The organism is Kitasatospora sp. NPDC091276 (assembly GCF_040684355.1).
In the GTDB taxonomy this organism is placed as follows: Bacteria; Actinomycetota; Actinomycetes; order Streptomycetales; family Streptomycetaceae; genus Kitasatospora.
Window position 1 is genome coordinate 57,672 of the sequence record NZ_JBFBFU010000018.1, and the last position, 57,671, is coordinate 115,342.

Genomic DNA, 57,671 nt, shown 5'->3' on the forward strand with positions numbered 1-57,671 from the left:
CCTTCGGCGCGGGCGGCGCCGGCTGCGGTGCGGGGGCCGGGGCGGGCGGCGGTGGCGGGGCCGGGGGTGAGGAGACGGGCGGTGTCGGGGTCGGGGTCTGGGTCGGTGTCGGGGTCGGCGAGGCAGTCGGGGTCGGGGTCGGGGTCGGAGACGGGCTCGGGGACGGCGACGCGGCCTGGACGGGTACGACCGTCTGCGCGATGTTGTCCTCGGGCTTCGGGTCGACCACCGCCCCGGTCACCCACCAGCCGAACCGCTGGTCGCCGGCCACGGTCCCGACGACGGTGGCGGTCACCTGGACGACCGCGCCCGGTGCCAGGGTGCCGAGTTCGCACCGGAGGGCGTCGGCGGCGCAGGTTCCGGCCGTGGCCTTGAGCCCGGTGAGCCGGGCGCCCGTCGGCACCGACGCGGTGAACGCGGTGCCGGGTGAGGGCGCCGGGCCGTGGTTGGTGACGGTGATGGCCACGGTGGTGGAGCCCCCGATCTGCATCGGGATGGTGGCGGCCGGCGCGCTCAGCGACAGGTCGACGGACTGCTGGACGCTCGGTTCCTTCTGCCGCCCCGGCAGCCTGGAGTTGACGGAGGTGAGCCGGCCGGTCGCGAAGTCGTAGCTCTGCAGCGCCTCCGGCGAGTTCGCCGGCAGGGCCCGGCGGGAGGTCAGCACCAGCTGCCCGCCGTCCGCCGTCCAGGCGACGTCGCGGGGCTGGAACGGGCCGGTGGCGGAGGTGTCCGGCAGCGGGCGGCGGCAGGCGTTCCGGTCCTGGCTCAGTCCGGCGGGCAGGACCACCGTGCAGCCGTCGCCGGTGGCCGAGCTGACGAGGACTCCGTTCTGCTGGTTGAGCCCGCCGTCGCCGGTCTTGCGGTTGAAGGCGACGCGCCGGCCGTCGGGCGAGAACGCGGGGCTGTCGTCGATGACGTCGCAGGCGCCCGGGCAGGCCCTGCGGCTGAGGTCGGTCGGCCGGTCGAGGGCGTTGGCGGGCACGGTCCACACGTGCTTGTTGCCTCCGTTGCCGTTGACGACCTCGGTCCTGGTGTAGGCGATCAGCTTGCCGTCCGGGGACCACGAGGGCTGGGCCATGGACGCGGCCGGCTCGCCGTTGGTCGGTTCGACGGTGCCGACGATCGCGCCGGTCGACACGTCCGCGATCAGCACCCGCCCGGGGCCGGAGGCCGCCCCGACGCCGCCGGGCGAGGTCCTGGTGAAGGCCATCAGGCGGCCGTCGGGCGAGAGCTCCGGGTCGGTGTCCCAGTCCTTCGGTCCGCGCCCGGCGAGGTTCATCGGCTTCGGGTCGGAGCCGTCGGCGCCGGTCTGCCAGATCCGTTCGATCCGGCCGGCGGGCGAGTCCTCGAAGCGGGTCAGCACGATCCGCCGGCCGTCCGGCGTGTAGGTCTGCCGTTCGAACCACGGGTCGTAGCCGGGGCGGGGGTTGAACAGGGGATCGGCCGCGGGGTCGGTGTCGGTGTCGGCGGCCGGGTCCTCCCGGAGCACGCTGACGCCCAGGTCGCGCGGGTCCGCTCCGTCGGGGCGGATGTCCGACAGGTCGGCCACGTTGGGGGTGTCGGCGCTGTTGCGGTCCACGACGGGCCCGCCGCCCTTCTGGGGGCCGAGCCAGACGGGCGTGCGGACGGCGCGGTCCTCGCTCGCCACCAGTTCGGCCCCGCCACAGAAGCAGGTCAGGGCGCGGTACACGTTCTCGTACGGCGTCGGGTCGGCGTTCTGCCGGTTGGGGCTGAGGAAGAGCACGCCGCTGCCGTCGGGCAGCCAACCGGCGGACCTGGTCCGCCAGTCGCCGCCGACGCCGGGGAAGAACGCCCGGTCGTTGGTGCCCTCGGGCGAGATCACCCGCAGCTGCGGCCCGGTCTGGCCGGCCTGGTCCCAGGTGTAGACGATCTGGTCGCGCAGGTCGGGCGCGTCCACCGGGTTCCACGCCGGTTCGACGGCGTTGCCGGCGGTCACCGCGGTGATCCGCCGCGCCGCGCCGCCGGCCAGCGGCATGACGTAGACCTGGGTGTGCGCCGGGTCCACGTCGCAGGTGTACGCGACCCACTTGCCGTCGGGCGAGACCGTCGGGTGCGCCTCGGAGTCCGCGGTGTCGGTCAGCCTGCGCAGGCCGGTGCCGTCGGTGTTGACCACCCAGAGGTCCCGCTGGGTCTGCCCGTCGCGCCCGCCGGGCTCCACCGCGTCGAACACGACGGTCCTGCCGTCCGGGGCGAGCGTCGGCTCCGCGGTGTCCATGCCGGTGGTGAGCCTGCGCACCGCGCCCGACGCCTCGCGCAGGTAGACCTGGGGCAGCGGGCCGTCCCGCAGGCTGGTGAACACCAACTGGTCGCCGCGCGCGGAGGGTTCGGTGTCGAAGTGGACGGGGCCGGGCCCGAACAGCGACGCGCTCGACGTCGGCCCGGTCAGCCGCGCCAGGCTGCGGTGGCCGGTGCCGGCGTAGACGATCCGTCCGCTCTCCGCCGTGGCCCCGGCGGCCACCGGGGCGGCGCCTCGTCCGTCGCCGTCGGAGTTCGCGGTGCCCAGCGTCACCACGGCCACGGCCAGGGACAGCAACGTCGCGACGGCGGCTCGCGCCGAGCGCCGCAGGGGGCGGGGAGTGCCGGTGGCGCCGATCACGCTCAACCTCACAGACCGAGAAGGGTACGTCCGGCAGTCTCCCCGGCCCGGGCGCCGGGGCGACAGGCCCCGGGCACCCGAGCCGGGGGTAGCGACCGGTGCCCCTGAGGGCAATCCGGCGCCGACGCTCCGGCGGCGTCCTCAGATGAGGCCGTGGCGCATCGCGTACCCGACGGCGTGGGCGCGGTTGCGCAGTCCCAGCCGGGTGGTGATCTCGTGCAGCACGTTCTTGACCGTGCGTTCGGAGTACGAGGTCTCGGCCGCTATCTCACTGGTGTCGAGGCCGTCGGCGACCAGCCGGAGCATCTCCGCCTCGCGCGCGGTCAGGGTCGACAGGGTCAGCCCGCGCGGGTCGAGCATGGTGCGCTGGAGGCTGCCGACCCGGTCGAGCAGCTTGCCGAGGAGGTCCCCCGGCATGACGCCCTCGCCGTTGGCCAGGGCGGTGATGAGGTGGACGAGCCGGTCCTGGTCGGCGTCCGAACGGCGCAGCACGGCGCCGACGCCGCACTCGATGATGGTCTGCAGGCCGCCGGCCTCGAAGTGGCCCACGACCAGCCCGGTCCGGCTCTGCGTGTTGAGGCGGAGCCGGCGCAGCCGGTCGGTCACGGCGTCGTTCAGCCCGTCGACCACCATCAGGGAGACCTGTGCGCGCGCGACGTCGCCCTCGGCGAGCAGTTCCACCTCCGGCCGGTGCCTCAACTGCTGGACGACGCCCGTGTGCAGGATGATGTCCTCCGCGTACACCGCCACCTGGACCCGGCCCGGCTTCACGTTCACGCGCACCGTGGCGGGCTCGGCCGATCCACGCGGTCGGGCCTGCACGGACCTGGTCGCCCCGACGGCCTCATGGGTGGTGGTTTCGATCATCGTCATCCAACTGTTCCGTTCTGCTTCGTCTGCGTCACCGGACGCATGGTGAGGACGGCCGGGCGCCATGTCATGGAGCCGGCCGCGGGTGTTGCCGGGGGGACGGGGTGGGGAGCGTTGGCTGGGGGCGGGGCATCGGCCCCGGGCAGGGCCCGGTTGTTCCCGCGGGCAAGGGGTGTGCCCGCGGCTTGCCCGCGGGGCTCTCTCCTGGGGGTGTCCTCCGGTCCTACCGTCACGGCATGACCGCATCCGCCGAACTCGGCCTTCCCGCGCTGACGGTGTCGCCCGGAGACGTGGCCACGACGACCCTGACGGTACGCAACGACACCGATATCGTTGAGGCGTACTCGCTGGAGGTGGTCGGGGCCTGCGCTCCGTGGACGACGGTCGAGCCGGCCCGTCTCTCGCTCTTCCCGGGGACGTCCGAGACGGTGACGATACGGCTCGCCCCGGCCCGCTCGCACGAGGTGCGGGCGGGTGAGTTCCCGCTCGGCATCCGGGTGTTGCCCGCCGAGCGCCCCGAACTGGTGACCGTGCCGGAGACGACCGTCACCGTGACGCCGTTCCGGGAGCTGCGCGCCGCGCTCGCTCCCCGGCGCCGCCGGGGCTGGCTCCGCGCCCGCTACCGGACGTCGGTGCGCAACCTCGGGAACACCGCGGCCGTCGTGACGTTCGCCCCGGCGCAGCCCGGCGAGGAGCTGCGCTTCGGGTTCGCCCCGGAGCGGCTGCGACTCGCACCGGGCGAGTCCGCCGAGACCCGGCTGCGGGTGCGCGCGCGCAAGTTGATCTGGTTCGGCAAGCCGGCCACCTGGCCCTTCGAGGTCACCGTCGGCCAGGAGGGCGAGGCCGCCGCGTCGGACGGCCCGCAGCCGGCCGAGCGGCCGCACGTGCTGGAGGGCGAGTTCGTCCAGCACGCGCTGCTGCCCAAGTGGCTGCTCGCGCTCATCGCGGCGCTGCTCGCGCTGCTGCTGGCCTGGCTCACGCTGGTTCGGCCGGCGGTGCGCAGTTCCGCGAAGCAGGCCGCCGACAAGGCCGTCGAGCAGAAGGTCGCCTCGTTCACCCCGGCCCCCGTCCCGGCTCCGCCGGCCCCGGTCCCCGGGGCGACTCCGAGCGGTCAGGGGCAGCAGGGCGGCGCTGCGGGCGGCGGCTCCGGCGGTGGTTCGGGCGGCGGCTCCGGCCGCTCGGTCCCGGGGACGGAGCAGCAGTTCTCCACGACGGTCGACGTGACCACCAACACCGGCGGCTCCGCGGTGGGCGCCTATCGGGTGGACCACGGCAAGGTCTTCCGCATCACCGACATCGTCGCCGCCAACTTCCAGGGCGACCAGGGGCTGTTGACCATCAAGTTCGGCGAGCAGACGATCACGACCATCGCCTTGGAGACCTTCCGTAACCAGGACTATCACTGGGTGACTCCCATCGAGGTCCCCGAGGACCAGACGGTGACGGCGAGCGTTGTCTGCCAGCAGCCGGGTACGCCCGCCTCGGGGAAGCAGGCCACCCAGTGCCACGAACTGCTGAACGTCAGTGGGCAGTTGAGCGATATCAAGCGCTGAAACCGCACCCCTCCCTCACTTCTCGTTCACACCATGCACCTGTCAATGGAGTGCGACATTACTGGCCGGTTCAGTAGTCGTTTCTAACACCAACCCGGCCTTGATGGGACAGAGAGTGACGTGAGTGACACCCGCCCGGAAGCCCGGCGGACGCCATAGGGCCCGCCAGGACCGGGCATCCGCCCGAACGGGCAAGCGGAGCGGCCCGTTCGTACAGTGGATCCTGCCCTTTCACCCATGCCTGACACCTCGTCAACCGCCGTGCCCGGAAACAGGATCACCAACCGGTCGGTCGGTCAGAAACGGGCGAACAGCCCGTCCGGGTGCCGGTCGGCGGCCGTCGGCGACCGATTACCCTGGAGGCGGTCGGAGCAGCCGGACCGAGGAGAGACCCGTGCCGGAGCACAACCTGCCCACCCACCCGACCGTGCGCACCGCCGAGGGCCTGCTGCGCGGCCGCCTCCTCGGCCGGCACGCCGTCTTCCGGGGCGTCCCGTACGCCCGGCCCCCGGTGGGAGCGCTGCGCTTCGCCGCCCCCGCCCCGGCCGAACCCTGGGACGGCGTCCGCGAGGCGGCACGGTTCGGCCCGACCCCGCCGCAGTCCGGGCCGACGGCCGCGAGCCCGGCCGGGGACACCGACTGGCTGACGCTCAACGTCCACACCCCGGACCCGGGCGCGGCCGGACTGCCCGTCCTGGTCTGGATCCCCGGCGGCGGCTACGTCGCGGCGGCCTCGGACGACCCCATGTACGACGCCACGGCCCTGGCCGCCGCCGGACTCGTCGTGGTCAGCCTCAACTACCGGGTGGGCGTCGAGGGTTTCGGCCGGCTCGACGGTGCCCCGGCCAACCGCGGCCTGCTCGACCAGGCCGCCGCACTGCGGTGGGTCCGGCGCAACATCGCCGCGTTCGGCGGCGACCCCGACCAGGTCACCGTCGCCGGCCAGTCCGCCGGGGCCGGCTCGATCGCCGCACTGCTCACCATGAAGCCGGTGCGCGGCCTGTTCCGACGCGCCGTCACCCACTCGGTGCCGGGCAGCCACTGCACCCCCGCCCTGGCCGCCGACGTCACCGCCGCACTGGCCGGCCGGCTCGGCACCGCGCCCACCGCCGCCGCCCTGTCCGCGGTCGACCCCTGGCGCCTCGCCGGGGAGCTCACCGCCCTCAGCACCGACCTGCCCGGACACGGCGAGCGCTGGGGGGCCTTCGCCCGGTCCGGCCTCGCGGTCTGCCCGGTCGTCGACGGCGACGTCCTGCCCGAAGCACCCTGGCCCGCCCTGGCCGCCGGCCGGGCCGCCGGGATCGACCTGCTCGTCGGCCACACCCGCGACGAGTTCCGGCTGTTCACCGTCATGGCCGGGCTCCTCGGCACCTTCACCGAACAGGACGCCCGCACCGCGCTCGACCTCTTCGCCCCGCAGCCGCACGGCCCCGACGCCTACCGCGCCGCGTACCCGCGGGCCACCCCGGACGAACTGCTGGAGTCCGTCCGCTCCGACGCCCTGTTCCGAATGCCCTCGCTCCAGCTCGCCGAGGCCAACACCGCCGCCGGCGGCACCTCCTACCTGTTCGAACTGGCCCTGCCCGCGCTCGGCGGGGTCCTGGGCGCCTGCCACAGCCTCGACGTCCCCCTGGCCTTCGGAACGCTGGACAGCCCGATCGGGCGGCAACTCCTCGGCGACACCCCCTCGCCGGAGGCCGTCGCGGTCTCCCACGAGCTCCACCGGGCCTGGGTCTCCTTCGCCACCACCGGCGATCCCGGCTGGCCCGCCTTCCACCCCGACGAACAGCTCACCCGCGTCCTGGACGCCCGCCCCCGCACCGTCCGCTACCCCGAGCAGACCGCCCGCCGGATCTGGGCCGGACACCACCCCGCCGCCTTCGACCTGCGCTGACCGCCCGGGACACCGCCGCAGGGCGGGTCAGCCCTTGACCACGCCCAGCGGCACCAGGCGGGCGACCGGCCGGGCGAGCCCGGCGGCCTCGGTGGCGGCGACCACCGCGTCGACGTCCTTGTACGCCCGGGGAGTCTCCTCCGCCAGCGCCCGCCAGGACGCCGGCCGCACCGCGATGCCGCGCGCCTCCAGTTCGCCGCGCAGCTGTTCGCCGCGCACCGTCCGCAGCGCCTGGTGGCGGCTCCACACCCGCCCGGCCCCGTGGCAGGCGGAGCCGAAGGCCTCGTTGCCGGGCAGCCCGACCATGACGTACGAGGCGGTGCCCATCGTCCCTGGCACCAGCACCGGCTGTCCGGCCCGCAGGAGGTCCGCGGGCAGGCCGGGGTCGCCGGGCGGCAGCGCCCTGGTGGCGCCCTTGCGGTGGACGCACAGCCGTCGCGGCACGCCGTCCACGTCGTGGGTCTCCAGCTTGGCGAGGTTGTGCGACACGTCGTACACCAGTTCCAGGCCGACCCCGAGGGCGGTGGCGAAGGCGCGGCGGGCCGCCTCGGTGAGCAGCTGCCGGTTGGCCCGCCCGTAGTTGGCCGCGGCGACCATGGCACCCAGGTAGGCGCGGCCGCGCGGCGAGTCGACCGGGGTGCAGGCGAGCTGGCGGTCGGGGAGCTCGATCCGCCGGCGCTCCAGGTCGCGGTCCATGGCGTGGACGTGGTCGGTGCAGATCTGGTGGCCGAGGCCGCGCGAGCCGCAGTGGATCATGACGCACACCTGGCCCGGCCGCAGGCCGAACGCCGCCGCCGTCTCCGGGTCGTGCACCCGGTCGACGGCCTGGACCTCCAGGAAGTGGTTGGCCGAACCGAGGCTGCCGACCTGGTGCAGGCCTCGCTCGACGGCCCGGGTGCTGACCTCGCCCGGGGCCGCGCCGGCCAGGACGCCGCCGTCCTCGCAGCGCTCCAGGTCGCGCGGCACCCCGTGGCCGTGCTCGACGGCGTACCGGGCGCCGCCGAGCAGCAGGTCGTCCAGTTCCTCCGGTCCGGACAGCCGCCACAGGCCGCCCCGGCCGAGGCCGCGCGGGACGGTGCGGTCGAGCAGGTCCATCAGGCGGGTGACCCGCTCGGGGTCGAGTTCGTCGCGGCCGACGCCCGCGCCCAGCAGTCGGACCCCGCAGGAGATGTCGAAGCCGACCCCGCCGGGCGAGATCACCCCGCCCTGGTCGACGTCGGTCGCGGCCACCCCGCCGATCGGGAAGCCGTAGCCCCAGTGCACGTCGGGCATCGCGAAGGAGGCGCGGACGATGCCCGGCAGGGTCGCCACGTTGGCCACCTGCTCCAGCGCCTTGTCCCCGGCGGCCTGCGGCAGCAGCGCGCGGCTGGCGAAGACCACGCCCGGCACGCGCATCGGCGGGCGCGGTTCGATCCGCCAGCGGCAGCGGCCCGCCTCGACCAGTGCGATCTCCACTTCGCTCACCCCGTTCCGTGCCCGTTCCGCGTTCCGTGCCCGTCCCGCTCGGTGCCGCCCCCGGCCCGCTCAGACGTCCACCGTCACCCGGCAGGTCCAGCCGTCCGGGCCGGCGCGCAGGTCCAGGTCGTGCAGCGAGACCGCCTTCGGCACGGCCCCGACCAGGGCCGCGGTGGCGGCGTCCGCCATCCGGAAGCGGACCTCGACCGTCCGGGCGCCGTCCAGACCGCGGATCGGGCCGAGCGCCAGCCCGGCGGGGAGTTCGCCGTCGGCGTCCATCCGGTAGACGACCTCCTCCAGGACGCCCGCGAGCAGGTCCGCGTCGCTCGCCGCGAGGACGGTGCAGCCGCGCTCGCCGACGATCCGCGCGCCGGAGAGGTCCGCGAAGCCGCCCACGACGGCGTGCACCAGCTCGCCGATGCAGCCCTCGGCCGTCGGCGCCCAGGCCTCCACCCGCAGGTCCGCCGTGTGCGGCACGGTCCGGTGGCCGCTGCCGGCACGCCCCGCGGGTCCGCGACCGTCCACGAGCGACGCCTCCCGCCCCCGTTGACGTTCCCCCTCCAGCGTCGTCCCGTGGGGCACCCGGAGGCAACCGCGGAGGCTCCCGGGGCGGGTCGGACACGGCCTAGAAGGCTGATGAAGATCTTGAAAACGCGCCCGGCTTGCACCAGTTCGACCTGGTTGACATTTCCTGGCAAACCGGGGTGAATCGGGTGTCCGAAGCAAGATCTTCAGGAGACTTCTAGTCGCGGACCGAGGCGAGGTAGGCGGCGGTCAGGTCGGGGGTGGCCAGCCAGGCGGCGTGGTCGCTCGGCTCCGCGTAGGTGTTGGCGAGCCGGCGGGCGACCGCCTCGTGCTCGGCGGCGGCCGCGAACACACCCTGCACGTGGTCCGGCACGGTGAGCATCGCGGCGGTGAACTCGACCGCGTGCCGGGCGTGTTGACGCCAGAAGCGCTCTGCGGTGCGGCACATCCAGTCCGCGGTGTAGGGGGCCTCGCCGTGCTCGACGATCGCCCGCAGGTACGCCTGCGCCGCCCGCGCGGCGCTGTTGGCGCCCTGGCCGGCGATCGGGTCGTTCACCACCACCGCGTCGCCGAGGCCGAGCACGTGGACGGCGTCGACGCCGGTGCCCAGCTCCGCCACCGGCCGCCGCACCACCGGGGTGACGGCGCCTGACAGTCCGGCCCCGGCATCGGTCGGCTCGGCGTCCGCCCACAGCTCCGCCTCCCACGGCAGGTACTCGCGCAACAGGGCGCGGATCCGGACGAGTTGGGCGTCGGGCGCCGGGGCGTCGCGGAACGCGTCCAGCGGCCCGCCGGGCAGCGCCTCCCACAACAGGATCGCGCACGGGCCGGAGAGGGTCAGGGCCGGTTGCAGGTACAGCTCGCCCAGGCCGGGCAGCGCGTGCATCCGCGCCCGCGGCTCGGTGGCCGGATCCGGCGAGCCCACCCCGTGGACGTACAGGCAGGACAGCGCCCGCTGCGGCCGGTCGAACGGCGAGCGGGCGGCGTCGCGTTCGAAGACCCCGGCCAGTTCGCCGCGCCCGGCCGCGACCACCGTCAGCTCGTGCCGGCGGGCGAGCTCGCACAGGCCGTCCCGGTCCAGCGAGCGGTACTCGACCCGGCCGCCGCGCTCTTCCAGCAGTTCCAGCCAGCGCGCCAGTTTCAGCCGCTGGTCCACCGACTGGGCGGGCTCGTCGAGCGTCATGGTGAACTCCAGCGCCCGCACCCCGGGCGGCACGGCGAGCACCGACCGGACGGCGCGGACCGCCGGCGCCTCCCCCGCCCACAGGTCCAGCCCGGCCGCCGCCTCGGTCCGCAACGCCGGTCCGAACATCGCCTGGGTGGACAGCACCCGCCCGCCGCACACCTGCTCGGGGGTGCGCTCGGCGATCAGCGTCACCTGGTAGCCGGCCGCCACCAGCCCCAACGCGAGCTGCAGGCCGGCCTGGCCCGCTCCGACGACGGCGATCCGGCGCATGGCGGCCTCCAGGGTGGGTGGTCTCGGCTGACGGCGCCGCCGGCGGCCCGGCTGACGGCCCGTCACGCAGGCACAGTAGCCGAGCCGCCGGGGCGCGTCACCGGGGCCGGGCGGGCCCGGCCGCTCGGCCCGGGGCTCCACCAGCGCCGGCCACGCCCCGGCGCGGCCGGCTCAGCCGCGCAGGTGCGCGGTGAGCACCTCGACCACGGCCGCGGTCTGGTCCGCCACGTAGAAGTGCCCGCCGGGGAAGACCCGCAGGTCGAAACCGCCGGTGGTGTGCCGGTCCCACTGGGCGGCCTGGTCGACGGTGGCGTTCTGGTCGGTCTCCCCCACCAGCGCGGTGATCGGCTGCGGCACGGTCGCCTCCGGCGCGCAGCGGTACGTCTCGATGGCGGTGTAGTCGGCCCGCAGCGCCGGCAGGATCAGCTCGCGCAGCGCCGGGATGGTGAGGATCCGCTCGTCCGTCCCGCCGAGGCGCACGATCGTGTCGAGCAGCCCGTCGTCCGGCAGCCGGTAGACGGCGGTCTCCCGGGGCAGCGAGGGCGCGCGGCCCGCCGAGACGAACAGCCGCTCGGGCCCCGGGAGGCCGTCGCGGGCGAAGCAGCGGGCGGTCTCGAAGGCGACGGCCGCGCCCATGCTGTGCCCGAAGAAGGTCAGCGGCCGGTCCGTCCACTCGCGCAGCTCCCGGTAGAGCTGCTCGGCGAGCTCCAGCACCGAGTCGATCGCCGGTTCGGCGAAGCGGTTCTGACGGCCCGGGTACTGGACGGTGAGCACGTCGGCGTAGGGCGCGAGCGCGTTGGCGTACTCCATGTAGTAGCTGGCGGAGCCGCCCGCGTGGGGGAAGATCACGATCCGGGCGGGGGCGGAGTCGGACGGACTGAAGCGGCGGAACCACGGGTTGTCGACGGCGGCACTGCTGGACATGCGGATGCGGACCTCTCTCCGTGACGAACTCTGCTGACCCCAGTCTCGCAGGGCCCCACCCGACGCGGGCCCGAAACCCGGCGGTTCGACGATCTTGAGGCCCGACGGCGGTGACGGCGATCTGTCAGCGATCTGCCGGTCAGGCCTGTGATCGTGGGGCTGCCGGCGGGGCCGCGGTCTCGAATCGCGGGTGTCCCGGCGGCCCCGAATTCGCCAGGAGGTCATCAGCATGTCGTCCACAACCCGCAGCCGGCCGTGGGACGTTCACCGGCCGCCGGCCGCCGCCGGGAGGAGCGTCCTGGTCACCGGGGGCAACGCCGGTATCGGCTACTTCGTCGCCGAGCAGCTCGCCGGGGCCGGCGCCACGGTCGTGCTCGGCAGCCGGGACGCCGGTCGGGCCGGGGCCGCCATGGCGTCGATCCGCTCCCGCGTCCCCGGCGCCGTGGTGCGCCACCTCCCGCTGGACCTCGCCGACCTGCCCTCCCTGCGGGCCGCCGTGGACGGGCTCGCCCTCGACCGCCTCGACGCGGTCGTCCACAACGCCGGGGTCGCGCTGGACGATCCGCCGCGCCGGGAGACCGGCGCCGGGCACGAGCTGATGTTCGCGACCAACCACCTCGGGCACGTCGCGCTCACCCGCTGGCTGGCCCCCCTGCTCGCGGCCGCACCGGCGGGCCGCATCGTGACGGTCGGCAGCTTCGCGGCCCGCTCGGAGCGACTGGACCTCGACGACCTCCAGTCGGCCGCGGACTACCGGCCCAAACGCGCCTACGGCCGCTCGAAACTGGCGCAGATGACCTTCGGCCTCGAACTCGACCGACGCCTCCGCGCCGCCGGCAGCACCGTGCTCAGCCTGCTGGCGCACCCCGGCGGCGCACTCGACTCGCTCACCCCGCCCCGCCCGCCGGTCCACACCCGGACCGTCGGCGAAGGGCTGCGCGGCCTGCCGGCCGGGCTCCTGCTCCAGGGCAAGGACCACGGCGCGTGGCCGATCGTCCGGGCCGTCCTCGACCCGCAGGCGCAGGGCGGCCAGCTCTGGGGCCCCCGCGTCTTCGGCCTGCGCGGCGCCCCCCGCCTCGAACCCGCCCAGCCCCACCTGACCGACCGCGCCGTCGCCGGCCGCCTCTGGGACGCCACCTGCCGACTCGCCGCCGTGGACCCCCACCTCGGCCTCCTCTGACAGTGATGATGTGACTGGTGGTTCTGCTGATGAGTCTGACTCGCCCTCTGACTGACGTCTCGGACTGTCCTGTTTTGGATTTGTCGGCTCATCAGCGGGGTCACCACGCACGCGGCCGGACGGGCGCCTGTGACTTCATAGGAGCTTGGTCCAGAAGCCCCGTCACTGTCTTGTCCACCCGCCCGACCGGCGCGTGCCGCCCTCGGCTCGGACAAGCGGCAAGGACGGACATGACCAGCATGACGCACGACAGCCCGGAGATCACCGGCGGAGTCGACACCCACGGACTGACTCACCACGCGGCCGTGATCGATCCGCTCGGCCGGCACCTCGCCGACCAGGAATTCCCCGCCACCATCGTCGGCTACCGGGCCCTGTTGGACTGGATGCGCTCGCAGGGCACCCTGAAAGCAGTCGGGGTCGAAGGGACGGGCGCCTACGGCGCCGAGCTCGCCCGAGTGTTGACCGCAGCCGGGGTGACGGTCGTCGACGTCGACCGGCCGGACCGCAAGACCCGCCGGATGAAGGGCAAGTCCGACCCGATCGACGCCTACGCCGCCGCCACGGCGGTGGCCTCCGGGCGGGCCACCGGCATCCCCAAGAGCCGAGACGGCGTGGTCGAGGCCGTCCGGGTCCTGCGCGTTACGCGCCGCAGCGCGGTCAAGGCCCGCACCCAGGCGATGAACCAGATCCGCGGCCTGCTGGTGTCCGCTCCAGCGGTGCTGCGCGAGCAGCTGGCCGGCCTGGACCGCAGCGTCCTGATACGCACCCTTTCCCGCCTGCGTTGCGGCGGCGACCTGTCCACACCGCTGACGGCGACCAAGGCCGCGCTGCGGCGCCTGGCCCGCCGCCACCAGGCGCTGGACGACGAGATCGCCGAACTCGACGCCGAGATCGGCCCAATGCTCAAGCAGGCCGCCCCGGAACTCCTCGCGCTGTTCGGCGTCGGTCCCGAGACCGCCGGCCAGCTACTGGCCTCCGCCGGGGACAACCCCGAACGGATGCGTTCCGAGGCCGCCTTCGCCCACCTGGCCGGGGTCGCTCCGATCCCGGCTTCCTCCGGCCGCACCCACCGCCACCGACTCAACCGCGGCGGCGACCGGGCGGCGAACAACGCCCTGCACACCATCGTGCTGGTCCGCATGCGCTACGACGAGCGCACCCGCGCCTACGTCGAACGCCGCACAAAGGAAGGCCTGTCCAAGAAGGACATCATGCGCTGCCTCAAGCGCTTCGTCGCCCGCGAGATCTACCGCGCCCTGACCAGCACACCAACCCGACGAATCACCCAAACCGACCTCGCTCCTGCGGCTTGACATCCATAGGAGCATCCACCGCTCCGGCAAGCTGCCGCTCCGGCCTCATCCGTCGGGAGGTCAGTCCACCCAGGGATCCGGTTCGGTCACCCAGCCGGCGGCGAGGACCAGCCCGGTGACGCGATGGACCGCGAGGAAGCCGAAAGGCCGGGCGAAGCAGACCTCGACGTGCCGGATCCGGTACGGGGGCGGGGGCGGTGGCGGACAGCCTGCCGCTGCGGCCGAGATGGCGGTCACCGAGGCCGCCCGGAAGCCGCGCGGGCCGAAAGTCGCGGTGGCGGTCTGGGCGGCGCCCTGGACGAACAGCGGCTCGCCGTCCGAGAGCCCGGGCAGTCGGTGCTCGACCCGTGAGGAGGTGCTCGCCGACGCCAGGCCGAACAGTTCGGGGCGCGCCAGCAGGTCGTGCTCGGCCTTGACCGTGAACCGGGGGACGTACACACACAGTTCCGGCTGCGGCCGGCGGCTGCGTCGCCAGCCCAGGGTGAGTCCGGGCCCCGGAGATCCGGTGGGCAGGCGGTCCGCGGTGATCCGACGGTGCCGGTGGGACAGCGCCGCGATCCCGGCAGCCAGCACCCGGCCCGCCGGGGCGTCCGGCTCGCCGAGCAGCAACCGGACGTCGATGTCGCCGTGCCCGAGGACACGCAGCTCGGTGACCGGTCCGGTCGGCGTCTCCAGGACGGCGGCCCGGTCCAGCAGGGAGGTCCACCGCGACAGGTACGCGACCGGTCCACCCCACTCGTCCTCGAGTTCCGGGCCCGCTCCCTCCTCGAACGGCCGGATCCAGTCGGTCCGGACGGTGAGCGCGGCGGCCAGCACCAGGCGGGTGTCCGGGTCCAGGCTCACCGGCATCGCGTCGACCAGACCGTCCGTGCACCGCGCGGCCCAGGCGTCGAGCGCCCGCAGGTCCTCCGCCGTGTCCCCGCTCAGCCGCCCGTGGACGTCCGCCGGCAGTGCCGCCGACCACTCCGGCCGGAGCCGATCCGCCGACCAGAACCCGAGCGCCGCACCGACTCCCGGCAACCCCCGCAACAGGCCGAGGAGTTCACCCGCACACACGGCGGCGGCCTCGGCCCGCATCCCAAGGGCCTCCTCCAACTCCCCTCGGACGGCGGGGCTCCCCGCCGGAGCCAGCACCCCGAGCAGCGGCCATACCCCGGCCGGCATCAGCACCGTCCCGTGGGCCGCTCGCGCCTGCTCGACCCACCGCACACCCAGCCCGTTGACCGCCCGTACCGCCTCGGCCCGGCCCATCCGCCCCCCTCGATCGGCGTTTTGCGCGCCGAGCGTAAGGCCTGGGCGGGGCGGGGTGCGAGGGGATTTCACCGCTCCCGGCGCAGGGTCAGGCTCTCGTCGGGGGCGGGCTCGTGGACGCGGACGACGCGGGCGTCGGCGCCATGCCGCGCTCCTGCCGCCACCACGGCAGGAACGATGCCGGGGGCCTCACCGGGCCGGGCCGAAGTGGACGGCTGTGGCGCGGGAGCGGGAGGCGGTGTCGAGGAGCAGGACGGACGCCGCTTCCGGGGCCGGGGTCGGCGCGCCGGAGCGCGTGTGGCGGGTGAAGGCGGCGAGCAGTTGGTCCAGGCCCCGGCGGTGGCGGGCGAAGACCCGGGCGGAGGCGTGGCGGCCCCGGGCCCGCTGGCCGTCCAGCGCGGTGGCGGCGCCGACGTCGAGCAGCACCAGGTGCAGCTGCCGGCCCTGCCGGGCGGCCTCGCGGGCGAGCCAGCGGCGCATCCAGGCGCGGCTGCCGCAGTCGTGCACCAGCAGTGGCCCGCCGCGCCGCACGGAGGCGCGCAGCAGCCGGACGTGCTCCAGTCGGGCCCAGGGCCGGTAGACCGCGTACGGCAGGCGCGCGGGCATGACCGCCTCGCAGGCCTCGTGGACGGCGCGCGGGTCGACGGTCGGCACCGCCCCCGCCCCCGACCAGCGCCGCAGCAGCGTGCTCTTGCCCGCGCCCGGCAGGCCCGACACGACCACGACGGCATCGGGCGGGTAGCCCACGGTGAACGCCGCCCCCGCGACGCCTCGCAGGTCGAGGACGCCGTGCGGGCGCTCCTCGGCCCCCTGCCCGCCCGGCGCCTCGGCCGTGCCCGTGCTGGTGCCCACGTGTCCCCCGTCCCTGTCCGACGGGGAACCCTAACAACTCCCGGCCGCGGGTACGGCACTCCGGTCCGGTCACGGCAGGACGCCCCGGCAGCGGCCCCTGCACCCGGGATCCCCGGCACCACTCCACCACCGCGCCCGCCCTAAGCTGACGTCCCATCAGACAGGAGGCCGCAGCATGGCGGAGTCGGGGCCGACGTACACCGGGCTGGTGTTGGCGGGGCTGGAGCGGGATCCGGGGCGGGTGGCGATCCGCTGGGGGGAGGAGGCGCTGACCGCCCGGGAGTGCCTGGACGGGGTGTACCGGACGGCGCGGGCGCTGGCGGGTGCCGGGCTCGGGCGCGGGGACGGGGTGACGGTGCTGGCCGGGAACCGGCCGGAGGCGGTGCTGGTGCGGTTGGCCGCGAACCTGCTGGGGTGCCGGGTCGCGATGCCGCATCCGGACGGCCCGGTCGGGGAGTCGGTGGCGCTGGCCGGGTTCGCCGGGACGTCGGCGCTGGTCTTCGATCCGGCCCGCTGCCGGGCCGCCGCCGGGGGGATCGCGCGGTCGCTGCCCTCGGCGGGCCTGTTCGCGCTGGGGCCGTCGGCGCTCGGGGTGAACCTGTCGGCGTCGGCCGCGTCCTGCTCGCCGGAGCCGCTGGCCCCGCGGTTCCGCCCGCAGGACGTGATGGCGGTGCGGTTCACCGGCGGGACGACGGGCCGGCCGAAGGGTGTGCTGCGCCGGTTCGGCCGGCCGCCGCGACCGGCGCTCCTGTCCGGTTCTACGTTCCTGCTCTGTACGGAGCTGTGCCACGGCGGCGGTACGACGGCGGATCTGGCGCTGGCGGCGGGCGGCACGGTGGTGTTGCAGGAGGCCTTCGCCGCCGAGGCGGTGCTGGCGGCGATCGAGCGGTTCCGGGTCTCCCGGGTGTATCTGCCGCCGCACCTGCTCTACCGCGTGCTGGACCATCCGCTGCTGCGCGCGACCGACACCGGCAGCCTGCGCCGCGTCACGTACACCGGCTGTCCGCCGTCGCCGCGCCGGTTGGCGGAGGCGACGCGGCGGCTGGGCCGGGTGCTGCACCAGACGTACAGCCTGACGGAGTGCGGGCCGGTGACGAGGCTGGGCCCGGACGAGCACCTGGACCCGCGGCTGCTGGCGACGGCCGGGCGCCCGTTCCCGGACACCGAGGTGCGGATCGTGGACGAGGAGGGGACGGTGCTGCCGGCGGGCCGGACCGGGGAGATCTGCGTCCGCACCCCGACGGCGATGGTCGGCTACTGGCGCGACCCCGAGCTGACCGCCCGGGTGCTGCGGGACGGCTGGCTGCACACCGGCGATCTGGGCAGTCTGGACGCGGCCGGCTATCTGACGGTGGCCGGGCGCCGCCCGATGGCGATCGTGGACGGGCACAACGTCTTCCCCCGGGACGTCGAGGAGCCGCTGCGCGCGCACCCTGAGGTGCGGGAGGCGGTGATGTTCGCGACGGCCGGCCCGGACCGGCTGGAACGGGTGCACGCGGCCGTGGTCACCGGGCCGGGATCGCGGGCGACGGCGGAGGAACTGCGCCGCTGGGCTCGGGAGCGGGTCGGGCCGCGGTGCGCGCCGGACTCCGTCCTGGTGCTGCCGGGGATCCCGCTGACCGGGGCGGGGAAGCCGGACCTCGACGCGCTGCGGACGTTGGCCACGTCCTCGGAGGGACGGACCGTCACCCCTACAGGGGCGCGCGAGGGAGTGTGACGCGCCCTACTGATGCTTCGAGCGCCCGCGCGGGCGACCTCTCGCGCGGCGGACGACGGGAAGAACCGCCTGTGGACACTCGACCGTGCGGACCGAACTGCCGATACAACCCCGGCGGCGTTCCTCCGCACCGTCCCCAGGAGGCACTTCCTTGACCTGGCTACGCGTCCTGACCGCACTCGGAATCCTCGCCGTCGCGGCCAGTGCAGTGCTCGTCTTCGCCCTCTGCACCGCCACCGCCCGGGGCGAGCGCGCCGGTGAGGACGCACCCGACCTGCGCGCGGACGCCGAAGGCAGCGGGCTCTTCCAGCGGATGGGCGGCGACAGCTGACGGACCCGACGGCCGCCGCCCACCCGCTTCCTCGGTGCCCGCCGCCTCAGTGCCCGGCGATGTCGTCCGGACGGACCTCGATGTGGTCGGCCGCGAGGTCGACCGCCACCCGGTGCTCCATTCCGAGCGCCTCCAGGAACTTGACCGGCAGCTGCACCCGGCCGGTGCGGTCCAGCATCACGTACTCGCGCTCGTTGACCGACTCCTCGCCGTGCTCGTCCGTGACGGTGCGGCGCAGCACCTCGCTGCTGGTCCGGCCGTCCCGGATGGCGACCGTGCGGCGCACCTCGCCCGCGACCATCGGGTCGTGGGTGACGATGACGACGGTGGCGCCGAGTTCGCGGTTGACGGTGCGGAAGGACTCGAAGATCACCCCCGCGGTCTCGGAGTCCAGTTCGCCGGTGGGCTCGTCGGCGAGCAGCACCGGCGGGTTGTTGGCCATCGCCACCGCGATCGCGACCCGCTGCTGCTGGCCGCCGGAGAGCTCGTTGGGGCGGCGGTGGGCGAGGTCGCCGATCTCCAGCGCCTCCAGCAGCTCGGCCACCCGGTCGGCCTGCTGCTTGGCCCGCCCGGCCCCGGCCCGGCGCCCGCGCAGCTGCATCGGCAGGGCGATGTTCTCGGCGGCGGTGAGGAAGGGCAGCAGGTTGCGGGCGGTCTGCTGCCAGATGAAGCCGACCACCTCGCGCCGGTAGCGCAGCCGCTCCCGGGCGGACATCTCCAGCAGGTCGCAGCCGGCGACGGTGGCGCTTCCGGCGGTCGGCACGTCGAGCCCGGCCAGGATGGTCAGCAGGGTCGACTTGCCGCTGCCGGAGGCACCGACCAGGGCGACCAGGTCGCCCTGCTGGATGGTCAGCTCCAAGCCCTGCAACGCCTGGACCTCGACGCCCTCGGCGCTGAAGATCCGCACCAGCCGGTCGCAGACGATGGCCGCGCCCTCGCCGTACGCCTTGGGCGAGGCGGCGGCGAGGGCCCGCTGCCGGAGCTCCTGCAAGCTGGGGGCCTCGGCGACCGGCTGCTCCTGGGGAGTGCTCTTCACCGCTCGTCTCCTGTCTTGACTGTCCTAGAGGTCCTGGCGGTCCTGAAGGTCCTGACGGTCCTGAAAATCTCGACGACCTTGACGGTCCCCACGGTCCCGGCGGCCGGCGCCGGTGTCACGGCCCGTACCGCGCCTCCCGCCCTCACCGCTGGTCCCCCGCCCGCAGTTCGGTGGCGATCTGGCGCCGGCCGGAGACGGCCGCCTCCAGGACCACCCCGAGGCAGACCACCAGCGCCAGGCCCGCCGTGGGCAGCAGCACCGGCAGCAGGACGGGGGTCAGCACGTCGCCGACGTTGGCGCCGACCAGCGCCGACAGGTCGAAGGCCGACCCGAGCAGTCCGACCGCCGCCAGCGCGACCAGCCCGCCGCCGACGGCCGCCACCAGGGCCTGCGGCAGCGTCTCGGTGATGATCAGCGCCAGCCCCTGCCGGGGCCGCAGGCCCATGGTGCGCAGTCGGGCCAGCAGGGCCGTGCGCTCAGGGGCGGCCCGGACCAGTGTCAGCAGGACGGCCAGCAGGGCGAACCCGGCGCCGGCGGCACCCGAGTACCAGAACAGGCGTTCCGCGGAGCGCTGCAGCGGGTCGGCGGCGAGCGTGGCGGCCACCTCGTGGCTGCTGCGGACCGTGTACCCGGGGGGCAGCCCGTAGCTGCCCTTGCCGGCGGCCACGGCCTCGTCCCGGATCAGCTTGGCGAGGCCCGTGGCGGTGGTCAGGCCCCGGTCCAGGAGCAGGTTCCTGACCTGTCCGGCGTCGACGTTGCCGGCGGAGAGCCACTTGTTCGTCCGCTTGAGCTCCGGAAGGCGCTCGGAGGCGGGCCCGACAGGCACCACCATGAACGGCTTGCCGGGGTCCGGCAGGGCGGGGGTGCCGGTGACGATCCCGGCGACGGTGGTGCGCAGTTGGCCCCCGTTGGGCGTGCGCAGCCGGGGCGGGCCGCCGGCCAGTTGCTTGGACAGGCCGCTGCTGAACAGTGCCGGCACCGGGGTGTCCGGGCCGCCGGGGGTGCCGGCGAGCACCGCCGGGTCGAACTCGCCCACCCCGGAGGCCCGGGCGATCTCGGCGTAGGCCTTCGGCTCGGCCACCACGAGGATGGCCGAGGTGGAGTCGCCGTCGGCGCCGGTGAAGAAGGCCCCGGGCTCGACCCACACCCCGGTCGCGGCCCGTACGCCGGGCAGTTCGGCGGCGGCCGTGGTGAACGCCTCCGGCAGGGTCGCGTAGACCGGCAGGGTGACGGAGACGTCACCGCCGGTGGCGATCCGGCCGGCGCGCAGCCGGACGCTGTCCACGGTGTCGAGCACGGTGGCGCCGAAGCCGGTCGTGGTGACGGCGATCACCAGGGCGAGCAGCGGCAGCGCGGAGGGCCGGCGGCGGCCCGAGCTGTCGCGGGCGGCGCGGGCCAGGCCGAGGAAGCCGATCAGGCCGCGGCCGCGCCCGGCGAGGGCGGCCAGCCAGCCGACCACCAGCGGCTGGATCCGGGCCAGCAGCAGGCCGCCGGTGAGGGCGAGCATCAGCGGGGCGGTCACCAGCAGCGGGTCCAGGCCGTTGCCGGGGGCGACGCCGCGGCGGCGGACCTCGGCCACGGCCGCGGCGGTGACGGCCAGGACGGCGAGTTCGCCGACGAGTCGGCGCCAGCCGGCCACGGCCTTCGGCGGGGACAGCAGTACGGCGGCGCGCGCCGGGAAGGCCAGCACGGCGATCAGGGTGACCGCCAGGGCGGTGAGCAGGGCGTTGCCCCACCGGGGGGTGGGCAGCAGCACCAGGGCGAGGGCCGTTCCGAGCAGGGCGGAGGGCAGCACGGTCGCCGCGCCCTCGCCGAGCAGGCGCAGCAGGATGCCTCCGCGCGAGCCGCCTCGGGCCTGGAGCAGCCGGAGTTCGGCGGTGCGCCGGTCGGCGGTGAGGGCCGCCGCGAGGCACAGCACCACGACGGCCACCCCCGCCACTCCGGCCGGTCCGATCGCGGCCAGCGAGGCCGCGGCGTCGTAGCGGGCGGTGGCCCGGGTGAAGACGTCGGGCAGGAGCGAGGTGACGTGCAGGTCCGGGCGCTTGGTCACGTCGGCGAGGGTGGTGGCGCCGCGCCCGACCAGGTAGGAGCCGACGGTGGCGCGGGTCTCGGCCAGCTGGTCGGCGCGCAGGGCGCCGGAGTCGACGGGCAGCCGCCAGAAGTTCACGCCGCCGTTGCCCCAGAGGATCAGCTGGTGCAGGCCGCTGTCGCCGACGAAACCGGTGGTCGCCCAGTGGAGCTCCGTGCCCTGGCCCTCCAGGCAGGCGCGGGCGGGGCAGCCGATGTCGTCCCAGGTCGGGTCGGTGGGGTTGTTGACGCGGTAGAAGCCGACCACGGTGGACCGGGTCCGGCCGGTCAGGTCGCTGCCGTTGTCGACGACGTCACCGAGCTTGACGCCGATGGTCTCGGCGGCCTTCTGGCTGACGATCATCGGCAGAGGTGCGCCCTCCTCCGCGGAGCCCGGCCAGACGCCGTCGGTGAGGGTCACGAGCTCCTTGAGCCCGTGCAGGTACAGCAGGCCGAGCACCGGCGGATGGTCGGAGAGACGGGCGTAGCCCTCGTTGAACATCTTGCGCGGGGACTTGGCCCGGCTGCCGTAGAGCTGGCTGGTCCCGGTGAGCGGCAGGTTCCGGCCGATCTCCGCGGTCAGCTTCTGCTGCACGTCGTCGAGGGCGGAGGCCGGGTCGCTCAGGTTCGGCTCGGAGGTGGCTTGCAGGCTGGTCGCGTTGACGCCCTTCTGGTGCACGAAGTCCCGCAGGGCGCTGTCCGCGCCCCGGTCGACGACGCGGGGGAAGGCCGCCGCCATGAACACCGTGACGAAGGCGAGCGCCGCCATGAGCAGGGTGGCCAGCGGCGTCGCGCGCAGCCGGGTGCGGACCCAGGGCGCGGGGCCGTGGGCGGGCGCGGGCGAAGGGGTGGGCACGGTGGTGCCGGCCTTGGTGGTCACATCTCCTCCACGTGGCGCAGCCGGGCGGCCACGTCTCGACGGCGGCGTCCGATCAGGAAGGCCGACAACAGGGGAACGACGGCGATCGCGGCCGTGAGCAGTAGCGCCTGGCCGAGCGGCAGCTCGATCAGCGCCCCGGGCGTCGGGCGGCGGGCGGCCGGCGTCAGCACGACGAACGGCACGATCAGGTGGACGAGCAGCGTGCCGAGGGCCAGTCCGACGGCCCCGCCGAGGGCGACCAGGAGGGCCTGTTCGGCGGCCATGGTGCGGGTCACCTGCTTGCGGCGGGCGCCCAGCGCGAGCAGCAGGGCGGAGTCCCGGGAGCGTTCGCGGGCGGAGGCGGCCACGGCGGCGCCGAAGCCGATCGCGGCGAGCACCCCGGTGACGACCGCGATGACCATGAGCGCGCTCTGCGGAGCGGCGCCGACCGGGTCGCTGAGCAGGTCCTCGACGGCCTCCTCGTAGAGCTGGACGTCCTGGGCGCCGGGGGCGGCGCGCAGCGCGGCGGCGGCCTCGGCGGGGGTCCGGTCGCCGGGGCCGGTGGCGGGCAGCCACCACTCGGCGCGGTTGGGCAGTTCGCCGCCCTGTGCGGCCAGCAGCCGGGCCGTGGTGGAGAGGTCGACCATGAGCGCGTTGGGGCCGGCCGCCGGCAGGGCGTCGACCACGGCGGTGATCTTGACCGGCAGGACGATCCCGGAGAACGGCACCTGGATGGTGTCGCCGACGGAGCCGCCGACGACCTTCAGGTAGTCGCGGGTGACGATGCCGGACACGGTGGCCGGCACGCTCGTCCCGGTCGGCTGGAGGACGGCGCGGGCCATGTCCCCGAGGCCGTTGGCGAAGCGGTAGCGGATGGTGAACAAGCGGTCGGCGCCGGTCGGTTCGGATCCGAGGACGGCGGCCGGCCCGGGCACCACGTCGCCGATGGCCCGGACGGGGGGCGCCGTCGCCGTCCAGCCGAAGCCGGCCGGCACCTGGACGGCGGTCGCGGGGCCGTCGGCGCTGTCGGAGACGGACAGCCGGTGGACGGTCAGCTCCCCGTTGGACCGGTCGCCGAAGGCGACGATCACGCCGACCACGGTCAACGGCGAGGCGGCCGAGCCGAGCGGGGCGTCGACCAGCGTGGTCAGCGAGGCCGAGACCTTGGCGTCGCCGGTCAGCGGGAGCGTGCCCAGCGAGACCTTGTGGATCATGCCGAAGCGGTCGCGCAGCAGCAACCTGGCCTCCGGGTGAAGCGACGGACCAGTCCTGCCGCCGGGCGTCCCGGCCTGCTGCTCCGGCTGCTGGACGGTGACCTCCGCGTCGATCCGCAGCGGGTGGCCGGGCAGTTCCAGGCCGGCCGGCCCGGTGGGGGCGGGCTGGGCGAGCGACCCGAACAGGTCCTCGCGGGTGCGCCCGCCGAGCAGGTCGGAGCGGACCGGGACGCGCTCGGCGAAGGCGGCGGCGTCCACGGCGAGCAGTTGCCCCTTGCCGTTGGGCAGGGACTGCTCCTCGCGCACCAACGGGACCAGCCGGTCGCCGCCGGGCAGCGCGCCGTAGCGGCCGCCCTGGCCCATCAGGGCGTTGTGCGAGGCGGAGATCCGCAGGCCGCCGAGCGTGTTGAAGGCGGCCTGGTCGCGCTGGGAGGCGGTCCAGGTGGCGTGCTGGCCGATCGCCAGCACGCCGGTGGCCACGGCCATCACCAGCAGCAGCACGGGGCCGGTGGCACGGGCGGGCCGACGGGCCAGCTGCCAGCCGACCAGGGCCGGGCCGAGGCCACGGCCGCGCGCGGCCACCCGGGCACCGAGCCTGGCGGCGAGCGGCAGCAGGCGCAGCACCACCAGGGTGCCGGCGCAGAGCGCCAGGGTCGGGGTGGCGACCAGCAGCAGGTCCACGCCGAGCCGGCCGGAGGAGTCGGTGGACAGTCCGCCGCCGTACTGGCTGAGCTGCTGGTAGGCGAGCACGGCCAGGGCGAGGACGGCGAGGTCGCCGCCGTTGCGCGCGATGCCGGAGACCAGGGCCTGGCGGCGGCCGGAGCGGCTGCGCAGAGCGGCTCCGGCGCCGCGCAGGAGGCTGGGCAGGCTGGCCAGCAGGACGCAGGCGAAGGCGCAGAGCACGGCGATCGGCCAGAGCGACCAGCTGATGCCGGTGTCCAGGGGCACCTGGTGGTCGCTCCCGAAGCCGGCCAGGGCGCGGACCAGGAACGGAGTCAGCAGGGGGGCCAGCAGCGCGGCGGGCAGGGCGAGCAGCAGCGACTCCGTCGCGGTGAAGGCGCCGAGCCGGGCGCCGGAGGCGCCGCGGGCGGCGAGCAGCTCGTTCTCGGCCGTCTGCCGGGTCGCGATCAGGTTGACGACCAGCAGCAGCGCCGCGACGGCGAGCACGGCCAGCTGGAGGGCGCCGATCAGCAGGGTGGTCCGGGCGACCATCATGCTGGAGGACAACTCGCGCAGGATGTCGGGCAGTTCGGTCCGCGAGCTGATGCTGGCGCGGGTCTGCAGGTCGTCGGCGAGGCCCTGGGCGCGGTCGCCCATGGCCTCCGCCGCGGAGCGACCGATGCCCGCGAAGTCGGCGTCGAGCAGCCAGCTGCGGCTGCTCTGCACCAACCCGCCGGTGGTGAAGGCGCTCTGGTCGACCAGCATCGGGCCGTAGGTGGTGAAGCCGCTGACCTCGACCTCGTGGCCGCCGACCGGGTCGATGCGCCAGTACGCGTCGGTCGGGTCGACGGCCCGGTAGACGCCGGTGACGCGGACGGTCAGCGACTTGCCGCCGAGGCGGTCCGCCACCTGAACATCGGCGGGCAGGGCCTGGTCGGTGAGGCCGAGCCGCGCCAGCATGGTCTGCGGGACGGCGACCTGCGGGGCGGTGGCCTGGACCGGGCCGGAGGCCGCGGCGGGCCACGCACCGGCGAGCAGGCGGGTCCGGTCGCGGTCGAGGTCGGCGAGGACCGTCAGGTCGGGCTGGGTCCCGGTTCCGGGGACCGCGGACCCGGGGGCGCCGCTGGTGCTGGTGGCGCCGTTGGTACCGGTGGCGCCAGTAGTGCCGGCACCGTCCGGCAGGCCGTAGGAGCGGCTGCGCAGCAGGCTGTCGGTGCGCACGGGCAGGTCCCCGAAGAGCCTGCCGCGGTAGACGGCGAGCTCCGCCTCGTCCTTCGCACGCTGGTCGAGCCCGTGTTCGGCGGTCACCACGACCGTGGTCCGAGCATGTCCTGGCCCCTGGAGCGCCTGCCGCAGACCGGCCTCGCCGACACTGCGGTTGAACGCCACCAGCGCGGTCAGCACGGCCGTGGTGATCAGTACAGCGAGCAGCACGGCGGCAGCCAGCGGCAGTCGCCCGCGCAGTCGGCGCACGACGAAGCCGAGCATCAAGTTCCTCCCCGGTCTTTACGTCCCCAGGCCGCGTCCCAGCCCCGTTCATCGATCCGATTCGGTCACAACTCGGCCACGAATGGACACACTTAGGGCACATCAACGCAATGATCACCGGCATTTGATCACCGGATAGCGGACGACTCTGTCAGATTCGATCCAGGAACGGAAGGGACTTGCGCTAACAAGTAAGTAATGAGCAAATTCCTTGCATTGGCAGCACCCGCACTTCGGGCGCCCGCCAGAATGCCATGAACATTTCATAACTCAGGCTCCACAGCACGCCTTTGGGAACGCCGACCCGCACCCCGGAAATCGCCGCCCGAAACCGTGAACCCGTGGCGCCGCCCGTCCGTAGACACTGGGTAGACACACACAGGGGGAAGCCTCAATGACGCAGCCTCAGGCCACCGCCACCACCAACGCCCCGATGGTGGCCGTGACCGACCTCCGGCGCAGCTTCGGCACCGGCGAGCGGACCGTGCACGCGCTGCGCGGCGTCTCCTTCACCGTCGGCCGCGGCGAACTCGCCGCGCTCAAGGGCCGGTCCGGCTCCGGCAAGACCACCCTGCTCAACCTGGTCGGCGGCCTGGACGCCCCGACCGCCGGCAGCATCGCCCTGGACGGCACCGACCTCGCCGAACTGGACGAGGACGGCCGGCTCGCCCTGCGGCGGGAGCGGATCGGCTTCGTCTTCCAGTCCTTCGGGCTGATCCCGATGCTCACCGCCGCCGAGAACGTCGGCGTGCCGATGCGGCTGCGCAAGGTCTCGGCCGCCGAACGCGAGGAGCGCGCGCACACCCTGCTGGCCCTCGTCGGCCTCGCCGACCAGGCCAACCAGCGGCCCGGCGAGCTCTCCGGCGGCCAGCAGCAGCGCGTCGCCATCGCCCGCGCGCTGGCCAACGAGCCCGGCCTGATCATCGCCGACGAGCCGACCGGCCAGCTGGACTCGGAGACCGGCCGCTCGATCATGCAGCTGCTGCGCGCCGTCGTCCGCAGCGAGGGCGTCACCGTGGTGGTCGCCACCCACGACCCGACGCTGATGGAACTCGCCGACCGGGTGATCGAGCTGCGTGACGGGCGGATCGTCGAGGAGGCGGCGAAGCCGGCCGCGTAGGGGTGGCCCGGGGTGCGCCGGCCCGTCCGGCCTGTCCACTCGGGCGGTCCTGTCCACTCGGGCGGTCCTGTCCGAACAGGCGGGCCGGCGCACCCCGGCGGCGCGACCGATGGAACCGGACGCGCTCCGCGAGCCCGTTCAGAGTGCCTTGAGCACCGCCTCGCAGGCTCGGCACCGCCGGGTGCGCTGGGACGGCGGGTACCACGGCTCGCCGGGCCCGGCCGGGCGGTAGGGCTCCCGTTCGAGGTCCGCCGTGTCGAGGCCGCAGAAGGTCGCCGGCCCCGGATCCTCCGGCACGTCCGGATCCGGCGGCGCCGCGTGCACCCAGCGAATCCGCGCGCCCACGTCGACCTCGCCCGCGTCCAGCACCTCGGTGGACGGCTCCAGCTCGACCAGCACGACCACTCCGCTCATACCTCGACCCTGCGCCCCTACGGCGGCTCGCGCATCCGGTGGCGGGCCCCTCCCGGTCAGGCCCCGGGGAGGGTGATCGACTGAGCGTGGTGGAACACCTCCGCGCCGTCCCAGTACGCCTTGGTGCGCTGCAGCCGCGGGTAGTTCCCCTTGTAGTAGAGCCGCTGGTAGGCCGGGTCCGGCTGGTCGGCCGTGCCCAGGTCGACGTCCGGGTAGTTGACGTAGGCGCCGTCCGTCGCGGTGTCGATCTCCGGGACACCGCCGGTCTCCCGGTAGACGTCCCGGTAGAGCCCGCCGAGGTACGCCAGGTGGTCGGCGTCCTGGGCCTCGTCGGTCCAGTACGTCTGGTACTGGAGCTTCATGATCGAGTCGCGCTGGGGGACGGCGGTCTCCTCGGGCCCGCGGGCGTTGATCCGGCAGCCGTAGGAGTCGATCTGCACCAGCGTCTTCGTGAGGTCCACGCCCTCGACGTCCCGCACCAGCCAGTCCCAGAAGGTGGCGATCTGGGCCCGGCTGAACGGCTCGCGGTGGTAGGCCGACTTGTACTTGCCGCGCTGGTTGTCGCCCGACGGGTTGAGCGTCATGGTGGCCTGGAACCAGGGCAGTTGGCGACGCTTCTCCGGGTAGGGCAGGAACAGCCCGCCGGCGCTGTGGGTCTGGACCACCGACCGCGTCGCCATCCCGCGCTCGACGGCCGCCAGGAACGCGTCGAGCGGCCCCGGGTCGTCACCGTCCCACTGGCTCACCAGGACGACGTTCCCGTTGGAGCGGTGGGTGAGCTTGAGGATCGCGAACAGGCCCTGGTAGGTCGGCTCCCGCGGGCCGCTGTGCTCGGCCATGAAGGCGCCGAAGTTACGCACCAGGGTCTCGAAGTCGCCGGGCCGCTCCACCAGTTCGCCCCAGGGCCAGGCGACGCTGCTGAGCCAGACCCGGGGCGGCGGCTTCGGCACGCCGACCGCGAAGTGGTAGCGCAGCACCACCCCGAAGTTCCCGCCGCCGCCCCCGGTGTGGGCCCAGAAGAGGTCCGCCTCCGGGGAGCCCTCGCCGTCGTCGCGGTGCGCCCTGGTCACCACGGCGGTGCCGCCCCGCACGGTGACCACGTCGACCTGGACCAGGTGGTCCACGGTGAGCCCGTGCCGCCGCGAGAGCAGGCCGAACCCGCCGCCGCAGATGTGCCCGCCCGCGCCGACCGAGTAGCAGGACCCGGCCGGCAGCGTCACCGCGTACGCGCGGAAGAGCGTGGTGTAGACGTCCCAGTTGGTGGCCCCGCCCTCCACGCAGTACGTCGGACGGCCGAACTTGTCCGTGGCGGCGGCGACACCCCGCATCATGCCGAGGTCGAGGATGACGCCCCCGTCGTTGTCGACGAAGCCCTCGTAGCAGTGCCCGCCGCCGCGGACGGTCGGCCGCATCCCGTGGTCCAGCGCCCGGTTCAACTCGCCCACGGCGTCGGCCTCGTCGGCCACCAGGCGGATGTGGGCGGGGCTGCTGCGCCAGCGCTGGTTGAAGCCCTGGCCGAGCGTCCGGTAGCGGGGATCGCCCGGCCGGACCGACCGCCCCTCCGGCGGCTCCCGGCGCGCCCCGGCCGCGGCCGCCGTGCCCGTCGAGCCGCCGGACACCCCGGCCGCCGCCGCACCGGCGGTGCCCAGGAATCCCCGTCGGGAGAATGCGCCCTCCATGGCCCGACCTCACTTTCTCGGCGATGAGAGAAGCTGGCGGCGGCACGCTAACACAGGTATTCGAGGGTGGGAATCCTTTAACGAACTAGTGTGACAGTACGTCATTTTGGACGAATCAGCGCAGGTCCCAGGCCGCTGCGGGCCCGGCGGCCGATTGAACTATCAGTGTCAGTGGTATCGGCTACGGTCCCCGACATCCGAGAAGAATCCGAGAAGAACTCGTTTCCGAGGAGGGCCGGATGGCGATCCACCGCCGCGTTCACGCCGCATTTCCGGTTCGCGCCGTCATCCGCGTTCGCACGGCCGTCCGCGTTCACGCCGCCCTCCGGGGGCTCGGCCGGAAAACGCGGATGTGGTGGCCGGCGCCGCCGACCACCACATCCGTTCACACGTACCTCAGGCCTCCGGGGGCCGCGCGGCCAGTCCTGCCGGGCGGGCCTTGCGGGCCGCGCGGGCCGGCACCGGCCGACCGCTCGGCCCCGTCAGGCCGCTCAGCCCCGTCAGGCCGCCGGGAAGATCGCCGCGTCCGGCTTCAGCAGTTGGCCGGGCTTCGGCGCGGTGCCGTCGACCAGGTAGCGGGTGACCAGCGCGTTCAGCGCCTGGCTGCGGCCGACGGCGCAGTGCTCGATCGAGTCCACGCTGACCAGCACGGCGTTGCCCAGCTGCTGCTGCATCCGCTGGGCGAACTTGTACTGGGTGGCCGGGTCGTAGAGGTTGCCGATCACCATGACGGTGTTCGAGGTCTTCTTGTTCCACGGGCCGCTGAAGCGCTCGGCGTCCCGGGCCGGGGCCGGCCAGCTCGCGCAGGCGGGCGCGTCGAAGGCCTGGTAGCGGCCGAAGGTCGGCGACTCCTTCTCCCAGGCCTTGGCGACGTTCGGGAAGACCCGGTCGTTCGACGGGTACGGCTTGTCCTGGCAGTTGACGCCCATGTAGGAGTCGTCGGCGGTGTACTCGGAGTCGGCCGGGGCCTCGCGCAGCGCCCGCGGGGCGTTCACCGCGAGGATGTTGGCGTCGTCGTCCGAGACGGTCGCCTTCGGCGCCATCAGCGTGTTCGCGGCCGGCTTCTGGACGAGCTGGTACGTCGCCTGCAGCGACTTGGCCAGCGGCGCCAGCTTGGCCTGCGAGTACAGCGCGCTGGCCACCTCGCTGGTGAAGGTGCTCAGCGTCACCTGGGAGCCGTTCGGCAGGGTGACCGGGCTGGTCCGCAGGTGGTCGCGGAGCTGGTCGAACTTGGCCCGGGTGTCGCCCTCGCCGAAGGCGCAGCGCGGGGCGCCGGCGGCCTGGCAGCGCTTCAGGAACTCGTCCAGGGCCAGCTCGAAGCCGCCCGCCCGCTGACGGTCGTACTCCAGGCCGTCGTGCAGGCGCAGGTTCGGGTCGACGTTGCCGTCGACGATGATCGTGCGCACCTTGTTCGGGTACATCCCGGCGTAGGTCGCGCCGATCAGGGTGCCGTAGGAGAACCCGGCGAAGTTGAGCTGGGAGTCGCCGACGGCGCGGCGCATCCGGTCGAGGTCGCGGACCACGTTGATGGTCGACATGTGCTCGATCAGCGGGCCGGCGTTCTTGCTGCACGCGTCGGTGTAGTCCTGGTCCGCGTCCAGCGTCTCGTTGATCTCGGCCTTGGTGACCGGCACCCCGACCATGCGGCCGTTGACCGCGTCGGCGTCCTCCTGGGTCTTGAAGCACTTGAGCGGGTTGCTCCGGGCCACGCCACGGGGGTCGAAACCGACCAGGTCGAAGCGCGACTGCACCTCGGTACCGAACCGGGTGGTGGTCGCCCACAGGTAGCCGCTACCACCCGGGCCGCCCGGGTTGAGGAACAGCGAGCCGATCCGCTTGGACGGGTCGCTCGCCCGCCGGCGCATCATGGCGATGCCGATCTTCTCACCCGACGGGTTGTCATAGTCCAGCGGCACCGGGTACACGGCACAGTCGTAGATACCTGGGTCCGGCTTGCTCGGGTCGGGGTTACACGGGGTCCAGTTGACAGCGGCGACCTTCGCCTCGGCCGCCGCACCCGGCGCCAGGTCTATCGGCGCTGCCGATGCCGCGACAGCACTACCGGTGACGAGGGCGAGGGCGCAGGTGACCGCTCCGGCCAGCGTGGATATACGGGACAAGGAACCTCCTCAGTACTGAAAGGGCGGCCCCAGCCTGTCAGTCTGAGATCTCCATGTGAAGACCTGGAAGCAGCGTAAATGTTTCGATGCCGTCCACTTTGCGACCGGATTATTCTGTGAATGAACCAACTTGACGGTTGATTGACCTGATCGCTCGTCACCATCGAGCCCCCACCCCGGCCACCGCCGCATCCGGGCCGCCGGAGCGCCGCCCTACGGCATTTCGTGCGGCGAGGCCGCCACACCCCGCCGGGGGTTCCGTTTCAAACTGCCGCCAAGCGACGGGAGTTCGAAGAAACGCCCTACCGTCCGGCCGCCCCGCGCAGCGCAGTCGCCACCAGCCCCTGGACCTCGTCCACGCGGACTTCCCCGCCGCCCACCAGCCGGTCGAAGACCAGTCCGTCGACGCAGGCCAGCAGGGTGGCGGTCCGCCCGTCGGGGTCGGGCACACCCTGGTCGGCCAGGAAGGTGCGGACGGCGGCGCGCGCCGCGCCGCGTAGGGCGTGTCCCGCCGTTCCCGCCGGGCGCGCGACGCCGGGAACGACGAGACTCGCCCTGGGCGCACCGCCCGGCCACCCTCGGCCCCGGAGGGGACGGCGTCACCGCGGCCCGCACCGTCCGGGAACCGGTCGGTGCGGGCCATCGACTTGACCGGGAAACTGATGAGGCGCCATATTACTTTCATGACGCAACGCCCCGACGCCGGCAGCGGCGCCCCCACTCTCGACCAGGCGCGCCGCCAGATCGCCCGCTACGGCCTCACGGCCGACCCGCAGGCGATCCTGGTCGCGGCCCGGCTGATGGCGGCGGGCGCCCGGATCGGCCAGGCCGGGGAGGTGCACTTCGCCCGGTTCGGGCTCTCCACCGGCCGCTACCGACTGCTGGCCGACCTGGAGGACCACGGCGGCGAGAAGTCGCCCTCCCAGCTCGCGGCCGGCCTCGGCGTCTCGCGGGCGACCGTGACCGGCCTGGTGGACGGCCTGGAGCGGGAGGGCCTGGTGGTCCGCCGCCCGTCCGCCGAGGACGGCCGCGCCAACGTGGTGGTCCTCACCGCACGCGGCGCGCAGCGGCTGCGCGATCTGGCGCCCGAGCACTTCGCCCGGATGCAGGCACTGGTCGGCGGGCTCTCGGTCGAGGAGCGCGCCACCTTCCTCGACCTCCTGGCCAGGGTGGTCGAGGGTGCCGACGCGCTGACCGCGGACTGACCCGGCCGAGAACGGCGGGCCGCGCAAGGCGGCCCGCCGACTTCACGACCCAATAGTTAGGCACCTAAGCACTAGTAGTTAGCCACCTAATCACTTCACCCCAGCACCTCCGCAGGAGAAGCCCATGAGCAAGAAAGCACCCGGTGCACCGCCCCCCTTCACCCTGTGGCGGGAGGTCCTCGTCGCCTACGCGATGCCCGCCGTGATGGCCGGCATCGGCGGGGCCGTCACGCACCAGCCGCAGCTGATGATCGCCGCGGCCACCACGATCGGCGGCACCTCGGCCGTCGTCGCCACCCTGGTCGGCTCCGCCCTGCGACGCCGACCCGACCGCCCCCCGGGCGGCCGGGCACCGCACGCCCTGCTGGCCCCCGCACTCGGCCTGGCCGCCGCGGCCGTCGCACTCGCCGTCGGCCTCGCGGCCGCGCACTGGCTGCCGCAGATCCACGGGCTCGCCACCAGCCCCTGGCCCGGCCGCCTTCCGATCGACCTGCCGGTCTCGTCGGCGATCGCGGCCACCGTGATCACCTGGCGCTGGCGCGGCAGCCGCCGGACCCGATCCCCGCAGCACCGACTCTCCACCCGACCGGAAGGACAGACCTCATGATCGTCGTCATGGGCGCCGGAGGCGCCACCGGCGGTGCCACCCTGCGCGGCCTCGCCGCCCTCGGTGCACCGAGCCGCGCACTCAGCCGCGACCCCGCCCGCCTCGCGGCCGGCCTCGACGACCGGACCCTCGCACTGACCGAGACGCTCCCGGCCGACGCCGCCGACCCGAACTCCCTGCGCGAAGCCTTCCGTGGCGCGCACCAGCTCTTCCTCACCATGGCCAACGGCCCGCACCAGGTCCAGCACGAGCTGGCCGCGATCGACGCGGCGGTCGAGAGCGGCGTGGAGCACATCGTCAAGATCTCCGCACCCGCAGCCGAACCGGACTCCCCCGTGGCCGTCTCGCGCGGCCACCACCTGGTCGAGGAGCGCCTGCGCGCGTCCGGCGTCACCGCGACGGTGCTGCGGCCGTACGCGTTCATGCAGAAGCTGCTGCTGCTGGCCCCCGGCATCGCCGCCGCCGGGGTGGTGCACGGCGCCATGGGCCAGGCCCGCTGCAACTACGTCGACGCCCGGGACATCGGCGACGCCGCGGCCGAGGTGCTCACCCGCCCGGAGCTCGCCGGCGGAACGTATCCGCTCACCGGCGGCCGGGCGTACAGCTACCCGGAGCTCACCGGGCTGCTCGGCGAGTTGCTCGGCCGCCCGGTCCGCTACCTCGACCTGCCCCCGGCCGGGCTGCACGCCCACTTGGTCGAGCGGGCCGGGATGCCGCCCTGGCTGGCCTCCCACGTGGTGGAGATCCAGCAGCTCGCGGTGGTCCGCCGGGAGGCGCCCGACGACACCCTCGCCCACCTCACCGGGCGCGCCCCGCGCACCCTGGAGGCGTTCCTCCAGGAGCACCTGCACCGCTTCCGCCGACCGTCCTGACACCATCCGGGCGCCATTCGGGTCTCTCTCCGGCGCCTCTCGGACAGCGCTCCGACACCTTGGCGGGCCCGGCGGCCGGGCCGGAACCGGGCCGGGAAGCCGGGCCCGCCACCCGAAGGGAGCAGCATTCGCTGTGGCGTGGATCACGATCGAGAATTAGGCCTGACGATCCGTCAATTCGACTGACATCCAGTCACATGACTTTCGGGCCCACCCAGTTGTTGACTGACTCAACGTCAGCTCAGGCCATTTCCGGCCTAGTTGAGCCAAGTATCGGGCCATACGGCGCCTCGCGCCCGGGGCTACCATCAGTCGGGTTGTCCGCTCCGGCCCCGGAGTGGGGTCACCCGGTCAGGCGAGTGCTCCCACCGCCCCGAAGGGCCGGGCATCAGTCGGAACGGGGCGAGGACGAGGAGCGTACGGGCTGCCATGACAGCTGAACCGAGCACGGAGCAGTCCGCCACGCCGCCCCACGCCACACCACCCCGATCCACACCACCCCACGCCACGCCGCCACAGGCCCCACCGCCACAGGCCCTCTTCCCGGGCCGTCCGGCCGCCGCACCGCGCACCCTGGTCGACGTCCTGGACGCCACCGTCCGCGCCCACCCCGACGAACCCGCCCTGGACGACGGGCGCACCGTGCTCAGCTACCGCGCCCTGGCCGCCGAGGTCGAGCAGCTGCGCCGCCGGCTGGCCGCCGCCGGGATCGGCCCGGACGACCGGGTGGGCGTGCGGGTCCCCTCGGGCACCAACGACCTGTACGTCTCGATCCTCGCCGTGCTCGCCGCCGGCGCCGCCTACGTGCCGGTCGACGCAGAGGACCCGGACGAGCGCGCCCAGCTGGTCTTCGGGGAGGCCGGCGTCGCCGCGTCGCTCGGCGCCGACCGCGCGCTGACCGTCCACCGCGAACGCCCGGTCCCCGACCCCGGCGAGGCGGCCGCGGACCACCGCCCCCGCCCGACGCCGGCCGACGACGCCTGGATCATCTTCACCTCCGGCTCCACCGGCCGCCCCAAGGGCGTGGCCGTCACCCACCGCAACGCCGCCGCCTTCGTCGACGCCGAGGCGGCGCTCTTCCTCCAGGACGAGCCGATCGGCCCCGGCGACCGCGTGATGGCCGGCCTGTCGGTGGCCTTCGACGCCTCCTGCGAGGAGATGTGGCTGGCCTGGCGCCACGGCGCCTGCCTGGTGCCCGTCCCCCGCTCCCAGGTGCGCAGCGGCGCCGACCTCGGCCCCTGGCTGGCGGAGCAGGAGATCACCGTGGTCTCCACCGTCCCGACGCTGGCCGCGCTCTGGCCGGCCGAGGCGCTCAACGAGGTGCGGCTGCTGATCTTCGGCGGCGAGGCCTGCCCGCCGGAGCTGGTGCAGCGGCTGGTCACCGAGGGCCGCGAGGTCTGGAACACCTACGGCCCCACCGAGGCCACCGTGGTCGCCTGCGCCGCGCTGCTGACCGGCGACGGCCCGGTCCGGATCGGCCTGCCGCTGGACGGCTGGGACCTCGCCGTGGTCGACGAGACCGGCGAGCCGGTCGCGGCCGGCGGTACCGGCCAGCTGGTGATCGGCGGGGTCGGCCTGGCCCGCTACCTCGACCCGGAGAAGGACGCCGAGAAGTACGCGCCGCTGGCCTCGCTCGGCTGGGAGCGGGCGTACCGCAGCGGCGACCTGGTCCAGGCCGACCCGGCCGGCCTGCTGTTCCTCGGCCGCACCGACGAGCAGATCAAGCTCGGCGGTCGCCGGATCGAACTCGGCGAGGTCGACGCGGCGCTCCAGGCCCTGCCCGGCGTGGCGGGCGCGGCCGCCGCCGTCCGCACCGCGCGCGGCGGCAACCAGCTGCTGGTCGGCTACCTGGTCGTCCAGGACGGCTTCGACCGCGAGCAGGCCGTCGAGAAGCTGCGCGCCGGGTTGCCGGCCGCCCTGGTGCCGCTGCTCGCGCCGGTCGACACCCTGCCCACCCGCACCTCCGGCAAGGTCGACCGGGCCGCCCTGCCCTGGCCGCTGCCCGAGCTGGAGAACGCCGGGCCGAGCGAGCAGCTGTACGGCACCGAGGCCTGGCTGGCCGAGCAGTGGGCCGAGATCCTCGGTGTGACGGTGAGCGGCCCGCGCGACGACTTCTTCGGCATCGGCGGCGGCAGCCTGGCCGCCGCCCGGCTCACCACGCTGCTGCGCACCCGCTACCCGAACGCCGCCGTGCTGGACGTCTACCAGCACCCGACGCTGCGCAAGCTCGCCCGGCACCTGGAGCGCACCGCCGCCCAGGGCGGCCAGGCCCGCACCATCGCCCTGGTGCCGACCCGGGCCAAGCTGCTCCAGCTGCTCCTGCTGATCCCGCTGTTCACCGTGGTCGGCCTGCGCTGGACGGTCGCCCTGCTGGCGGCCGGCAACCTGCTCTCCCACCTCGGCGACTACCCGTGGGCGCCCACCGCCTCCTGGTGGGCGGTCGGCGCGGGCGCCCTGGCGCTGTACAGCCCGGCGGGCCGGCTGGCGATCGCGGCCGGCGGCGCCCGGCTGCTGCTGCGCGGCCTGCGCCCGGGCAGCCATCCACGCGGCGGCGCCGTCCACCTGCGGCTCTGGACAACCGAGCGGCTCTCCGAGCTCAGCGGCGCCACCGCGCTGTCCGGCGCCTGGCTGGTCCGCTACGCCCGGGCGCTGGGTGCCAAGGTCGGGCCCGAGGTCGACCTGCACTCGCTGCCGCCGGTCACCGGGATGCTGAAGCTGGGCCGGGGCTGCGCCGTCGAGGCCGAGGTGGACCTGTGCGGCTACTGGCTGGACGGCGACCGGCTGGAGGTCGGCCAGGTCAAGGTCGGCTCCGGCGCCGTGGTCGGCACCCGCTCGACCCTGCTGCCCGGCGCCCGGGTCGGCAAGCGCGCCCAGGTACTGCCCGGCTCCAGCGTCACCGGGCACGTGCCGACCGGGCAGCGCTGGGGCGGCGCGCCCGCCGTCAAGCTGGGCCGCGTCGAGCGGGCGTGGCCCAAGGAGCGCCCGCCCCACCGGGTCTTCTGGGCCGCGCTCTACGGTGCCAGCGGCACGGCGCTCGGCCTGCTCCCGGTGGCGCCCGCGCTGGCCGCGCTCGCGGTCCTCGCCGGTTTCGTCCACCAGGGCGACGACCTCGGCGCGGCGCTCGGCGGCGCGCTGCTCGGCCTGCTGCCCGCCACCCTGGCGTACGGCGCGGTGTACGCGGCGCAGCTGGTGACCGCCGTCCGGTTGCTGAGCCGCGGTCTGGTCCCCGGGGTGCACCCGCTGCACGGCCGGGTCGGCTGGCAGGCGTGGACCGTCACCCAGCTGATGGACCGGGCCCGGGAGGTGCTCTTCCCGCTGTACGCGGGGCTGGTCACGCCGCTGTGGCTGCGGGCGCTCGGGATGAGGGTCGGCCGGGGCGCGGAGGTGTCCACGGTGCTGGCGCTGCCCAGCCTGACCACCGTCGGCGACGGCGCGTTCCTGGCCGACGACACCCTGATCGCGCCGTACGAGCTGGGCGGCGGCTGGGTGCGGCTCGGCGAGGCGAAGGTCGGCGAGCGGGCGTTCCTCGGGAACTCGGGAATGACCGCGCCGGGGCGGGCGGTGCCCAAGCGGGGCCTGGTGGGCGTGCTGTCGGCGACGCCCGAGAAGGCCAAGAAGGGCGGCTCGTACCTGGGCATGCCGCCGATGCGGCTGCCGCGCTCGGCGGACGAGGCCGACCAGAGCCTGACCTACGAGCCGCCGGCCCGGCTGCTCTGGGCGCGCGGGCTGGTCGAGCTGGCCCGGCTGCTGCCGGTGCTCGCCTCGGGGGCGCTCGGCGTGCTGACCGTCGCGGTGCTGTCCCGGCTGTCCGTCTCCTGGTCGGCGGGCGTGGCCGCGCTGCTCTCGGGCCTGGTGCTGCTGGGCGCCGGCGCGGTGGCCTGCCTGGTCGCGGTGGCGGCGAAGTGGCTGCTGGTCGGCCGGTTCCGGGCGGTGGAGCACCCGCTGTGGAGCAGCTTCGTGTGGCGCAACGAGCTCGCGGACACCTTCGTCGAGGTGCTGGCGGTGCCGTGGTTGGTCGGCGCGGTGCCGGGCACGCCGGTGCTGAACCTCTGGCTGCGGGCGCTCGGCGCGCGGGTCGGCCGCGGCGTCTGGTGCGAGAGCTACTGGCTGCCGGAGGCGGACCTGGTCACCCTCGGGGACGGCGTCACCGTCAACCGGGGCTGCGTGGTGCAGACGCACCTCTTCCACGACCGGATCATGCGGATGGATACTGTGGTCCTCCGCGAGGGCGCCACCCTGGGCCCGGGCGGCATCGTGCTGCCCGGCAGCACGGTGGGCGCGCGCAGCACGCTGGGCCCGGCCTCGCTGGTGATGCGCGCCGAGTCCGTCCCCGCCGACACGCGGTGGCTGGGCAACCCCATCGAGGCGTGGCAGCCCACGTCATGACCACCCGTCCCGGCCCGCAGGAAGTGCCCGCCCCCGTGAAGCCCAAGCACGTCCCGGCGGCCGCCGGCGCCCCCGACCCGTACTTCCCGGCCAGCGGCGACCACCGCTACCGGGTCCACCGCTACGAGCTCGTGCTGGACTACCGGCCCGGGCCGAACCGGCTGGCGGCCTCGGCCCGGCTGAGCGCCGTGGCGGACGCGGCGCTGGCCGAGTTCGCGCTGGACCTGGCCGAGTTCCGGATCGGGCGGGTGCTGGTCGACGGCAAGGCCGCCCGTTACACCCACCGCGCCGGCAAGCTGCGGATCCGTCCGGCCAGGGCACTGGCGGCGGGGGCGGCGTTCACCGTCGAGGTGCACTACACCGGCAACCCCCGTCCGGTGCGCAGCCCGTGGGGCGGCCTGGGCTGGGAGGAGCTGACCGACGGCTCGCTGGTCGCCAGCCAGCCGGTCGGCGCGCCGTCCTGGTTCCCGTGCAACGACCGGCCCGCCGACAAGGCGACGTACCAGATCGCGGTCACCACGCCGTCCCCGTTCACCGTGCTGGCGAGCGGCCGGCTGCTGACCCGCACCACCCGGGCGTCCAGCACCACCTGGGTGTACGAGCAGAGCGCGCCGACCTCGCCGTACCTGGTGACGGTGTCGATCGGCCACTACCGGCCGGTGCCGCTGGCGGCCCGCCCGGCCGTGCCGCAGACCGGCTACGTGCCGGAGCGGCTGGTCCCCGCGTTCACCCGGGACTTCGGGCGGCAGCCGGAGATGATGGCGTACTTCGGCGAGGTGTTCGGGCCGTACCCGTTCGGCGAGTACGCGGTGGTCGTCGCGGACGAGGAACTGGACGTCCCCGTGGAGGCGCAGGGCGTCGCCACCTTCGGGACGAACCACCTCGGCGGTGGCTGGGAGCGCGAGCGGCTGATCGCCCACGAGCTGTCGCACCAGTGGTTCGGCAACAGCGTGACGATCGCCGACTGGCGGCACATCTGGCTCAACGAGGGCTTCGCCAAGTACGCCGAGTGGCTGTGGTCCGAGCACGCCGGCGGCCCGGCCGCGGCCACCCACGCCGCCGCCGCGCACGGACTGCTGGCCGGGCTCCCGCAGGACCTCAGGCTCGCCGACCCGGGCCGCAGGCTGATGTTCGACGACCGGCTGTACCAGCGCGGCGGCCTCGCCGTGCACGCGCTGCGGCGAGCGCTGGGCGAGGACGCCTTCTTCGCGATGCTGCGGGACTGGACGAGCATCCACCGGCACGGCGTCGTCGGCACCGCCGACCTGCTCGCGCACGCCTCCCGGTACGCGGCCGCCCCGCTGGCCCCGGTCTTCGAGGCCTGGCTGCAGCGGCCCGAACTCCCGCCGCTGCCGGGCTGACCGGGCCGGCAGCGAAATCGGGGGGCGTTCGCGGGGCGTTTGCGGGGCGTTTGCGGAGATGACGGGTGGATCCTTCGGAGCGGCCTGGCTAGGTTGGGTTCGTCTGCTGCCCGTCCGTGTTGGCGGGCGGCCCCCGCCCGCGGACCTCGCCGACGGTCTCGTCGGCGGACCTCGTGGCAGACCACGCCGACGGGCCTCCCCGCCGGACCACGCCGAAGGATTCAGAGGATCAGATGACCGATCAGTCCGACGAACTGCTGCCGACCACCCGCCGCGCCCTGCTGCACCGGATCGCCGTCGCCCAGGCCGAAGGCCGCACGCCCTCCCTGGCCGCCGCAGTGGTCCGGGACGGCCGACTGGTCTGGAGCGGCGCCCGCAGCATGATCGACGGACACGCGCCGACCCCCGACGTCCAGTACCGGATCGGCTCGCTCACCAAGACCTTCGTCGCCGTGCTCGTGCTGCGGCTGCGCGACGAGGGCCTGCTCGACCTCGCCGACCCGCTCGCCCGACACCTGCCCGGCACCCCGGCCGACGGCGCGACCATCGCGCAACTGCTCGCCCACACCGCCGGGCTCGCCGCCGAGACGCCCGGGCCCTGGTGGGAGCGGACCGACGGCTCCCTGCGGCCCGGACTGGACGACCTGCTGGAGCCCGGCGCCGCGATCAAGCACCCGGCCGGGCGCCTCCACCACTACTCCAACCCCGGCTACGCGCTGCTCGGCGCGCTGGTCGAGCGGCTGCGCGGCGAGCCCTGGGGCGAGGTGCTGCGGCGCGAGGTGCTGGCACCGCTCGGCATGGACCGCACCACCCTGCTGCCCGAGCACCCGCACGCCGGGGGCTTCGCCGTCCACCCGTGGGCCGACGTCATGCTGCCGGAGCCGCTCACCGACACCGGGCTGATGGGCCCGGCCGGCCAACTCTGGTCCACCGTCGCCGACCTGGCCCGCTGGGCGGCCTTCCTCTCCGCCGGGGACGACAAGGTGCTGGCCGCCGACTCGCTCGCCGAGATGCGCCGGCCCGCCACCGGCCCCGACGACACGGCCTGGACCTCCGGATACGGCCTCGGCCTGCAACTGCGCCGCCACGAAGGCCGGGTGCTGTACGGCCACACCGGCTCGATGCCCGGCTTCACCGCCGCGCTGTGGGTCAGCGATGAGGACGGCCTGGCCGCGATCGCCCTGTCCAACGCCACCACCGGCGCCGGCACCACCCTGGTGGCCACCCAGTTGATCACGCTGACCGCCGAGCACGAGCCCCGGCTGCCCGAGCCCTGGCGTCCGCTGCCCGAGGTCGACGAGGAGCTGCTGGCCCTCACCGGCCCCTGGTACTGGGGCACTTCGGCGCAGGCCCTGCGGCTGCGGGCCGACCGCGGCCTCGAACTGACCTCGCTCGCCGGCGGAGCCCGCAGCTCCCGATTCCGCGCCGAGCCGGACGGCACCTGGACGGGGCTGGACAACTACTACACGGGCGAGACCCTGCGGGTGGTCCGGACCGCCGACGGCACCGTCAGCCACCTGGACCTCGGCTCCTTCGTCCTCACCCGCGAACCCTACGGCCCCGCGCCCGTCATCCCGGGCGACGTCGACCCGCAGGGCTGGCAGGCCTTCTAGGTCCCGCCTGGGCGCGCGCTTCTCGGAGCACGCCGGTCGCGCGCAACATCACACCCGTCCACGGGAGTTCCGGGGGAATCCCGGGGGAGGGTGGCAGGCCCGGGCGCACAGGCGCCCGGGCTGTCCACCCCCGGCGGGCGAGCGCCCGGTGCCCGGCAGATGACCGGGAGGCGACGGGTGGTCCCATTCAGCAGTTGCACATCTGCGCTCCGCCGCACCGCAACATGGATGCCAACCGGCTCGGAGAGATATACGGGGACCGGTTCGCGTGCAGGCCCAACGCCTGCGGGCCGGGCCGGTGCCCTGGCGATCCAGGGCGCCGCCGATCGTGCTGCCCTGGAGGGTCCGCCATGACCACCGTCCCCACGTACGCTCCGACCGCAGTAGCCCCCACCCAGGACGCCCCCGCCGTCCCCGCCCCCCGCCGGCCGCAGGCCCCGGCCGCCTACACCGTCTCCCTCGCCCGCGACGCCGACGACGTGCGCGCCGCCCAGCGGCTGCGCCACCAGGTGTTCGCCGCCGAGCTCGGTGCCGTCCTGCACAGCCCGGTCGCCGGCCTCGACGTCGACCCCTTCGACGAGTTCTGCGACCACCTCCTGGTCCGCGAGGGCGAGCACGGCGCCGTCGTCGGCACCTACCGGCTGCTGCGCCCCGAGGCCGCCCGGCGGGCCGGACGGCTCTACTCCGACGGCGAGTTCGAGCTCTCCGCCCTGGCCCCGGTCCGCCCGGGCCTGGTGGAACTCGGCCGCTCCTGCATCCACCCCGACCACCGGGGCAACGGCGCCGTCATCAACCTGATGTGGGGCGGCATCGCCCGCTACCTCTCCGACACCGGCAACACCTGGGTCGGCGGCTGCTGCTCGATCCCGCTGGACGACGGCGGCGCCACCGCGGCCCGGGTCTGGGACACCGTCAGCGCCAAGTACCTGGCGCCCGAGCAGTACCGGGTCAGCCCGCGCCGCCGCTGGGACGCCACCGGCGTGCCGCGCGCCGAGCGCGGCGCGCTGCCCGCCCTGCTCCGCGGCTACCTGCGGCTCGGCGCCTGGGTCTGCGGCGAGCCCGCGTACGACCCGGACTTCGACTGCGTCGACCTGTACGTGCTGCTGTCGCTGGAGCGCACCGACCCGCGCTACCTGCGGCACTTCCTGTCCGGACTGCCCGCCCGGCCCCTCGGCGCCTCATCATGAGCGTCTGGCTGCCGACGGCCCCCTGCCGGCCCGAGACCTGCCTGGCCGAGACGGCGCCCGCCGTCTCGCACCCCCGGCGGGCGCTGCGGCTGGCGGCCTGCCTGGCGGCGGTGCTGGCGGGCGTGCTGCTCAGCTTGCCGCTGCGCCTCCTCCCGCACGGCACCCGGGAGCGGCTGATCCGGCTCTGGGCGCGCGTCCTGTTGCACACCCTCGGGGTCACCGTCCACCTCGGGACGCCGGGCGGCGCGCTCGGCGGCGGGACGCTCGTGGTGGCCAACCACGTGTCCTGGCTGGACATCCCGCTGATCGCGGCGGGCCGCCCGGGCCGCTCACTGGCCAAGACCGAGGTCCGCCGGTGGCCGGTGCTCGGGCCGCTGATCGCCTGGGGCGGCACCGTGTTCCTGGACCGCGACCGGCTGCGCGCGCTGCCCGACACCGTGGCGACGGTGGCCGAGGTGCTGCGCGCCGGCCAGCCGGTGATCGTCTTCCCGGAGGGGTCCACCTGGTGCGGGCGGGAGAGCGGCCGCTTCCGGCCCGCGCTGTTCCAGGCGGCGGTGGAGGCGGGCGCCTTCGTCCAGCCGGTGACGATCCGCTACCGGCTGGCGGACGGACGGCCGACCAGCGTGCCCGCCTTCATCGGCGACGACGGACTGCTCACCTCGCTCGCCCGGGTGGTCGCGGTGCGCGGTCTGGTCGCCGACGTGACGTTCCTGCCACCGATTCCGCCGCCCGCGCCGCAGGCCACCCGGGCGGGGGCGCGCCGGGAACTGGCCCGCACGGCGCAGGCGGCGGTCGAGGGCATCCGCTGACGTGGCGTCGGCACGCGGATCGGTCAGACCGGTCAGGTCGGCCGGACCCGTCAGGTCGGTCGGACCGTCCGGGCCTCGGCCAGCGGCTCCGGACCGGAGTTCGGGCCGAGGTCGGACGGGCCGGGGCCGGGGTCCGACACGGAGTCGGGGGCCGATTCCGGGAGGCCGGTGCCGCTCTGGGCGAGCGGGCGAGCCCGGCCCAGCAGGACGGCGACCAGGACGGCGGTGACGACGAGCGCGGCCGCACCGCAGCGCGCCGCGAGGTGGAGGCCCTCGATGAAGGCGCCGTCCACCGCGTCCTGGACCGGGCCGGGCAGCACGGCGGCCGCGCCGCCACCGCCGTGCCCCGCCCCGGCGGGCGCGTCCGCGATCGGGCCGACGGCGTCCGGCGGCACGCCGAGCCGGTGCAGGGCCGCGGTCAGGCTGCCGGTCATCCGGTTGGTCAGCACGGCGCCGAGCACCGCGATCCCGAGGACGCCGCCCAGCTCGCGCAGGGTGTTGATGCTCGCCGAGGCCATCCCGGTCTGCGCCGGGGCGACCCGTTGGAGCACCGCGATCGACACCGGGGTGAAGGTCATCCCCATCCCGAGGCCCATCGCGAACAAGGTCCACAGGTACTCGACGTAGTGGGCGTGCTCGCCGTAGAGGGACAGCCCGCCGAGGCCCCCCGCGCACAGCACGAGACCGAGCACCAACGGCAGCCGGGGCCCGTACCGTGAGGTCAGCCGGCCGGAGAGCGGGGCGGCGACGACGATCATCCCGGTCATCGGCAGCCCGGCGTAGCCGGCGTCGGACGGGGACCAGCCGAGCGGGCCCTGCATCAGCAGCGGCAGGAAGAAGAGCGCACCGAAGATCCCGAAGCTGACCATGAAGCCGCTGAGCAGCGCGCCGCCGAGGGCGCCGTCGCGGAACAGCCGCAGCTCCAGCATCGGTTCGGCGAGCCGCAGTTCGAGCACCAGGAAGGCGGCCAGCAGCACGAGCGCCGCGGCGCCGCAGAGGAGCACCCGGGTGTCCGTCCAGCCACGGGTCGGCCCCTCGATCAGCGCGTAGACCAGCAGGCCGAGGCCCGCGGCGGAGAGGACGAGGCCGCCGAGGTCGATCCGCCGGGCACGCGGGGGGATGTCCGGGAGCACGCGGGCGGCGAGCACCAGTCCGGCCACGCCGATCGGCACGTTGATCCAGAAAACGCTGGCCCACCCGAGGTGCTCGACCATCGGCCCGCCGACCACCGGGCCGATCGACAGACCCAACGCGGAGACCCCGGACCAGAGGCCGATCGCCCTGGCGCGCTCGCGCTCGTCGGTGAAGACGTGGCGCAGCAGGGCGAGGCTGCCCGGGGTGAGCAGCGCGGCCCCGACGCCTTGCAGCATCCGGGCGCCGACCAGCAGGCCGATCGTTCCGGCGAGCGCGGCGAGCGCGGAGCCGACCGTGAACAGCGCGAGGCCGAACCGGAACATCCGGGTGCGGCCGTGCCGGTCGCCGAGCGCGCCGCCGGTCAGCACGAACCCGGCGTAGACGAGGCTGTATCCCTCGACGACCCATTGCAGGCCGCTGATCCCGGCCTCCAGGTCCTGGCCGATGCGGGGCAGAGCGTTGTTGACGATGACGTTGTCCAGCATGGACATGAACATGGTGACGCAGAGCGTCAGTAGCGCGAGCCGTTTGCGCCGGGCGCTCGACTCCTGCATGGGAACCCTCCCGATTCCTGGCCCCTAACAGCGTTAGGGAGTGGTGCGGCACGCACAGAGTGCCCCTAACGGTGTTAGATTGCAAGCGGGATCTCGCGACGGGCAGTCGCCACGGACAGTCGCCACGAGACTCGCGACCGGATGAGACCGTTGGAGGCGTCCGCACAGCCATGCCGGAGAACGACGACACGACACCGCCGCTGACCAGGGACGCGCTGACCCAGGCCGCGCTGCGGGTACTGGAACGGGACGGCCTCGACGGGCTGTCGATGCGCAAGGTCGCCGCCGAGGTCGGCGTCAAGGCGGCCTCGCTGTACTGGCACGTCCGCAACAAGCAGGAACTGCTCGACCTGCTCACCGACGCGGTGATGGCCTCGGCCGAACCCCCGCCGCGCGAGGGCGGGTGGCGCGAGCAGTTCCACGCCTACTGCTGGCGCTACCGCCGACTGCTGCTCGACAAGCGCGACGCCGCCAAGGTCGTCTCGGGCCGCCTCTCCCCCGGTCCCCACCTGCTCGGCCTGATGGAGGACCAGCTCGACCGGCTCCGCGCGGCCGGTTTCTCCGACGCCGACGCCGCCATGGCCACCTACCTGCTGGGCGCCTTCGTCCAGGGGTTCGTCCTCCAGGAACAGTCCCCGATCTCGGCCGCCGAAGTCCTCGGCACCAGTCGCCGGGACATCGCCGACGCCACCGGAGACCGCTTCCGCGCCCTGCCCGCCGACACCTTCCCCAACCTCGTCGCCCTGGCCGACGACCTCACCGAACCCGACATGGACACCCGCTTCGAGTTCTGCGTGCAACGCGTCCTCGACGGGCTCGCGACCCTGCTGCCCACCGAACGGCGCTGACCCCACCACGGCGGGGCCCGGCCGGCCGGGCCCCGCCCCGGGCCCGCCGAAAATCCGCGGCCCGGCCTGCGAGCGCCCGCTAGGGTCTGTCCGGCCGCACGTCCACGGAGGAGTTCCGCGATGCCCGAGTTGCACCCCCACTACGAGCCCTACGCACAAGGCCTGCTGGACGTCGGAGACGGTCAGCGGATGCACTGGAACGCCTCCGGCAACCCGGCTGGCAAACCCGCCGCGATCGTGCACGGCGGGCCCGGATCCGGCCACCGGCCGGGCACCCGACGGTACTTCGACCCCGAGCGGTACCACGTGGTCCAGTTCGACCAGCGCGGCTGCGGACAGAGCCTGCCGCACGCCGCCGACCCGATGACCGGGCTGGAGCACAACACCACCGAGCGGCTGATCGCGGACATGGAGCGGCTGCGCGAACACCTCGGCATCGAGAAGTGGCTGCTGTACGGCGGCTCCTGGGGCTCGACGCTGATCCTCGCCTATGCCCAGGCCCACCCCGAGCGGGTCTCCGAGATCGTGCTCTGCGGCGTCACCACGACCCGCCCCGAGGAGACCGACTGGCTCTACCGGGGCGTCGCCCGCTTCCTGCCCGGCCCGTGGGAGGAGTTCCGGAACTTCCTACCGGCCGCCGACCGCGACGGTGACCTGGTGGCCGCCTACAGCCGGCTGCTCAACAGCCAGGACGAGACCGTCCGGCGGGCCGCCGCGAACGCCTGGGCCACCTGGGAGGACGCCGTCATCGCGCACGAGGCGCTGGGCAAGCCGAACGCCTACAGCGACCGCCCCACCGACGCGCTGATGGCGTTCACCCGGATCACCGCGCACTACTTCGCGCACCACGCGTTCCTGGCCGACGGCCAACTGCTGCGCGACGCCGGACGGCTGACCGGCATCCCGGGCGAACTGATCCACGGCCGCCTCGACCTCGGCTCGCCGCTCGACACCGCGTGGCGGCTGGTCCGGGCCTGGCCGGAGGCCCGACTGACCGTCATCGACGAGTCCGGGCACACCGGGAGTCCGGCGATGACCGAGGCGGTCCTCACAGCGATCGAGCGGTTCGCCTGACCGGTCCGCCCGGCCGGTTCGGGCAGACGATTCGGGCGGACGGCCGGTTCGCGCTAACGGCCTCCGCCTACGATACGAAGCATGATCGCCTATGTCCCAGCCGCCCTGTTCTTCCTGTTGTTCGGAGTCGGGGTACTACGCGACCGCCGCCAGTTCAGCAATGCCGTCCTGCTCGGCATCGCCGTCTCCCTGCTCGCCCTCGCCCTGCTCGCCGAGCTGCGCAAGGCGCCCACGCTGGTGATGGGACTGGCAGCGGTGGCGATCATCCTGCTGCCGGCCCTCGGCACGGCGGCCCTGGTCTGGTTCCTGATCGCCAACGGCCTGACCATGATCCGCAAGGAGGGCAGACGGCCCGCCAACCTGCTGTCCCTCCTCGCCGGGCTGGGCATCCTCGCCGTCATCGCGCTGCTGCTCGCGGCCCTGGCCACCCGCTCGCACCAGCTGGGCGTCCTGGCGGGCACCGCCGTCCTGGTGGTCGGCTACATCTCCTTCCTGTTCGTCTGCTTCGTCGGCTACGCGTTCCTCTACGGCCGCCACCGGCCGCGCCGGAACGTGGACTTCGTGGTCGTCCTCGGCTCCGGCCTGATCGGCGGCGAGCGCGTCCCGCCGCTGCTGGCCAGCCGGCTCGACCGGGGCCGGGAGGTGTACGACAAGCAGGCCGCGCGCGGCAACCCGCCGGTGCTGATCACCTCCGGTGGCCAGGGCCCGGACGAGAAGCTGCCGGAGTCCCACGCGATGGCCGACTACCTGACCGGGCGCGGCTTCCCGGCCGAACACATCGAGCGCGAGGACCGCTCCCGCACCACCGAGGAGAACCTGCTCTTCAGCAAGGCCATCATGGAACAGGCCAAGCCCGACTACCGCTGTGTCGTGGTCACCAACAACTTCCACGCCTTCCGGGCGGCGCTCACCGCCCGCAAGACCGGCGTCAACGGGCAGGTGTTCGGCTCGCCGACCGCCGCGTACTACTGGCCGAGCGCGACGATCCGCGAGTTCGCCGCCGTGTTCCTCTCCCACAAGCTGGTCAACTTCGGGATCTGCGGCCTCCTCGCGCTCTGCGGGCTGCTCGCGGCCCTCTGAACCGCAGCCGACCCCGGGCCCCGGCCGCCGCAGCGACCGGGGCCCGGCCGCACCTTCAGCCGAACCTCAGCCCAGGCCTCCGATCAGGCCTCCGATCAGGCCATCAAGTCAGGCCACCGGGCGGGGCGCCAGGATCGCGCAGGTGGTGGTGGCGTGCGCGTAGAGCTTGCCGCTCTCCACCCCGACCACCCTGGCCTCGGCCGTCGCCATCGTCCGGCCCAGATGCAGCACCAGCCCCTCGCAGCGCAGCGGCCCCGAGTCGGCGAACAGCGGGCGCAGCATGTGGACGTTCAACTGCGTGGTGGTGTAGCCGATCCCGGCGGGCAGCCGGCTCAGCACGGCGCAACCGAGCGCCGAGTCGAGCAGGGTGGCGAGGTAGCCGCCGTGCACGGTGTTCATCGGGTTGTAGAGGTGGTCGCCGAGTTCGCCCTCGAACACTGCCGTACCCGGCTTCACCTCGGTCAGGTGGAACCCCAGGGTGCTGCAGATCGCGGGCTCCTGAATCCGGCCCGCGAGGATCTCGTGCAGAATCTCCTCTCCGCTCAGGTGTGGGAAGGCGGAGATCGGCGGGCCTGCCGTCCAGGTGTGCGTCCGGGTCCGGGGCGCCTGGCCCTCCAGGGACTGCTGGCCTTCAAGGAGCTCCTGGCCCTCCGGGGACGTCGCGCCGCCGGGGTCTGCCTCGTTCGTCGTCATGGGATCAACCTGCCCTGTTCGCGCACGCCCCTCAAGTGCCTTCCGGGGTACGGCCGGCGCGCGTCCCCCTGGCATCGGACCATGGCGGTCCACGCCATGGCGGCGCGGTGGACCTCGGGTGGCCGTCACATGGCACCGGGGCGCGGGGCGCGCCACGCTGCACGGCATCCGCCCCCACTCCTCCCCCACCCAGGAGCCCTCATGCCTCTCCGTCCTGCCGCCGCCGCGTTGCTGACGGCCGCCGCACTCGCGATCGGCACCACCGCACCCGCCCCGGCTGCGGCCGACACCGTGAGCGGGACCTTCCAGCAGGTCACCGGATTCGGCGCCAATCCGGGAAACCTGGCGATGTACTCCTACACCCCCGCCGGACTGCCGAGTGGCGCGCCGCTGGTGGTCGCGCTGCACGGCTGCCTGCAGACCGCCAACGACTACTACCGCAACTCCGGTTGGACGACCTTCGCCGACCGGTACGGCTTCGCGGTCGTCTTCCCGCAGACCAGCAGTGCCAACAACAGCCTCTCCTGCTTCAGCTGGTTCGACGCGACCAAGGACGCCCGGGGCTCCGGCGAGGCCGAGTCGGTGATCGAGATGGTCGCCAAGGCCAAGGCCCTGTACGGCTCGGACGACCGGCGGGTGTTCGTCACCGGACTGTCGGCCGGCGGCGGGATAGCCTCCGACCTGCTGGCCGACTACCCGGACGTGTTCGCCGGCGGGGCGATCGACTCCGGCCTCCCGGCCCAGTGCGCGACCACCCAGGGCGCCGCCTCCGGCTGCCAGAACTCCGACCAGGGGCTCACCCCGGCCCAGTGGGGCGACAAGGTCCGGGCCGCGTACCCGGGCTACGCCGGGCCCTGGCCCCGGGTGGCGATCTGGCAGGGCGGCGCGGACACCGTGGTCAGGCCGGTGAACGCGACGGAACTGCGCGACCAGTGGACCAACGTCCAGGGTGTCGGCCAGAGCCCGACCAGCACCCGGAGCCTGCCGGGCGGCACCACCGAGGAGGTCTACGCCGACGCGGGCGGGCGGCCCGCCGTGGCGCTGTTCACCATCGCCGGGATGGGCCACGGGCTGGCCGTCAACCCCGGCTCCGCAGCCGACCAGTGCGGGGCCACCGGCAGCTACTTCCTCAACACGATCTGCTCCAGCTACTACACCGCGCAGTTCTGGGGCCTCGACGGCGGCACGGGGCCCACCAACCCCGGCCTGCCCGCCCCGACCGGGCTGACCGCCACCCCGGCGGGCCAGGGCTCGATCGCCCTCGCCTGGCAGGCCGTCAGCGGGGCCGCCTCCTACCAGGTCTACCGGGACGGCGCGATGGCGGGCAGTGCCACCGGCCCGTCCTTCACCGACACCGGGCTCGCCCCCGGCACGTCGTACGGCTACACCGTGGCGGCGGTCGACCCGTCGGGGGCCGTGGGCACCCGATCGGCGGCGGTGACGGCGACCACCGGCGGCGGCGCCGAGCAGTGCTTCACCGACAGCAACTACAACCAGGTCCGGGCCGGGCGGGCCACCCAGAGCGGCGGCTTGACCTACGCACTCGGCTCGGGCCAGAGCATGGGCCTCTGGAACACCTTCGTGACGCACACCCTGAAGCAGACCGGCCCGGGCTACTTCGTGCTCGCCGACGGCCAGTGCTGAGCGGGCGAAACCCGACCTCCGGCTCATCCGTCCCCCTCTCCTTGGCGCAGCCCCGCCCCTTCTGAGCGCAGCCCGGCGAACAGGTCGGTCTCGGGCCCCTCGCCCTCGCCCGGCACCAGGCTCCGGGCGAGGTGGTAGTCCTCCGTCGGCCAGACCTCGCGCTCGATGTCCCGCGGGTGGGCCATGAACGCGACCCCGGGCTCGATCTGGGTGGCGTGCGCCAGCAGTGCCGCGTCCCGTACGGCGAACTGCTCGGCGCACGCGATCCGGGTGGTGGTGGCGAGGGCGGGCGGGGTGTCCGGCCAGTCCGCGAGCAGTGCGCCCATGCCCGAGGGGACACCCCGCTCCGTCATCGCGTCGTGCAGGGTCTGGAACCAGGCTCTGGAGAGCGCCAGGTGGTAGTAGAGCTTCGCCGCCTGCCAGGGTTCCCCCGCCTCGGGGTGGCGGCCCGGGTCGGCGGCGGCCTCGAAGGCCTCGACCGTGACCTGGTGGGTCATCACGTGGTCGGGGTGCGGATACCCCCCGGTCTCGTCGTAGGTGACCACCACGTGCGGACGGAACTCCCGGATCAGGGCGACCAGCGGCGCCGCGGCGCCCGCCACGGGCTGGTCGGCGAAGCAGCCCGCCGGCAGCGGTTCGCCCGGGCCCGGCATGCCCGAGTCCACGAAGCCGAGGAACTGCTGGCGCACGCCGAGGATGCCCCGGGCGACCGCCATCTCCTCGCTCCGGATCCGGGCGAGGTCCGCCCGGACCTCGGGGCGGTCCATGGCCGGGTTGAGCACCGAGCCGCGCTCGCCGCCGGTACAGGTGGCGACCAGGACGTCCACTCCCTCGGCCGCGTACCGCGCGAGGGTGGCGGCGCCCTTGCTGGACTCGTCGTCGGGGTGGGCGTGGACGCTGAGCAGGCGGAGCCGCCCGGCGTGCTGGGTGAACATGGCGCCTCCGTACGTGGCCGATGTGGTCATGCGCCCTCCCCGGGTCGTCCGTCCGGCGGCCACTCCGACCGCCCGGAAGGAACTTAGGACGAACCCAGTGATTAGGTCAAGCCTAATTCCTGGGTCCGACCCAGCGAACTGCGCTACGCTGCCCCCATGACGGAACCAACGACGGAAACCACGACGGAAACCGTGACGGAACCCACGATGGGCACGACGGGGCCCACGACGGGGCCCGGGGCCACCCCGACCCTGCGCGAGCTCAACAAGCGCCGCACCCGCGAGGCGATCTCGCACGCCGCGACCAGGCTCTTCATCGACCAGGGCTTCGACCGCACCACCATCGCCGAGGTCGCGACGGCCGCCGGCGTCGCCAAGATGACCGTCACCAACCACTTCCCGCGCAAGGAGGACCTCCTCCTAGACCTGCACGAGGAGATCGTCGGCCGGCTCGCCCGGGCGGTCGCCGAGCGTGCGCCCGGCGAGTCCGCCCTCGCCGCGCTGCGCCGCGACTGCCTGGCCGGCCTCGACCGGCACGACCCGCGGCTCGGCTTCTCCGGCCCGGCGTTCGCCCACACCGTTTCCGACAGCCCAGCCCTGGTCGCCCGGCTGCGCGAACTACACGAGCAGAGCGAGGCCGCCCTGGCCGAGGCCCTGGCCGGGGCCATCCGCCCCACGACGACAACCGGCACTCCGTCCGGCACTCCGTCCGGCACATCGCCCGACACACCGGTCAGCACACCGGCCGGCCCACCGGTCGACTTCGAGAGCCGGGTGGCCGCCGGGCTCCTCGCCGCCGTCGACCGCACGGTGTTCACCGAAGTGTTCCGCCGGCTGCTGGCCGGCGACGAGGCCGCCGCCATCACGGCGGCGGTGCGCCCCTCGGCCGTCCGGGCCTTCGACCGATTGGAGGGCGCCCTGGGCACCTTCGCCGTCCGGCCGGGCTCCTGACCTGCGGCGCGAGGCGCCCGCCCATGGACAGCCCTTGACGAAAGGTTGACCTGCTCACGGCAGAAGGTTGACGACCGCCGCCCCTATCGTCGGCCCATGCCCTCACAGCCCATCCGGCCCACCACCCTGCCGGTCCTGCCCTACCGCAAGCCCACCCGAGGCCGGGACTACTGGGTCCTGGACAACGTCCTCACCGACCCGGACGCCGTCCGCGAGCGCTGTCTGGCCCGCGGCGACTGGACCGAAGGCTACCCGTACCGCCCCGAGACCTGGCCCGGCCTGCGCACCATGCCCGGCCTGGAGCCCGACGAGCTGGCCCGGGTGGAGGCCCTGGTCCGCAAGGCCACCGGCGCTTCCCGGCTCTGGGTGCAGAGCACCCCGGGCGGCGGCACGCTCAACCACAACTGCGTCCAGGTCGTCGGCGCCGGGGAGTCGGAGTCCCGCCCGCACACCGACTCCCGCGCGCTCTGCCGCTACGCCGCCGTGCTCTACCTCAGCCCGGGCGCGCCGAAGGACGCCGGCACCAGCTTCTTCCGCCAGCAGTTCCCCGGCGGACGCCTCGGCGGGAACCTCGTCAACGCGCCGCACAACAATCTGGTCGAGGCGCTCGGCACCCGCCACGTGCCCGCCGACCACTTCACCGAGGACGTCCGCGTCCCCAACCGCTACAACCAACTGCTCCTCTACCACGCCAACCTCATGCACAGCGCGACCTCCTACTACGGCACCGAGCTGCCGGAGCGTCGGATGACGGCCGTCTTCTTCTGGATGGCCTGACGGGCCCGCAGCACGCCCTGCCGCCGACGCGGACGCCGAACGCGCTCGCCGGAACCTCCGAGGACTCACCGCCCCCTTGACCCGGCCCCGCCCGCACCCCTGAGAGTGGCAGGGGCGGGCCGCGCCACGGCGGCCGCATCAGAGAGGGGACCACCCGTGAACGCACCCTGCCTCATCCTCGACATCGGCGGCGTCCTGGAGTACACGCCGAGGACGGGCTGGCCGGAGCGCTGGGAGCGCCGGCTGGAGCTGCCGCCGCACGCGATCGACGAGCGGCTGCGGGACGTCTGGCGGGCCGGCGCGATCGGCGGCATCACCGAGCCGGAGGTGCGCGAGCAGGTGGCCGCCCGGTTGCACCTGGGCCCGGCCCAGGTCGAGGCCTTCATGGCCGACCTCTGGGAGGAGTACCTGGGCACGCCGAACGAGGAGCTCATCGCCCACGTGCGCGGACTGCGCGGGCGGGCCCGGCTCGGCATCCTCAGCAACAGTTTCGTCGGCGCCCGCGAACGCGAGGTCCCGCTCTACCGGTTCGACGAGCTGGTGGAGCACATCGTCTACTCGCACGAGATCGGGACCGGCAAGCCCGACCCGCGTGCCTACGAGATCACCTGCGCCGCCCTGGGCGTCAGCCCGGTCGACTGCCTCTTCGTCGACGACCACGCGCCCAACGTCGAAGCCGCCCGGGCGGTGGGCATGCAGGCCCATCTGTTCGAGGACAACGCACCCGCCATCGCCCGCATCGCCCGTCACCTCGGCGACGGCGACGCCCGTTGACGGGCTGGGCACTCCGCACGAGGAAGGCATCACGGGCACACCGGTCGCTCCCACCGCGCCTTTCCCGGCGTCCGCCATGGCGCCGCCACGACCGAGGACCCGGAGACCACCTCCACGCGCGGCCCCGCGCCGATTGGCGACCGCCATGTCCGGGGACGCTGGCCGCATGGACCAGGACGCCCTACCGCCGACCGAGACGATCCGCCCCGACTGGGCCGGGATCGACCAGCTGCCGACCACAGACCTGCTCCGCCTGATGAACGCCGAGGACCGCACCGTCCCCGCCGCGGTGGCCGGGGAGCTGGTCCGGATCGCCGCCGCGGTGGACGCCACGGCGGCACGGATGGCGGCCGGTGGGCGACTGGTCTACGCCGGGGCGGGGTCCGCCGGGCGGCTCGGTGTGCTGGACGCCGCCGAGTGCCCGCCGACGTTCGGCACCGGTCCGGGCCTGGTGGTGGGCCTGATCGCGGGGGGCGGGACCGCCGTGACCGGGGCCGTCGAGGGCGCCGAGGACCGCCCGGAGCTGGCGGCGGCCGAGCTGGCCGCGCTCCGGCTCACCCCGGCCGACACCGTGGTGGGCGTCTCCGCCTCCGGCCGCACGCCGTACACGGTGGCGGCCGTCCGGACCGCACGGGCGGCCGGGGCGCTGACGGTCGCACTGGCGTGCAACCGGGGCTCGGCACTGGTGGCGGCGGCCGAGCTGGGGATCGAGGTGGAGGTCGGCCCGGAGGTGCTGGCGGGCTCGACCAGACTGAAGGCGGGCACGGCACAGAAGCTGGTGCTCAACATGCTGTCGACGGCCGTCATGGTCCGGCTCGGCCGGACGTACGGCAATCTGATGGTCGACGTCCGGGCCACCAACGCCAAGCTCCGCGCACGGGCCCACCGGATCGTCACGGAGGCCACCGGCGCCGACGAGGCTGCGGTCCGCCACGCGCTCGCCGCCACCGGAGGCCGGGCCAAGGACGCGATCCTGGTCCTGCTCGCGGACGTGGACGCGCCGACCGCCGCCCGGCAGCTCGCCGCCTCCGGCGGGCGGCTGCGCGAGGCACTGCACCCCCACCGTTAGGCGCTGTCCGGCCGATCACGGCCGGTCACGCGGGGCCATCCGTCCCGAGCGCCTCGCGCGCGATCTCGGCCCGGAAGCCCTCGATCAGGACGCGCAGCCCGTACTCGAAGTCGGCGTCGTGGTCGGTCATGCGCAGCACGTCGGCCGCCTCGCGCAGCAGCGGGAGGTCGCGCAGGGCCTCGTCCGGGAAGGGCGGCCGGGCGCGGTCGGCGGCGTCCTGTCGCCAGGCCTGCTCCTCGGTGACCCAGCCCATGATGTAGCGGTCGATGGTGAGCAGCAGCCGCAGCGCGGTGCGGGGCCGCAGGCCGGCCTGCCGGAGAGCACCCAACTGGGCTTCGACGGCGGGCAGTTCGTCTTCGGTGGGCAGCGTTCCGGCGTGCACCCGGGCGCCGTCGCGGTAGGCGAGCAGGGCGTGGCGCTTGGCGCGGGCGTCGGCGGCGAGCCAGTCCGGCCAGTGCCCCGGATCCGGGCTGCGGTCGGCCGGGAGGGCCTCGGCGAGCATCGCCTCGGCCATCAGGTCGAGCAGTTCCCGCTTGTTCTTGAAGTGCCAGTACAGCGCGGGTGACTGGACGCCGAGTTCGCGGGCGAGCCGCCGGGTGGTCAGGCCGTCGATGCCTTCCTCGTCGAGTACGCGCAGCGCGGTGCGAACCACCTCGTCGCGTTGCAGTGCCACCGCCGACCACCTCTCCGTTATCCGCTTGCCCACTCCACCTTATCGCCGATAAGTTCCGAGCTGGAATTTATCAGCGATAAGGAGAGCCGTCGTGATCGACGGCCCGAAGGGACCACCACCCCATGACCCCAGGAACGGACCGTCCCAGGTCCCGACTGCTGCCGAACACCGCGCCCTGGCGGTCCTCCCGCGACTTCCGCCTCACCTGGACGGCCGGCACCGTCACCCTGCTCGGCTCCGTCCTCACCATGACGGCGATCCCGCTCCAGATCGCCGACCTCACCGGTTCACCGCTGGCCGTGGGCGCGGTCGGCGCCGTCGAACTCCTGCCGACCATCGTGTTCGGCCTCTACGGCGGCGTCCTCGCCGACCGTGCCGACCGCCGCACCGTCGCCCTGGTCACCGAACTCGCCCTCGCCGCACTGAGCGCCCTGCTGCTCGCCAACGCGCTGCTCGGCACGCCCGCGCTCTGGCCGCTGTACGCGGCCGCCGGACTGGCAGCGGCACTGCAGGGCCTTCAGCAGCCCTCGGCGGAGGCGATGATCCCCCGGCTGGTGCCGCCCGACCAGCTGGTGGCGGCGGGCAACCTGCTCTCGCTGCGCTGGAGCATCGCCGGCCTGGCCGGCCCGGCCACCGCCGGGCTGCTGATCGCCACGGCCGGCGTCCCGGCCGCCTACCTGGTCGACCTCGGCACCTTCCTGGTCTCGATCGCCCTGCTGGCCCGGGTCCGGCCCGTCCCCTCGCAGCGGGACGCCGAGGCACCGCGACTACGGGAGTTCGTCGACGGCGCCCGGTACGCGGCCCGCCGCCCCGACCTGCTGGGCACCTACCTCGCGGATCTCGCGGCCACCGTCTGCGCCCTGCCGACCGCGCTGTTCCCCTTCCTCGCCCAGGAGTTGGACGCGGTGTGGGCGCTCGGCCTGCTCTACTCGGCCGCTGCGGCGGGCGGCCTGCTCGCGGCCGCCACCGGCGGCTGGACCGAGCGGGTGCACCGGCACGGCCGGCTGGTGCTGCTCTGCGCCGCCCTCGTCGGCGCGGCGACGGCCGCGGCCTCGATCGCCCCCGGCCTGTGGGCCGTCCTGCTCTGCCTGCTCGTCGCGGGCGGCGCCAACCAGATCGGCGACACGTTCCGCAGCGCGATCTGGAACCAGTCCATTCCGGACGAACTTCGGGGCCGCGCCGCCGGCCTGGAGATGCTGATCGGCTCCGCCGGGCCCGCCCTCGGGGACCTGCGGGCCGGCGGCCTCGCCGCCCGGCAGGGCATCCGCGTCGCGCTGCGCACCGGCGGCCTGCTCTGCCTGGCCGGCACCGCCGCCCTGTCGGCCGCGCTGCCCGCGCTCTGGCGCTACGACCAGCGCGACCAGCTGAACACCCCCGACCAACCCGACCAGCTCGCCCGGCGCGACCACCTCGACCAGCCCCACCAACCCGACCAACAACCCGCGCCATGACCGCCCACCTCGACAGCGGCGGACCGGGGCGCCGCCCCTCAGCCCCGGGCGGGCACCGTGGCGTGCCGGGCGATCAACGCGCCGAGCCGGCCCGGGTCGCCGGTGCCGCGCTTGGGCAGCAGGGTCAGCACGTGCGTCTGCTCGTCCCCGCCCAGCAGGACGGAGAGTCCGGGCGTCTCCAGGTAGTACGGAAGCTCCCGCCAGGCGAGTTCGGCGCTGGACACCGCGTTGGTGACGGTCACCCCGGCCTCGCCGAGGACGATCCGGAACTCACCCTTGTCCGCCGCCATCCGCCGCACCTGACGCAGTTGCAGCCAGGGCAGTCCGACCACCAGCAGCAGCGCGGCCGCGAGCATCACCAGCGCCGGTGGGCCCACCGTCCGGTCGGCGACCGAGAGCACCACCGCACCGGCCCCGGTGCAGGAGGCGGTCAGGTACCTCGACCGCCGGGACCGTCGACCCGCCGCCGTACCCCGGGCCCGGGCCGCGAAGGCCGCCCGGAAGTCCGCGGTCGTCGGCGTGTAGCGGACCTCGACCGACTCCTCCACCCGCTTGCCACCGTCCACCCGAACCCCCTCCGACGCATCTGCCGCCGGATGCTAGCAAAAGCCGTGTGCACCCGATCCATCACCCTCTCCGTCTCCTCCCGGTGACGCGATTCCGCCGCTCCCGGGCGGGCATCGTTGACCTCCCGCCGCACTCGACGGTTGGCTCGCCACGAGCCGGCCGCCGGGGAATTCGACGCGGCCGGCCGCACCCAGGGGAGGAACCGGATGACTCGCACACGTTCCGCACCACACCTGCTGCGCGCGGCCGGCGCGCTGACGGCGGCCGCGCTGGCCGCCGTCACGGTGGCGACGCCCGCCCAGGCGGACGCGCCGCGCGGCCGCACCGAACGGGTGTCCGTCGGGCTCGGCCAGAGGCAGCCCGACGGCGCCTCGGACGCCGCCGGTCTGAGCGCCGACGGCCGCTTCGCCGTCTTCACCTCGAAGGCCGCCAATCTGGTTCCCGGCGACACCAACGGCAAGTCGGACGTCTTCGTCCGGGATCTGTGGACCGGCCGGACCGAACGGGTCAGCACCGGCGCGAACGGCGCCCAGGCGGCCGACGACTCCTTCAACGCCACGATCAGCGGCGACGGCCGCTACGTGGCGTTCAGCTCCTACGCCACCAACCTCGCCCCCGGCGGGAACCTCGGCTTCGAGGACGTCTACGTCCACGACCGCTGGACGGGGAGCACCGAGCTGGTGTCCACCGGACACGACCCGGCCAAGCCGCAGGCCGGCCGGCAGTCCAGCCACCCGTCGATCAGCTGGGACGGCCGGTACGTCGCCTACCAGTCCAACCGCTCCGACCTGGCCCCCGGCACGGTCACC

General features: G+C 74.3%; 44 protein-coding genes and 1 pseudogene (2 of these 45 cut by a window edge). 25 read left to right on the top strand and 20 right to left on the bottom strand.

What is annotated here, in order from left to right:
* A protein-coding gene (locus tag AB0O19_RS22665) for a hypothetical protein (RefSeq protein ID WP_363621790.1) crosses the window boundary here: on the bottom strand, positions 1–2,629 show its 5' portion. Its footprint begins 641 nt before the window's first position; 2,629 of the gene's 3,270 nt are visible here — the first part of the coding sequence; the start codon lies at positions 2,627–2,629; its stop codon lies off the left edge, out of view.
* A gap of 129 nt (positions 2,630–2,758) precedes the next feature.
* Positions 2,759–3,490, bottom strand: coding sequence for a LuxR C-terminal-related transcriptional regulator (locus AB0O19_RS22670; RefSeq protein ID WP_363585563.1), 732 nt, complete (start codon positions 3,488–3,490; stop codon positions 2,759–2,761).
* 233 nt (positions 3,491–3,723) lie between these two features.
* Between AB0O19_RS22670 and AB0O19_RS22675 the strand changes: the two genes are divergently transcribed.
* Positions 3,724–5,040 (top strand): hydrolytic protein, encoded by a 1,317-nt coding sequence (locus tag AB0O19_RS22675; RefSeq protein ID WP_363621792.1) that lies wholly within the window; start codon positions 3,724–3,726, stop codon positions 5,038–5,040.
* A gap of 394 nt (positions 5,041–5,434) precedes the next feature.
* Positions 5,435–6,934: a carboxylesterase family protein gene (locus AB0O19_RS22680; RefSeq protein WP_363621793.1), complete on the top strand. Its 1,500-nt coding sequence runs from the start codon at positions 5,435–5,437 to the stop codon at positions 6,932–6,934.
* 27 nt (positions 6,935–6,961) lie between these two features.
* Here the strand turns inward: AB0O19_RS22680 and AB0O19_RS22685 are convergent, their stop codons facing one another.
* From AB0O19_RS22685 to AB0O19_RS22700, 4 genes are all read right to left on the bottom strand, one after another.
* Complete coding sequence (locus AB0O19_RS22685; protein WP_363621795.1) at positions 6,962–8,389, bottom strand: RtcB family protein; 1,428 nt, start codon at positions 8,387–8,389, stop codon at positions 6,962–6,964.
* 69 nt (positions 8,390–8,458) lie between these two features.
* Positions 8,459–8,914: an archease gene (locus AB0O19_RS22690; RefSeq protein WP_363621797.1), complete on the bottom strand. Its 456-nt coding sequence runs from the start codon at positions 8,912–8,914 to the stop codon at positions 8,459–8,461.
* Positions 8,915–9,131: 217 nt separating this feature from the next.
* The gene (locus AB0O19_RS22695) at positions 9,132–10,436 is read right to left on the bottom strand and encodes a styrene monooxygenase/indole monooxygenase family protein (protein WP_363621799.1); all 1,305 of its coding nucleotides are present in this window, start codon (positions 10,434–10,436) and stop codon (positions 9,132–9,134) included.
* Between the two features lie 105 nt (positions 10,437–10,541).
* Positions 10,542–11,294, bottom strand: a complete 753-nt coding sequence (locus AB0O19_RS22700; RefSeq protein ID WP_350881847.1) for an alpha/beta fold hydrolase — start codon at positions 11,292–11,294, stop codon at positions 10,542–10,544.
* Between the two features lie 229 nt (positions 11,295–11,523).
* Between AB0O19_RS22700 and AB0O19_RS22705 the strand changes: the two genes are divergently transcribed.
* Both AB0O19_RS22705 and AB0O19_RS22710 read left to right on the top strand, forming a co-directional pair.
* Positions 11,524–12,474, top strand: coding sequence for an SDR family NAD(P)-dependent oxidoreductase (locus AB0O19_RS22705; protein ID WP_363621801.1), 951 nt, complete (start codon positions 11,524–11,526; stop codon positions 12,472–12,474).
* A gap of 230 nt (positions 12,475–12,704) precedes the next feature.
* Positions 12,705–13,790 (top strand): IS110 family transposase, encoded by a 1,086-nt coding sequence (locus tag AB0O19_RS22710; protein WP_363621803.1) that lies wholly within the window; start codon positions 12,705–12,707, stop codon positions 13,788–13,790.
* 60 nt (positions 13,791–13,850) lie between these two features.
* Here the strand turns inward: AB0O19_RS22710 and AB0O19_RS22715 are convergent, their stop codons facing one another.
* Positions 13,851–15,041, bottom strand: a complete 1,191-nt coding sequence (locus tag AB0O19_RS22715) for a proteinase inhibitor I4 serpin (RefSeq protein WP_363621805.1) — start codon at positions 15,039–15,041, stop codon at positions 13,851–13,853.
* A gap of 189 nt (positions 15,042–15,230) precedes the next feature.
* Complete coding sequence (locus tag AB0O19_RS22720; protein WP_363585569.1) at positions 15,231–15,893, bottom strand: AAA family ATPase; 663 nt, start codon at positions 15,891–15,893, stop codon at positions 15,231–15,233.
* Between the two features lie 175 nt (positions 15,894–16,068).
* Here AB0O19_RS22720 and AB0O19_RS22725 point away from each other — a divergent pair, with 175 nt between their 5' ends.
* Both AB0O19_RS22725 and AB0O19_RS22730 read left to right on the top strand, forming a co-directional pair.
* Positions 16,069–17,610 (top strand): AMP-binding protein, encoded by a 1,542-nt coding sequence (locus AB0O19_RS22725; protein WP_363621807.1) that lies wholly within the window; start codon positions 16,069–16,071, stop codon positions 17,608–17,610.
* A gap of 151 nt (positions 17,611–17,761) precedes the next feature.
* A complete protein-coding gene (locus AB0O19_RS22730) occupies positions 17,762–17,941 on the top strand; it encodes a hypothetical protein (protein WP_363621809.1) in 180 nt (59 codons plus the stop codon).
* 46 nt (positions 17,942–17,987) lie between these two features.
* On the opposite strand, the gene AB0O19_RS22735 is transcribed toward AB0O19_RS22730, so the two are convergent.
* The 3 genes from AB0O19_RS22735 to AB0O19_RS22745 all read right to left on the bottom strand — a co-directional run bounded on the left by AB0O19_RS22735 (position 17,988) and on the right by AB0O19_RS22745 (position 25,265).
* Complete coding sequence (locus AB0O19_RS22735; protein ID WP_363621811.1) at positions 17,988–18,977, bottom strand: ABC transporter ATP-binding protein; 990 nt, start codon at positions 18,975–18,977, stop codon at positions 17,988–17,990.
* Positions 18,978–19,119: 142 nt separating this feature from the next.
* Complete coding sequence (locus AB0O19_RS22740; RefSeq protein ID WP_363621813.1) at positions 19,120–21,924, bottom strand: hypothetical protein; 2,805 nt, start codon at positions 21,922–21,924, stop codon at positions 19,120–19,122.
* On the bottom strand, positions 21,921–25,265 hold the full coding sequence (locus AB0O19_RS22745) for an ABC transporter permease (RefSeq protein WP_363621815.1): 3,345 nt from the start codon (positions 25,263–25,265) through the stop codon (positions 21,921–21,923). The genes AB0O19_RS22740 and AB0O19_RS22745 overlap by 4 nt, the downstream gene beginning before the upstream one ends.
* 394 nt (positions 25,266–25,659) lie before the next feature.
* Here AB0O19_RS22745 and AB0O19_RS22750 point away from each other — a divergent pair, with 394 nt between their 5' ends.
* Positions 25,660–26,385 (top strand): ABC transporter ATP-binding protein, encoded by a 726-nt coding sequence (locus AB0O19_RS22750; protein ID WP_363585575.1) that lies wholly within the window; start codon positions 25,660–25,662, stop codon positions 26,383–26,385.
* A gap of 138 nt (positions 26,386–26,523) precedes the next feature.
* Here the strand turns inward: AB0O19_RS22750 and AB0O19_RS22755 are convergent, their stop codons facing one another.
* The 4 genes and pseudogenes from AB0O19_RS22755 to AB0O19_RS22770 all read right to left on the bottom strand — a co-directional run.
* Positions 26,524–26,799: a hypothetical protein gene (locus AB0O19_RS22755; protein WP_363621817.1), complete on the bottom strand. Its 276-nt coding sequence runs from the start codon at positions 26,797–26,799 to the stop codon at positions 26,524–26,526.
* A gap of 56 nt (positions 26,800–26,855) precedes the next feature.
* A complete protein-coding gene (locus AB0O19_RS22760) occupies positions 26,856–28,478 on the bottom strand; it encodes an FAD-binding protein (protein ID WP_363621819.1) in 1,623 nt (540 codons plus the stop codon).
* 500 nt (positions 28,479–28,978) lie between these two features.
* Positions 28,979–30,598 carry an alpha/beta hydrolase gene (locus AB0O19_RS22765; protein ID WP_363585578.1) on the bottom strand — a complete coding sequence of 540 codons (1,620 nt, stop codon included), beginning with the start codon at positions 30,596–30,598 and terminating at the stop codon, positions 28,979–28,981.
* A gap of 302 nt (positions 30,599–30,900) precedes the next feature.
* Positions 30,901–31,095, bottom strand: a pseudogene (locus AB0O19_RS22770) (TetR family transcriptional regulator); the annotation flags it as partial.
* 186 nt (positions 31,096–31,281) lie between these two features.
* On the opposite strand from AB0O19_RS22770, the gene AB0O19_RS22775 reads away from it, so the two are divergent.
* The 8 genes from AB0O19_RS22775 to AB0O19_RS22810 all read left to right on the top strand — a co-directional run bounded on the left by AB0O19_RS22775 (position 31,282) and on the right by AB0O19_RS22810 (position 42,638).
* Entirely contained in the window at positions 31,282–31,803 is a 522-nt protein-coding gene (locus AB0O19_RS22775; RefSeq protein WP_363373080.1) for a MarR family transcriptional regulator, read from the top strand.
* A gap of 124 nt (positions 31,804–31,927) precedes the next feature.
* Positions 31,928–32,410, top strand: coding sequence for a hypothetical protein (locus tag AB0O19_RS22780; protein WP_363621821.1), 483 nt, complete (start codon positions 31,928–31,930; stop codon positions 32,408–32,410).
* Complete coding sequence (locus tag AB0O19_RS22785; protein WP_363621823.1) at positions 32,407–33,282, top strand: NmrA family NAD(P)-binding protein; 876 nt, start codon at positions 32,407–32,409, stop codon at positions 33,280–33,282. The genes AB0O19_RS22780 and AB0O19_RS22785 overlap by 4 nt, the downstream gene beginning before the upstream one ends.
* A gap of 429 nt (positions 33,283–33,711) precedes the next feature.
* Positions 33,712–37,668 carry a Pls/PosA family non-ribosomal peptide synthetase gene (locus AB0O19_RS22790; RefSeq protein ID WP_363621825.1) on the top strand — a complete coding sequence of 1,319 codons (3,957 nt, stop codon included), beginning with the start codon at positions 33,712–33,714 and terminating at the stop codon, positions 37,666–37,668.
* On the top strand, positions 37,650–39,029 hold the full coding sequence (locus tag AB0O19_RS22795) for a M1 family metallopeptidase (RefSeq protein WP_363621827.1): 1,380 nt from the start codon (positions 37,650–37,652) through the stop codon (positions 39,027–39,029). The genes AB0O19_RS22790 and AB0O19_RS22795 overlap by 19 nt, the downstream gene beginning before the upstream one ends.
* Before the next feature lie 233 nt (positions 39,030–39,262).
* Positions 39,263–40,642: a serine hydrolase domain-containing protein gene (locus AB0O19_RS22800; RefSeq protein WP_363621829.1), complete on the top strand. Its 1,380-nt coding sequence runs from the start codon at positions 39,263–39,265 to the stop codon at positions 40,640–40,642.
* 350 nt (positions 40,643–40,992) lie between these two features.
* A complete protein-coding gene (locus tag AB0O19_RS22805; protein ID WP_363621831.1) occupies positions 40,993–41,829 on the top strand; it encodes a GNAT family N-acyltransferase in 837 nt (278 codons plus the stop codon).
* The gene (locus AB0O19_RS22810) at positions 41,826–42,638 is read left to right on the top strand and encodes a lysophospholipid acyltransferase family protein (RefSeq protein ID WP_363585585.1); all 813 of its coding nucleotides are present in this window, start codon (positions 41,826–41,828) and stop codon (positions 42,636–42,638) included. The genes AB0O19_RS22805 and AB0O19_RS22810 overlap by 4 nt, the downstream gene beginning before the upstream one ends.
* Positions 42,639–42,688: 50 nt before the next feature.
* Here the strand turns inward: AB0O19_RS22810 and AB0O19_RS22815 are convergent, their stop codons facing one another.
* Entirely contained in the window at positions 42,689–44,326 is a 1,638-nt protein-coding gene (locus AB0O19_RS22815; RefSeq protein WP_363621833.1) for an MFS transporter, read from the bottom strand.
* Positions 44,327–44,496: 170 nt separating this feature from the next.
* Here AB0O19_RS22815 and AB0O19_RS22820 point away from each other — a divergent pair, with 170 nt between their 5' ends.
* The 3 genes from AB0O19_RS22820 (at position 44,497) to AB0O19_RS22830 (ending at position 47,328) form a co-directional block, all read left to right on the top strand.
* Positions 44,497–45,174, top strand: coding sequence for a TetR/AcrR family transcriptional regulator C-terminal domain-containing protein (locus AB0O19_RS22820; RefSeq protein WP_363621835.1), 678 nt, complete (start codon positions 44,497–44,499; stop codon positions 45,172–45,174).
* 120 nt (positions 45,175–45,294) lie between these two features.
* Entirely contained in the window at positions 45,295–46,248 is a 954-nt protein-coding gene (gene pip / locus AB0O19_RS22825; protein WP_363621837.1) for a prolyl aminopeptidase, read from the top strand.
* 81 nt (positions 46,249–46,329) lie between these two features.
* Positions 46,330–47,328 carry a YdcF family protein gene (locus tag AB0O19_RS22830; RefSeq protein WP_363585589.1) on the top strand — a complete coding sequence of 333 codons (999 nt, stop codon included), beginning with the start codon at positions 46,330–46,332 and terminating at the stop codon, positions 47,326–47,328.
* A 108-nt stretch (positions 47,329–47,436) separates the two neighbouring features.
* On the opposite strand, the gene AB0O19_RS22835 is transcribed toward AB0O19_RS22830, so the two are convergent.
* Positions 47,437–48,021, bottom strand: coding sequence for a PaaI family thioesterase (locus AB0O19_RS22835; protein WP_363621839.1), 585 nt, complete (start codon positions 48,019–48,021; stop codon positions 47,437–47,439).
* Positions 48,022–48,222: 201 nt separating this feature from the next.
* On the opposite strand from AB0O19_RS22835, the gene AB0O19_RS22840 reads away from it, so the two are divergent.
* Positions 48,223–49,665 (top strand): PHB depolymerase family esterase, encoded by a 1,443-nt coding sequence (locus AB0O19_RS22840; protein ID WP_363621841.1) that lies wholly within the window; start codon positions 48,223–48,225, stop codon positions 49,663–49,665.
* A 23-nt stretch (positions 49,666–49,688) separates the two neighbouring features.
* Here the strand turns inward: AB0O19_RS22840 and mca are convergent, their stop codons facing one another.
* A complete protein-coding gene (gene mca, locus AB0O19_RS22845; RefSeq protein ID WP_363621843.1) occupies positions 49,689–50,630 on the bottom strand; it encodes a mycothiol conjugate amidase Mca in 942 nt (313 codons plus the stop codon).
* Positions 50,631–50,792: 162 nt separating this feature from the next.
* On the opposite strand from mca, the gene AB0O19_RS22850 reads away from it, so the two are divergent.
* From AB0O19_RS22850 to murQ, 4 genes are all read left to right on the top strand, one after another.
* Positions 50,793–51,551 (top strand): helix-turn-helix domain-containing protein, encoded by a 759-nt coding sequence (locus tag AB0O19_RS22850; protein ID WP_363621845.1) that lies wholly within the window; start codon positions 50,793–50,795, stop codon positions 51,549–51,551.
* A 96-nt stretch (positions 51,552–51,647) separates the two neighbouring features.
* On the top strand, positions 51,648–52,328 hold the full coding sequence (locus AB0O19_RS22855; RefSeq protein ID WP_363621847.1) for a DUF6445 family protein: 681 nt from the start codon (positions 51,648–51,650) through the stop codon (positions 52,326–52,328).
* Positions 52,329–52,484: 156 nt separating this feature from the next.
* Positions 52,485–53,102: an HAD family phosphatase gene (locus AB0O19_RS22860; protein ID WP_363621849.1), complete on the top strand. Its 618-nt coding sequence runs from the start codon at positions 52,485–52,487 to the stop codon at positions 53,100–53,102.
* A gap of 166 nt (positions 53,103–53,268) precedes the next feature.
* Complete coding sequence (gene murQ, locus AB0O19_RS22865) at positions 53,269–54,171, top strand: N-acetylmuramic acid 6-phosphate etherase (protein ID WP_363621851.1); 903 nt, start codon at positions 53,269–53,271, stop codon at positions 54,169–54,171.
* Between the two features lie 25 nt (positions 54,172–54,196).
* Here the strand turns inward: murQ and AB0O19_RS22870 are convergent, their stop codons facing one another.
* The gene (locus tag AB0O19_RS22870) at positions 54,197–54,844 is read right to left on the bottom strand and encodes a TetR/AcrR family transcriptional regulator C-terminal domain-containing protein (protein WP_363621853.1); all 648 of its coding nucleotides are present in this window, start codon (positions 54,842–54,844) and stop codon (positions 54,197–54,199) included.
* Between the two features lie 122 nt (positions 54,845–54,966).
* Between AB0O19_RS22870 and AB0O19_RS22875 the strand changes: the two genes are divergently transcribed.
* Positions 54,967–56,295 (top strand): MFS transporter, encoded by a 1,329-nt coding sequence (locus AB0O19_RS22875; RefSeq protein ID WP_363621855.1) that lies wholly within the window; start codon positions 54,967–54,969, stop codon positions 56,293–56,295.
* A 38-nt stretch (positions 56,296–56,333) separates the two neighbouring features.
* Here the strand turns inward: AB0O19_RS22875 and AB0O19_RS22880 are convergent, their stop codons facing one another.
* Positions 56,334–56,861: a hypothetical protein gene (locus AB0O19_RS22880; protein ID WP_363621856.1), complete on the bottom strand. Its 528-nt coding sequence runs from the start codon at positions 56,859–56,861 to the stop codon at positions 56,334–56,336.
* 207 nt (positions 56,862–57,068) lie between these two features.
* On the opposite strand from AB0O19_RS22880, the gene AB0O19_RS22885 reads away from it, so the two are divergent.
* A protein-coding gene (locus AB0O19_RS22885) for a hypothetical protein (protein WP_363621858.1) crosses the window boundary here: on the top strand, positions 57,069–57,671 show its 5' end (the start). Its footprint extends 837 nt past the window's final position; 603 of the gene's 1,440 nt are visible here — the first part of the coding sequence; it begins with the start codon at positions 57,069–57,071; the stop codon falls past the right edge of the window.

Coding starts and splice junctions, on each gene's coding strand:
- AB0O19_RS22670 (WP_363585563.1), bottom strand. CDS start 3,490: ATGACGATGATCGAAACCACCACCCATGAGGCCGTCGGGGCGACCAGG.
- AB0O19_RS22700 (WP_350881847.1), bottom strand. CDS start 11,294: ATGTCCAGCAGTGCCGCCGTCGACAACCCGTGGTTCCGCCGCTTCAGT.
- AB0O19_RS22725 (WP_363621807.1), top strand. CDS start 16,069: ATGGCGGAGTCGGGGCCGACGTACACCGGGCTGGTGTTGGCGGGGCTG.
- AB0O19_RS22745 (WP_363621815.1), bottom strand. CDS start 25,265: ATGCTCGGCTTCGTCGTGCGCCGACTGCGCGGGCGACTGCCGCTGGCT.
- AB0O19_RS22675 (WP_363621792.1), top strand. CDS start 3,724: ATGACCGCATCCGCCGAACTCGGCCTTCCCGCGCTGACGGTGTCGCCC.
- mca (WP_363621843.1), bottom strand. CDS start 50,630: ATGACCACATCGGCCACGTACGGAGGCGCCATGTTCACCCAGCACGCC.
- AB0O19_RS22750 (WP_363585575.1), top strand. CDS start 25,660: ATGACGCAGCCTCAGGCCACCGCCACCACCAACGCCCCGATGGTGGCC.
- AB0O19_RS22810 (WP_363585585.1), top strand. CDS start 41,826: ATGAGCGTCTGGCTGCCGACGGCCCCCTGCCGGCCCGAGACCTGCCTG.
- AB0O19_RS22715 (WP_363621805.1), bottom strand. CDS start 15,041: ATGGGCCGGGCCGAGGCGGTACGGGCGGTCAACGGGCTGGGTGTGCGG.
- AB0O19_RS22755 (WP_363621817.1), bottom strand. CDS start 26,799: ATGAGCGGAGTGGTCGTGCTGGTCGAGCTGGAGCCGTCCACCGAGGTG.
- AB0O19_RS22705 (WP_363621801.1), top strand. CDS start 11,524: ATGTCGTCCACAACCCGCAGCCGGCCGTGGGACGTTCACCGGCCGCCG.
- AB0O19_RS22835 (WP_363621839.1), bottom strand. CDS start 48,021: ATGACGACGAACGAGGCAGACCCCGGCGGCGCGACGTCCCCGGAGGGC.
- AB0O19_RS22830 (WP_363585589.1), top strand. CDS start 46,330: ATGATCGCCTATGTCCCAGCCGCCCTGTTCTTCCTGTTGTTCGGAGTC.
- AB0O19_RS22785 (WP_363621823.1), top strand. CDS start 32,407: ATGATCGTCGTCATGGGCGCCGGAGGCGCCACCGGCGGTGCCACCCTG.
- AB0O19_RS22815 (WP_363621833.1), bottom strand. CDS start 44,326: ATGCAGGAGTCGAGCGCCCGGCGCAAACGGCTCGCGCTACTGACGCTC.
- AB0O19_RS22840 (WP_363621841.1), top strand. CDS start 48,223: ATGCCTCTCCGTCCTGCCGCCGCCGCGTTGCTGACGGCCGCCGCACTC.
- AB0O19_RS22855 (WP_363621847.1), top strand. CDS start 51,648: ATGCCCTCACAGCCCATCCGGCCCACCACCCTGCCGGTCCTGCCCTAC.
- AB0O19_RS22760 (WP_363621819.1), bottom strand. CDS start 28,478: ATGGAGGGCGCATTCTCCCGACGGGGATTCCTGGGCACCGCCGGTGCG.
- AB0O19_RS22780 (WP_363621821.1), top strand. CDS start 31,928: ATGAGCAAGAAAGCACCCGGTGCACCGCCCCCCTTCACCCTGTGGCGG.
- AB0O19_RS22790 (WP_363621825.1), top strand. CDS start 33,712: ATGACAGCTGAACCGAGCACGGAGCAGTCCGCCACGCCGCCCCACGCC.
- murQ (WP_363621851.1), top strand. CDS start 53,269: ATGGACCAGGACGCCCTACCGCCGACCGAGACGATCCGCCCCGACTGG.
- AB0O19_RS22805 (WP_363621831.1), top strand. CDS start 40,993: ATGACCACCGTCCCCACGTACGCTCCGACCGCAGTAGCCCCCACCCAG.
- AB0O19_RS22875 (WP_363621855.1), top strand. CDS start 54,967: ATGACCCCAGGAACGGACCGTCCCAGGTCCCGACTGCTGCCGAACACC.
- AB0O19_RS22820 (WP_363621835.1), top strand. CDS start 44,497: ATGCCGGAGAACGACGACACGACACCGCCGCTGACCAGGGACGCGCTG.
- AB0O19_RS22775 (WP_363373080.1), top strand. CDS start 31,282: ATGACGCAACGCCCCGACGCCGGCAGCGGCGCCCCCACTCTCGACCAG.
- pip (WP_363621837.1), top strand. CDS start 45,295: ATGCCCGAGTTGCACCCCCACTACGAGCCCTACGCACAAGGCCTGCTG.
- AB0O19_RS22710 (WP_363621803.1), top strand. CDS start 12,705: ATGACCAGCATGACGCACGACAGCCCGGAGATCACCGGCGGAGTCGAC.
- AB0O19_RS22800 (WP_363621829.1), top strand. CDS start 39,263: ATGACCGATCAGTCCGACGAACTGCTGCCGACCACCCGCCGCGCCCTG.